Below are 57671 nucleotides of genomic sequence, written 5' to 3' on the forward strand. Positions count from 1 at the left end.
ACTAACAGATCATTATATCAAGTATAGTAAGGTTTTAACCTTACTATACTCCATTTACATCACAGGAGGGATTCGAACCCCCGACCGTCCGCTTAGAAGGCGGATGCTCTATCCAGCTGAGCTACTGTGACAGTAGTTTTGCAACAAGAACTATTATAGAAAAACTACCCTTGCTTGTCAACCTAATTCGTTATTTTACTGATTCAAAAAGATATTCTCTGATCAACTTCAGCGTTTTAGGATTTTCGATCAGCGAACCATGGTCAGCTTGTTCCTCCACGACGATCTCTTTATATTTTTCACTATCGCCATAAATCATGCGTCCAGCAAGTACACTGGTCAGAGGAACAGTAGTGTCAGTATTCTGATTATCGACATTTCCAGCAATATTATAGACGGTAATATTTTTCGGAATGTTCTTTTTGTTCTTCAAATAATAGGTCAGCAGATCACTCTTCGCTTTAGGCTTTGTGAAGGTCGAACTGTTTTCATTATAATCCCACGAAGTATCGTTGTATGGGGAACCTAGCGTGATTAAATGATAAAGTGCTGGGTCATCAGCTTTTTGTTCATTTTCCAAGTAGCCGGTGATGATCAAGCCGCCGTTTGAATAACCTAAGTAATCATAGGTATTAAAGGTGTAATGCTTTTCAGCATACTCTAAAGCCTTTTGGAACCAGCGAGATTGTTTCGGCAGCGAAGGATCGGAACCGTCTTCGAAGGCGACAGCGATGACCGGGCGCTTAGTGTCTTTAGTAAATTGGCCGGATGAGGTGATGGAATCATCCTTATTCACCGTGATCTTTACTTCATCGACGCCCTTTTCGGTTTGCTTTAAAGAATCGACCAAACTATCGAAGCGGTCGACATCACCGTTCGTTCCAGGAACCATGATGACCGGCGCAGGTATCGCTAAAGGATTGTTTGAATTTTTGGATGCATGGACGTGGTCTTTGGTTTTGAGAAAAAGAAAACCCAATAAGCACACGGCTAGGATTGATATAACGATTCCTATTTTTTTGCTGCTCACAGAAAATTCCTCCATTTCAGTTCACTAGTGTACGCCGATTTTTCTCAGGTACAAGTAAAATGGCGAAAATTCAAAAAAGTTTCAAATTTTCGCCAATCTTCTATTTATTTTTTGAAATCAATGCGACACCATCACCTAAAGGCAATAAAGTCGAGGCTAATTCTGGTGATTTGGTGACTTCCTCTAAAAATTCATTCAAATGCCGATGAATCGAACGGTTTTTCCGAGGGATTTCTTCGATCGGCTGCAAGACTGTTCCTGCTTGGAAAATATCATCCACCATTAATACACCGTCATCTGATAAGAGGCGCAAACATTCAGGTAAAAAGGTAATGTATTTTGATTTTGCACTATCCATAAAGATGAAATCGTAGGGACCTTCTAATGTGCTGAGTAAGTCAGCTGCATCGCCTTCCAATAAAGTAACTTGTTCTGTTAATCCTAGCTTTGCAAAATTCTTCTTTGCCTTTTCGATCATAACGGGGAACCGATCGATTGTGGTAATTTTTGCCTCTTTCCCTAGTGATTCAGCCATCAAGCTAGCTGAAAAACCAATCGCGGTACCAATTTCTAAAACGTTTTTCGGCTGTTTCTGCTTCAGTAAAAATTGTAGGAAAACAACTGTTTCGTGGGGGATTACAGGTACACCATTTTCATGAGCAAACTCTTCTAATTCTCCTAGTGATCCAGTTAATTGTTTTTGCTCTGTGCGTAAGTAGTGCAAGATGTCTTCATTAATAATTGGACGGTACATCATTTCGTTGCGCATTATTCTTCCTCTTTCTCTAGTAAGTTTCCTAAATTTAACCAGTCTTCCTTGATTTTTTCACTCAATGAACGATTATAAAAAATCGCTGCCGGGTGAAAAAGAGGGACGACTGTATATTCTTTTTTTGATCGCTGATAGCTGTTTTGTTCTTGATTAAGCTCTAATACAGGTCCATGATATATTTCGCCATGTCGTTCGCTAATCTGCCATTTTGATCCCAACAGCCGCTGTAACCCGATATTGCCTAAAGTCGCGATGATTTTTGGCTGAATAACTGACAGTTCGTAATCCAAAATCGGGGCATGAGCTAAGATTTCTTTTTTACTGGGTGTTCGGTTCGGGGAAACAGTTTCGTGTTCTTGTGTCCGCTTATTCACGCGCTCGACGATTTTAAAGGGACGACTTCTGACAGCACTGGTAATATAAGTATTTTCCCGAGTGAGTCCGATCGATGCCATCGCTTGGATCAATTCCTTACCGGCAGCCCCGGAAAAGGGAATATGATTGACGACTTCATTACGTCCAGGAGCCTCGCCAACCAACATCAGTTTCGGCTGAAGCGGACCTTGTCCAGCAATAAATCCTTCAAGCTGAAAATCTTTTGAACGTTCAGTAACGAACGTGACTAGACTTTTTGGGTACTCCATTTTCCTCGCCTCACTTTGTCATCCCTCTAATAGTAGAAAAAAGCAGGGCAGGCGTCAATAATTAATCATTGACTTGGCCTATCTTTTTTAGTAAACTATGAATGTTGTAATTGTGGAACCCACAGCTACAACCGCACAGAACAAGTTCTTAAGTACTTCGGTCACTTGGGATGGCGAGTCTAAGTATATATTATAAGGAGGTGCCACAAGCATGTACGCAATCATCAAAACTGGCGGAAAACAAATCAAAGTTGAAGAAGGTCAAGCTGTCTACATTGAAAAATTAGACGTTGAAGCTGGCGAAAAAGTTGTCTTCGACCAAGTTGTTTTAGTAGGCGGAGAATCTACCAAAGTAGGAGCTCCTATCGTTGAAGGTGCAACTGTTGAAGGAACTGTTGAAAAACACGGCAAACAAAAGAAAGTCGTTACTTTCAAATACAAACCTAAAAAACATTCACACCGTAAACAAGGTCATCGTCAACCTTACACTAAAGTTGTCATTGACTCAATCAAAGCATAAAAAAGAAGGTGCCTAAGTTGATCAAAGGTACATTCACTCGAAATCACGCAGGTCAAATCAGCGAATTTACGTTGACAGGTCATGCTGAAGCAGGTCCTTACGGTAGCGATATCGTTTGTTCCGCTGTTTCTGCATTAGCCATTAGTACCGTAAATAGCTTGGATGCACTAGCAGGTGTCACTCCGAACATCGAGACCAATGATACTGAAGGTGGTTACCTTCATGTAGTCTTGAACTTAGATGAATCGATGACCCAAGAGCAGATGAATATCTCGCAAATTTTGCTGGAGCATTTATTGTTAGGCTTGCAATCAATCGAAACAGAGTATTTGGATTTCATTGAGATCCATACAGAATCTAAATCATAGGAGGTGCAGCTCATGTTATTGAATATGAACTTACAATTATTCGCCCACAAAAAAGGTGGCGGTTCAACTTCTAACGGACGTGACTCAGAATCAAAACGTTTAGGCGCTAAACGTGCTGATGGTCAAACTGTTACTGGTGGATCAATTCTTTATCGCCAACGTGGTACTAAAATTTTCCCTGGTGCAAACGTAGGTATCGGTGGCGATGACACATTGTTTGCTAAAGTTGACGGCGTAGTACGTTTCGAACGTAAAGGTCGCGACAAAAAACAAGTGTCTGTATACCCAGTCGCTCAAGAAGCATAAGACATTCGAAGTCCTAATCCTGATTTCAGGATTAGGGCTTTTTTTTCGCTTCTTTCATCAACTTGGGGTAGTATTTTACTAATGAAAGAAGTTTGAGGTGTTTTTATTGGCTAACAAAGAAAAAACGATATTGATTTTCGGAAGAATTGCTTCAACCTTATCGGTACTGATGTATGTATCCTATATCCCGCAAATTATGAATAACTTGGCAGGGAATAAAGGGAATCCGATTCAGCCGATGGTAGCGATGGTCAACTGTATTTTTTGGGTGATCTATGCGTCCATGCAAAAGAAAAAGGACTATCCCATCATTATTGCGAATGTGCCAGGTGTCTTTTTAGGCGCACTTACATTCATCACAGCGTTAATGTAAAACGGAGATTAGGTTTTAAAGAAGTAGTTAGAGTAATTTTTTTACTTTAACTGCTTTTTATTTTGTCACAACGGCAGATTAATTTTTTCGTGAAACAATAGTATTTATCTAACTATTTTTATTACATATTTGGTTCTAATTGGGGAACCATGTTAACTGCTTCATTTTTATTTATAATCGCCCAAAAACACCTTCTGTTTTGAATAAATCTGGAAAAACTGTTTCTGGAATGTCCGTTGTTTTCCCTTGTAGAAAAGGCTAGAATGGAGAATAAGAATATCAAATTCAAAGCTGGAGGATAGAATGAAAATTATTGTTTTAGGTGCTGGTAAAGTCGGTAAAGCATTGACTCAGCATTTGTCCGATGAGGATTATGATTATGATGTGGTCGTCATTGATTTGTATGCAGAAAAAGTGGAGTCGATCGTCAACCAATTCGATGTATTAGGAGTGGTAGGAGACGGTGCGACATACGATATATTGATGGAAGCAGGTGTCGACGATACAGACATCTTTATTGCGGTGACGCAGTCGGATGAGTTGAATATTTTAGCTTGCCTAATGGCGAAAAAAATGGGCGCGAAAAATACTATTGCCCGCGTTCGAAATCCGGAGTATTTGAAACAGCGTTCCTTTATGCGGGATCAGTTGGGATTATCAATGATTATCAATCCAGAATTAGAAGCAGCGAATGAGATTCGCCGGATACTATTATTTCCTTCTGCATTTAAAGTGGACACCTTTGTTGGTGGGAAAATTGAGCTGGCGGAATTTCGCTTGAGGGAAAATGCGCGATTGATCGGCGTCTCGTTGAGTCGTCTAAGCAAGGTATCTAAAACAAACGTCTTGATTTGTGCCGTACGGCGAAAGGATGAGCTGATCATTCCTGATGGCAATTTTGTGTTGGAACAGGGAGACCGGATCCATGTGATGGGACAGCATCGAGACTTGGTTCGTTTTTGTCAGGATATCAATCTGTTTGAACAAAAGACCAAGCGGATTATCATTGTTGGCGGTGGTCGCATTTCCTACTATCTAGCGCGCCAATTAAGTGAACATGGGATTCAAGTCAAGATCATTGAGAATAATGCGAAACGGTGTTTGGAGCTTTCTACTAAGTTGCCGGACGCTACAATCATTGAATCGGACGGCAGTGATGAGGAAGTTCTGATTGAAGAAGGGATCGAATCAGTCGATGCATTTCTGGCATTGACCGGGCTTGATGAAGAAAACATCGTGATTTCCCTATATGCGAAACAGATGAAGGCGAAGAAAACCGTAGCCAAAGTGACCCGGACGAACTTCATGAATGTCTTGGATCAATTAGATATCGATAGTGTGATCTCGCCGAAGAATATTATTGCAACACACATTTTGCGCTATGTTCGTGCGAAAAATAATAAGGATGACGACAGCAGTGTTAAGACGCTGCATCATTTGTTCAGTGACGAGAATGATGATGTGGATGCGATGGAATTTATCGTAACTCCACAAACATCGTTTTTAAACAAAAAAGTCTCGGAAGTGAAATTGAAAAACAACATCTTGATAGCGGCGATTTCTCGGGAACGCGGCTTTGTCATTCCGAAGGGCGACACGGAGATCCGCTTAAAAGACCATATCGTGATTATTACGACGGATCGAAAAATTTGCAGTTTGAATGATCTGGTGAGGAGATAGCGGTGAAGCACAATGAATAAAAAGATGGTTATTTTTACTATTGGCAAATTGTTGAAAGTAGAGTCCATTCTGCTGCTGCTGCCTTGTATTGTCGGATTGATTTATCGAGAAAAGGAAGGGCTATCTTATCTGATCGTAGCGGTTTTGGTATTTATAGTCGGTACCTTGCTGAGCTGGAAAAAGCCTAAGAATCGCAATATTTTTGCTAAAGAAGGTTTTTTTATCGTTGGAGTCAGCTGGGCGCTGCTTTCGTTGTTCGGCTGCTTTCCCTTTATGCTTTCAGGGGAAATCCCATCATTGGCAGATGCTTTTTTTGAGACAGTTTCTGGTTTCACAACGACCGGTTCATCTATTTTGACGACACTAGATAATATCAGTCAGGCAAGTTTGTTTTGGCGCAGTTTTACTCACTGGGTCGGCGGTATGGGGATATTGGTATTTACCGTCGCGTTTATTCCCATCGCTTCAGGCAGAACGATGCACATCTTGAAAGCTGAGATGCCGGGACCGATTATCGGAAAGCTAGTATCGAAGGTTAGTGTGACCGCGCGAATCTTATATGTAATCTATACAGTATTGACATTGATACAGATTATTCTAATGGTGCTGGGTGGAATGCCGGTCTTTGATAGCATTCTGAATTCCTTTGCGACAGCAGGGACCGGAGGCTTTTCTATGAGTAACGCTGGGATCGCTGGCTACAATAGTGCCTATATCGATGGTGTTATCACCGTCTTCATGATTTTGTTTGGGATCAACTTTAACTTGATCTATTTCTTTATTATTGGAAAAATCGCTCCTGTATTGAAAAGTCAGGAGTTGCGCGGTTATCTGGGGATTATCGCAGCATCGACGATATTGATTACGATCAATATCTCGTCGCATTACCCGTCTTATCTCAAAGCTTTTCGTTACGCGGTATTCCAAGTTGCTTCGATCATCACGACAACGGGCTTTACCACAACGAACTATGATCTATGGCCAATGTTTTCTCAGGTGATTCTGCTTCTGCTAATGTTTGTTGGGGCCTGTGCTGGCTCCACTGGCGGTGGAATCAAGGTCTCGCGGATTCAAATACTGGTCAAGCATGCATTTCAAGAAATGAAAAAAATCGTTCATTCCCGCAGTGTCACATCATTAGAGTATGAAGGAGAAACGATTGCACCTAAGACCATCGGTAATATCCATGCTTATTTAGTCCTTTACCTTCTGGTGTTTGTTGCGTCATTGTTGATCCTCTCATTAGAGAATATCAATTTCCAAACGATGTTTTCAGCGGTTGCAACATGTATCAACAATGTCGGGCCAGGATTCAAAGCGATCGGACCAACCGGGAATTTCGGATTCTTATCTGATCTTTCCAAATGGACACTTTCCTTTGCCATGTTAGCAGGCAGATTAGAGATGTTTCCGGTTTTATTGCTCTTCTCCAAATCTTTGTGGAGGAGTTAACTATAGTTACTTAGAAATCTTATCTCTTTTTTGGGGATAAGATTTTTTTGGTTTGCACAATAGCAAAAATGTTTCGGTTTCTTTTGTTGAAAATAAAAACTATACTTTGATTGGCAAAACGTCAGGCTAATAACATTCATTTTTAATTCTGAAAAAGAACCGAGGTTATCTTCGCTATATAATAGAAGAAACGCGACTCAAAACAAAATACGACCATAATCAAATACTAAGATATTATAAAAATCATTAAAAATAGTTAAGGTGTGAAGGGCGAGAATCCCAAAAACTTTCAAATTTAAAAAATATAGTGTATTATTTATTCTCTAAATATTTGACTTTTTAATAAAAAATATAGATGATGAATACATAGGAATACACTAATAAAGAAGGTGACTGAATGGAACGACGGATTGACCGCATTTATCGCTTTGTTTCAGAAAATGCAAACGTAACGACAAAAGACGTAGCAGATTCATTGGATATTCAACGGACAAATGCCAGTAAGGATTTAAATCTTCTAGTCAAGGATGGGCACCTAAGTAAGAGTGAAGGAAGACCTGTTCGCTATTTTGTTTCGAACCAATCAGCCGAAACGTCGTTTGATACCGAAGCACCTCACGCGCAAACAAGAGTTGTAGAACCGCCGGAGAAGAAAATTCTTAATCAAAACACCGGCAATGTTTTTACACAAATTATCGGTTCTACCGGAAGCATGCGCAATGCTGTCGAACAAGCCAAAGCAGCGATCTTGTATCCGCCGCGCGGTTTGAATTGTTTGATCACAGGCCCGACTGGTTCGGGTAAAACATTTTTCGCGCACGCAATGTTTCAATTTGCACAAACTGAAGGGGTAGTCGAACCAGATCGAGAACTAGTTGTTTTCAACTGTGCTGACTATGCCAATAATCCGGAATTATTAATGAGTCATCTGTTTGGATATGAAAAGGGTGCCTTTACTGGTGCGGATACAGAAAAAGATGGACTGATTCAACAGGCCGACGGCGGAATGCTCTTTCTAGATGAAATTCACCGCTTGCCGCCGGAAGGGCAGGAAATGATCTTCTATTTTATGGATCACGGAACTTATAGCCGTCTTGGCGAAACTGGAAAAAATCGTTTTGCAAATGTTCGAATTGTTGGTGCAACAACGGAGGACCCTCATTCAGCATTGCTGGATACCTTTGTCCGCCGAATACCAATCAATATTCAAATGCCCGCCTTTAGTAATCGACCAGCGGCGGAACAGTTGGATTTAGTACGGGTAATGGTGGCGATGGAGGCCAATCGGATTCAACGAAAGATTACGTTGAACGAAGATGTGGTAAAAGCCTTATTAGGCAGTGTCTCTTATGGAAATGTTGGACAGTTAAAATCAAATGTTCAGCTAATTTGTGCTCGCGGCTTTATGAATCATATGATGCAAGAAGAGATTCATATTACCTTGAATGATTTGACAGAGGGAATCAAAGCCGGATTAGTTCAGCTTTCCGCTGATCGAATCAAATCAACCGATATCTCGCCGTACCTTGAGCCGGAAATGATCGTCACACCAAATGAAATCGATGAACTGATCAAAACGGATACGTATGAACTGCCATATAATTTATATGATATTATCGGCGATAAAGCCGCTTTGTTAAAAACGGAAGGCCTAGATCAAGAAACAATCAATCATTTTATTTCTACCGATATTAATGTACATTTGAAATCATTTTATAAAGATCATGGCTTTAGTTTTGATACAGAGACCCGTTTAACTGAGTTTGTTGATAAGCATGTGATCGAGATCAGCAATCAAATCGCAGTACTAGTTAGCGAACGACTGGAAACACATTTTCAACAAAACTTTATTTATGCCATGAGTCTGCACATTTCTTCCTTCTTGAAAAAAATTCATGTGGGAGAAACACGCGAGACCAATGCCAATATTCGAGAAATGGCAAAAGACTACCCAACAGAGTTCGCAGTAGCTCGTGAAATTCGTCGGCTAGTCGAAAAAGAATTTCAAGTCGTGATTCCTGACAGCGAAGATTACTATTTAACTGTTCTACTGGTCTCCTTACGAGAAGATCAATCATCTGGCAGGATCGGTGTGGTCGTAGCTGCTCATGGAAATAGTACCGCGACCTCGATGGCGCAAGTTGTTCGTGAGTTATTGGATGTCTCTAATATCATCGCGGTAGATATGCCGTTAGATATGCATCCGCGAGTCGCCTATGAAAAAATGCGTGAAGCTGTGACCCAGATTGATGAGGGCAGCGGGGTATTGATCATGGTAGACATGGGTTCATTGGCTACTTTTAATGAAGAAATTGAAAAGGATACCGGGATTGAAGTTTGCACCTTAGACATGGTCACGACCCCGTTATTGATTGAAGCCGCTCGAAAATCAAGTGTATTGGGTTCCGGTGTAGATGAATTATATGAATCGCTGCAAGGTTTCCGTGGGTATGGTCATGTTACGACAGAAAAGGAAGAGCCGCAGGAAAAACAAGCAATCTTAGCTATTTGTGCTTCTGGCGAAGGAACAGCTCAGCGTTTGAAGGAAATCATCGAACGTCCACTGCAGCAGCGCAACTTAAAACATATCGACGTTTTGACATTAGCTGTTGCTGATATCAAAACGAAAGTTCCTGCTTTTAAAGAAGAATACAAAATTTTAGCAACAACAGGAATTATGGACCCGAAAGTCGGCGCGCCATACATTCCAATGGAGAAATTCATTAATCAAAAAGCAGATCAAATTTTAGACGAACTATTGCTGGAAAATGATTTGTCAGAGCAGGAAGAGGTTGTTCTTGATGCAAACAAGGCACGAGAATTGTGTATCAAGTTTATGGAGGAAAGCTTTACCTTCATCAATCCGAACAAACTGATTGATCCGTTATGGCGTTTAGCCAAAACGGTCATCAGTAATGATGGCGATTCATCTGATTATGCATTGATGGTGAATTTCGTCATGCATATGGCTGGAACGATCGAACGAGGAATATTGCAGCAGCCATTGAAGGTGGACGATGAATCGAAACGAATTTACCAGAGCGTGACTGATAATGTTGTAATGAACCGCGGGCTTAATGAGCTAGAGAGCCAACTGCGAATCACGATACCAACATCAGAACGATACTATATTTATCAATTGCTTAAGAATAATGAAGAAATTCTAGCATAAACGATACACAAAAAGGGATACAGTATACTGTATCCCTTTTTGTGTATCGTTATAAATGCGATAACTAAAGAATTCCTTGCTAGTGTATTTTGGCACGGTACTTGCTTTATTATAAGTGAGTACCTATGCAATACTGTACTCAAATAATGTAGTGCAAGTCTTTTAGCATCTGAGCCTTGTAGTCGCAGGAGGTGGTGGGATGGTAATGGATATCCGACTCACTCGGATCGATGATCGTTTGATTCACGGACAGGTAGCGACAGTTTGGTCCAAGGCAACAGGGATCGAGCGCATCTTAGTGGTAAGTGATGAGGTTGCTAACGATGAGTTACGCAAGTTCCTACTAAAACAAGCCGCTCCACCAGGAATCAAGTCCAATGTTGTCACAAAAAGAAAACTGGTTGAAGTGTATCAAGATCAATTGTTTGATGGAATGAAAGTCATGTTGTTGTTTGCTTCCCCGCAAGATGTAGTAGAAGTCGTTGAGGCAGGTGTTGATTTGAAATCGGTCAATATTGGTGGCATGCGATTTAGCGAAGGAAAGAAAATGATTACTAATTTTATTTCCATGGACGATAACGATGTCCAGTGCTTTGTTAAATTGGCAAACGCCGGAGTAGAGTTAGAAATTCGTCAAGTACCGACAGACCGTAAGACAGATTTGATGCAACTGATCAAAAAAGAAAAGATGCTGCAATAACTTAATTTTGGTTACAGGTTTTTTTAAAAGAACTTATTTATATTTTGAGCTGTAACAATACTAATAGGAGGTAAAAAGATGGTAGGAATTATCATTGCTAGTCATGGTGAATTCGCTAACGGTATCTTGCAATCTGGAGCGATGATCTTTGGAGAACAAGAAAATGTCAAAGCAGTAACTTTGATGCCGAGTGAAGGACCTGATGACGTTAAAGCAAAAATGAAAGAAGCAATCGCCTCTTTCGATAACCAAGACGAAGTATTGTTCTTAGTCGATCTTTGGGGTGGAACTCCTTTCAACCAAGCAAACAGCTTGTTTGAAGAACACAAAGACACATGGGCAATCGTTGCTGGTATGAACTTACCGATGTTGATTGAAGCATATGCTTCACGTTTCTCAATGGAAACTGCACACGAAATCGCTGCACATATTTTAGGTACGGCTAAAGAAGGGGTTAGAGTTCGTCCAGAAGAACTTGAACCTGCTGAAGCAGCACCTGCTGCGGCTACTCAAACAGCAAGTGCTGGAGCACCTGGTAAATTCTCTTATGTATTAGCACGTATTGACTCTCGTTTGTTACACGGACAAGTGGCGACTGCTTGGACTAAAACAACTGGTCCAACTCGTATTATTGTTGTTTCTGATGATGTTGCAAAAGATGAACTACGTAAGAAACTAATCCAACAAGCTGCTCCTCCAGGTGTTAAAGCCCATGTGGTGCCAGTGAACAAAATGATTGAGCTTGCAAAAGACGACCAACATTTTGGTGGACAAAAAGCATTACTTCTTTTTGAAAATCCACAAGATGCTCTTAGAGCAGTTGAAGGTGGCGTTGAATTAAAAGAAATCAACGTTGGATCAATGGCTCACTCACCTGGTAAAGTACAACCAAACAAAGTTTTAGCATTCAGTCAAGACGATATTGATACATTCAATAAGTTAAAAGCTAAAGGTATTACGTTTGATGTACGTAAAGTGCCAAATGATTCAAAAGGCAACATGGATGAAATCCTTAAGAAAGCTCAAGACGAGCTTAATAAGTAAGAATAGTCCAAATTATCAGAAGAAAACGGAGGATTAATAATCATGGAATTAAATATTGTTCAAATGATTTTAGTCGTTATCGTAGCATTCTTAGCTGGTATGGAAGGTATCTTGGATGAATTCCATTTCCATCAACCAGTTATTGCATGTACGTTAATCGGCTTGGTAACAGGTAACTTAGTACCATGCGTAATCTTAGGTGGTACATTGCAAATGATCGCTTTAGGTTGGGCAAATATCGGTGCAGCTGTAGCGCCAGATGCTGCATTGGCATCTATCGCATCTGCAATTATTTTAGTATTAGGTGGACAAGGTCGCGCTGGAGTATCTTCAGCTATCGCAATCGCTGTTCCTCTAGCTGTAGCTGGTTTATTACTAACAATCATCTGTCGTACTATCGCAACTGCATTCGTACATTTAATGGATGCCGCTGCAAAAGATGGAAATATTCGTATGGTTGAATTATGGCACATTATTGCTATTGCAATGCAAGGTGTTCGTATCGCAATCCCTGCTGCATTGATCTTAGCTGTTGGTGAAGGTCCAGTACGCGGCTTGCTAGAATCTATGCCAGCATGGTTAACAGATGGTTTAGCAATTGGTGGTGGCATGGTTGTTGCCGTTGGTTATGCAATGGTTATCAACATGATGGCTACTCGTGAAGTATGGCCATTCTTCGCAATCGGTTTTGTATTAGCAACAATTTCTGAAATTACTCTTATCGGTCTTGGTGCTATCGGTGTAGCTCTTGCTTTAATTTACTTGGCTCTTTCTAAACAAGGCGGTTCAAGTAACGGAGGAAGTTCAAATACTGGTGACCCATTAGGCGATATCATCGATAACTACTAAGAAGGAGGAGAACACGAAAATGGCAGAACAAGTTAAATTAACAAAAAAAGATCGTATTTCTGTTTGGATGCGTTCGACCTTCATTCAAGGGTCTTGGAACTACGAACGTATGCAAAATGGTGGTTGGGCATTCTCAATGATCCCAGCGATCAAAAGATTATACAAAACAAAAGAAGATCGTGCCGCAGCTTTAACGCGTCACTTGGAATTCTTTAATACTCACCCATATGTTGCTTCACCAATCATCGGGGTTACTTTAGCGCTTGAAGAAGAACGTGCAAATGGTGCACCAGTTGACGACGTAACGATTCAAGGGGTTAAAGTTGGTATGATGGGACCTTTGGCAGGTATTGGGGATCCAGTATTCTGGTTCACTGTTAAACCTATCTTGGGTGCGTTAGCAGCTTCTCTAGCAATCAGCGGAAACATTCTTGGACCAATCATTTACTTTGTTGGTTGGAACATTATTCGTATGGCATTCATGTGGTATACACAAGAATTTGGTTACAAAGCGGGTTCTCGTATTACTGATGACTTATCTGGTGGTCTTTTACAAGACATTACAAAAGGGGCGTCAATCCTGGGGATGTTCATCCTAGGCTCTCTTGTTAATAGATGGGTATCTATCAGCTGGGCACCAGTCGTATCTACTGTCAAATTAGATAAAGGTGCGTATATTGAATGGGATAAATTACCTGCTGGTGCACAAGGGATCAAAGAAGCCCTAACACAACAGGCAAATGGACTTTCATTGGACAGCTCAAAAGTAACTACTTTACAAGATAACTTGAATTCATTGATTCCAGGACTTTCTGGCTTATTGCTAACACTATTATGTATGTGGTTGCTTAAGAAAAAAGTTTCTCCAATCGTTGTCATCCTTGGCTTATTCGTGGTAGGTATTGTCTTCCACTTAGTTGGCTTGATGTAAACATTGGTAAAATGCTCGGGTTGATTCCCGAGCTTTTTTTACATAAAATAGGTATAACGAATGTTTCATAGCAATTGAAGGAAAGAAGTGGAGTAGATCAAATGGTTCAATCACTCAATACAAAAGTCGATTTAGTCGTAAAAGCGACTTCGTATCAAGGTTTAACAGATTACGGTAAAATTATGATTGGTGACAAGGGTTTTGAATTTTACAATGAACGCGACGCGAATAACTTTATCCAAATCCCTTGGGAAGAAGTGGACTATGTGATCGCTTCAGTAATGTTCAAAGGAAAAAAAATTCCCCGTTATGCGATTCAAACAAAGAAAAACGGGACATACTCCTTTGCTTCGAAAGAACCAAAAGAAGTTTTGCGTGCCATTCGCAAGTATGTTGACCCAAGCCATATGGTCCGCTCGCTCAGTTTTTTAGACGTAATAAAAAGAGGAATGAATAATATATTCAAACGGTAATCCATCAAATAATAATCGGAGACAGGTCTATATGATCTGTCTTTTTTTGCTCAGTTCTAATGGATGACAAACAAAAATAAATAGAAATCATTATCATGATAGAGTTACCCAATTACCCTTTCGCAATTGAACAAGCCTTAAAAAAGAAGTCTTTTCAATTTTGGCACAAACTTCTGTGCCAAAGCTCTATCTTCTATTTCTTGAAAGCGGATACCTGGGGATATATGATAAATATGTAAACGAAATCATTTTATCTTATTTCTAAGGAGGAAAAGGAAATGGAAATGCAAGCTACTGGACAAAAAGGTGGACTCAAGGCGAGAGTCCAGCGTCTCGGAAGTCATTTGTCAGGAATGGTTATGCCAAACATCGGCGGCTTTATTGCTTGGGGTGTTATCACCGCATTATTCATCCCAGATGGCTATATCCCAAATGAATCACTTGCTACATTAGTTGGCCCGATGCTTTCTTATTTATTGCCATTATTAATCGCTTATACAGGCGGCAGCATGGTTCATGGTCAACGTGGTGCGGTAGTCGGAGCAATCGCAGCGATGGGGGTTATCGTTGGATCGGAAGTTCCAATGTTTATCGGAGCGATGATGATGGGGCCTTTAGGCGGCTGGTGTATCAAGAAATTTGATGACGCTTTCCAAGATAAAATCAAAGCTGGATTTGAAATGCTAGTCAACAACTTCTCTTCTGGATTAATCGGTTTTGCTCTAGCGATCGTCGGGTTTTATGCAATCGGACCAGTCGTAGGTTCGCTAACAAACATGATGGCGGCTGGTGTTGAATCAATCATCAACATGCATTTATTGCCATTAGCAAATATCTTTATTGAACCAGCGAAGATTTTATTCTTAAACAACGCAATCAATCATGGGATTTTAACTCCGTTGGGAATTGAACAAGCAGCAGAAGCAGGAAAATCTGTTCTATTCTTATTAGAAGCAAACCCTGGACCGGGTCTGGGAATCTTATTAGCCTTCACATTATTTGGTAAAGGCGCGGCGAAATCTTCTGCACCAGGTGCGATCATTATCCAATTCTTAGGTGGGATTCATGAAATTTACTTCCCATATGTAATGATGAAACCTCTTTTATTCCTAGCCGTTATGGCTGGTGGGGTTGCAGGAACATTTACTTTCCAATTGTTAGGCGCAGGTTTACGAGCAGCAGCATCTCCCGGTTCGATCATCGCTGTAATGGCTATGACACCACCAAATGCTATCTTTGCTAACTTGGCTGGGATCGTTGTAGGATGTGTTGTTTCATTCCTGGTTGCTATGATCATTATCAAATCTGACAACAGTGAAGAAGATGATTTGGCTGCTAACCAAGCGGCAATGGCTGATGCAAAAGCACAAGCAAAAGGTCAAAATGCAGTAAAAGCAGACAACCAAGAAATGTTCGGCAACATTAACAAGATTATCTTTGCTTGTGATGCTGGTATGGGATCAAGTGCGATGGGCGCATCCGTATTACGCGATAAAGTGAAAAAAGCAGGTTTGACTTTACCAGTTTCTAACTCAGCAATCAACAACTTAAGTGATGATCCAAATGCTCTGATTGTAACGCAAGAGGAATTACATGACCGGGCTTCTCAAAAAGCGCCAAGTGCAACCTTCGTCCAAGTGGAAAACTTTATGAATTCACCGCGCTATGATGAAATCGTGGATCGTTTATCTTCTGAACCAGCAGGTGACAGCGAAAAAAAGCCGCTGACAGATGATGTGGTGCAAGGCTTAGCCGACTATTCGAAAGTCGATCACATTATCTTTGGTTATGAACAAACAAAAGGTTCTGCTAATATGGGCGCGACGATCCTGAAAAAATTATTGAAGGATAATGGTTTGAATTATCCAGTAACAGTTGCACCTATCAATACGTTGCAGGATGAAACAAGTGCCTTAATCATTACCAATAGTGATGAAACAGTCAAAGCTGAACAACAAGCACCAAGCGCGACACATGTACCATTGACCGATTTAGTTGCTTCAGAAAAATATGACAAGGTCATTCAAAACTTAAGGAAATAAGTAGTCTTTTATACAGAATCGTATTACTCTTAAAGCAGTGAGGATTCTCACTGCTTTTACCCTTTTTAAATTATTGGAGGAGATATTGTGTATTTTTCGATTCGCGAAAAGAAGATACTTTCCCTTTTATTAGATTATCCCAACGGTATCACACCAGAGGAATTGCAAGATATTCTACAGGTCAGCAAACGGACTGTCTATCGCGAGATCTCAAGTATTGAGAAGACGATCAAATCGCAGGATATCCAAATCATCAAGCCCCGTGGCGAAGGTTATCGAATCGTTGGGGAATCATTGAATCTCGAACGGCTGCAGCAGCAACTAGGTGAAAAACAAGCAGAGCTGTTTACGGATAATGTTCAGCGACAAAGTGCGATTGTTTGCTCCTTGCTATTGATGGATGAGGAAGAGACGATCGAAGGCTTAGCCATTGATTTTAAAGTTAGCCCTGCGACGATTACCTCTGATTTGGCAACCATTGAAAAAAGTCTGATCGATTATCGGTTAGAGCTGCAGCGGTTAAAAGGTCGCGGCATTCGAATCGTCGGTCGTGAGAAGCAGCGTCGCCAATTGCTAAGCAACCTGATTTATAACGGTGTCAGTGAATTTGATTTTTTCCAATTTATTGATTCGTTAGACGAAGAGAAAACTACTACCGATAACTTCTTTTTGAACTTATTGAGCCAATCGAGTTTACTATTGGCCCGAACGATTTTTGAGCAAATTTCTCAACAAGCTTTTGAACAAGTGACAGACAATCAATTACAGCGAGTCTTGATTTTATTAGCTTTATCTATTGATCGAATGTCGCAAGATCGGTTTGTGGAAGTAGAGCAAGAAACGAAAGCAAAACCTGAGAGCATGCAGATCGCTAGTCAGATCATGATCAAGGTGGCTACGACAATCAAAAAATCAATTCCGCCGCAGGAGGTCCGTTTCTTTGCCTTTCAATTAGAAGGTGTGAATTACAAGAAGCCGCAAAACATTTTTATTGATAGTTTTGATGTGGAGCTTTCTTATAAAATCAAGGAACTGATTCGTCTAGTTTCAGAAACAACTGGTGTTGATTTTCGCAAAGATGAACAGCTCTTCAATGATTTATCCGCCCATATGTCCGCGGCTTTGAAACGAAATCTGACGGTTCTCCAAGGCGCAAACAATCCATTACTACAAAAAATTCGTGATAAGTATCAGGACTTAACGACAGCCATCATCAAAGAATTGGCGGTTGTTTTTCCGGATCATCAATTCACTGCGGATGAATTAGGCTATGTTGTGATTCATTTCGCCACATCGCTAGAGCGGCATCCAAGCGGTCGCGCATTATCCGCTTTAGTTTTGTGTTCCAGCGGTATAGGAACGGCACGAATATTAGAAAGCCGTGTCCATAAATATTTAACTGAGATCGAAAAGGTTCAAGTGGCCAAAATCTCAGAAATGAATCAACTGGACTATAAAAGCTATGACCTGATTCTAGCGACTGTCTTTTTACCAGGATTCAATTTGCCGTATAAAGTAATCTCGCCGCTGCTTTTGGATGATGAGATCAAGGAAATCAAAGAATACATCCAGACACTGCATCCTGAAAAGGTGAACGAAGTCATTGATGAACCGGAACAAGAGCCTAGCGAAGCCTTTGATGAAATTTATGAAACGATGCGGATTGCCAATAATCTGTTGCAAAACTTTGACGTGAAGTCGATTCACGCAAAGGAAACGATTGAGCTGACTTTAGCAGAAATCATCGATCAGTTGCAGGGTACGATCGTCTCTGATGCCACAATAGTGACAGACAAAGTGATCAAACGGTATTTAGTCGCTCCGATCGGCGTTCCGAATACCAATTTTGCGCTGTTTCATTGCGCAGATAGCCATGTTAAGGAGCCGCTGTTTACCATTTATGATTTAGATCAGAAATTTTTGATCCAAGGAATGGATAAAAAAAGTATCGAATTGACGCGAGTGTTGTTGCTTCTGGCTCCAGATCCAATGCCGGAGAGTCAGCAAAGTCTATTAGGAAAAATTAGCAGTTCAGTTATCGAAAGTGATTTAAACACTGAAATATACAAATTTGGCAACAAAGAAATTATCTATCAATTGTTGAGTTCTTTGTTTGTGAAAGAGATTCGAGAAAATTAACGATAGTTTAAAAAATCGGAGGGATTAGGAATGGAATTACAGCCAGAAATGATTTTATTAGACCAGAAATATGCCAATAAGGAAGACGCGATCCGTGCGAGTGGACAGCTGCTGGTGGATGCTGGGTGTGTGGAAGAAGGCTATGTCGATGCCATGATCGAGCGAAACAAGTTAGTTTCTGTTTATATGGGAAACTTTATCGCGATCCCTCATGGAACCGATGAAGCAAAACGTTATGTGAAGAAAAGCGGTATTTCAGTGATCCAAGTCCCAACGGGCGTTCATTTTGGCAAGGATGACACAGAAGATGTGGCGATGGTATTATTTGGAATCGCTGGGATTGAGAATGAGCATTTAGATATTCTGCAGAAGATCGCGATCTTTTGTTCGGATGTTGAGAATGTGGTCAAATTAGCAGATGCAAAAACAAAAGAAGAAGTCATTGGCTATCTTCAGGAGGTAGAATAGGATGCAAGCAACACACTTTGGCGCAGGAAATATTGGACGTGGATTTATCGGAGAAATTTTAGCAAAAAATGGCTTTTCCATCGATTTTGTCGATATTAATGAAACGATTATCAACGCTTTGAATGAACGAAATGAATATACGATCCAACTGGCAGATGAAAGTCAAAAAGAGATCCATGTATCCAATGTGGATGGTTTGAACAATCAAACCAATCCCGAAGCGGTGATTGAATCCGTCAGCAAAGCAGATATTGTAACGACAGCGATCGGACCGAATATCCTACCGTTTATCGCGGAGTTGATTGCGAAAGGAATTCAAAAACGCTGCAACGAGGGTAATACAACAGCTTTAGATGTAGTAGCCTGCGAAAATATGATCGGCGGCAGCCAGTTCTTATTCGAAAAAGTTCAAGCGTTCTTATCGGCTGAAGACATGGCTTTTGTAGAACAATACATTGGATTCCCCAATGCAGCAGTTGATCGTATTGTTCCGATTCAACACCACGAAGATCCGTTATTTGTATCAGTGGAGCGTTTTAGTGAATGGGTGATCGATGCAACGCAAAGTAAGAATAAAGAGTTGCGCCTCGAAGACGTAGAGTATGTAGAAAATTTAGAACCCTATATCGAACGGAAACTATTTTCGGTTAACACTGGACATGCAACAGTTGCTTATACCGGAGCCTATGAAGGGTACAAGACGATTGATGAAGCAATCGCAGATGATCGTGTGTTAGCAAAACTACGCTCAGTTCTTGGCGAAACAGGCAGTCTGGTGATTGATAAATGGAATTTTGACAAGGATAAGCACCTTGCTTATATTGATAAGATCGTCAGCCGTTTTGAAAACAAATACATTTCAGACAGTATCAGTCGGGTTGCGCGGACACCAATTCGTAAATTAGGCTTTGATGAACGCTTTATTCGCCCGATTCGTGAGCTAAAGGAACGTGGATTAGAGTATTCAAACCTAGTTGATGTGGTAGCGATGGTTTTGAAATACAGTGATCCGAATGATGAACAAAGTGTTGAACTGCAGGGATTACTAAAAGAAAAATCCGTTGCAGAAGTGCTTCAGCAAGTAACCGATTTGCACGATGATGAATTGATCGCGGAAATTGTAGCAAGATATCAAGATTAGCTCCTCCCCCCCTAATGCGGAATAATTATCCGTGTTGGGGGATTTTTTTTGTTTGAGCGCGAAATTTTGTTTCAAAATGAATCATGTACAAACTATCTTAATTTTTAATACGAAAGGTAGTTTTCTAGAAAAAATGTCGCAATAGCGTCATTTAATAGGCGGGAATCAAATAAATTAAATAAACAAATAAGGAAACATTAATCAGATTTTCTGGTGAAATAGTTCGTGTTTTTGTCGAAACACTCTTGATTCTTTCCTTTTAAAACGATATTATAAACAAAGTTGAGAAATTTCATTTCATGGAATTCTCTAAAAGGTTGAGAAAGACCAATGGATATAATCACACTTTTTGCAGACCAACAGGACAGAAGGGCTTTACTAAAAGAATGATTTTAACCACTTATTTTTTGATTTAAAACAAGGGGGAGTTAAATGACGACGTTTGCCGAGTATTATCATCACTTAAAAGCATTTACGGAGGATTTATTTTTACATCCAGAATTAGGCTACAAGGAACACCGTACATCAGAAAAGGTGATCAGAGAATTAACCCGAATCAATCCAGCGATTGAATTGTCAAAATTTTCAGAAACTGGGATTAAGACCTTCTTATCGACCGGTAAGAAAAGAACCATGGCATTTATCGCAGAGCTAGATGCGGTTTATGCTCCAACACATTTTCAAGCAGATACTGTGACGGGAGCGGCTCATAATTGCGGTCACTTTACCCAAGTCGCTATCGCGCTAGCGCTGTACGATCATTATGTTAAAACGGAAGCTTACAAGGACTTAGATTTTAATCTGTGCTTTATCTTTGTACCAGCAGAAGAATACTTGGATTTGGATTTCCGTAAGGAGCTTCGAGCTGCCGGTAAGATTCAGTTCTTAGGTGGCAAACCAGAAGCGATGTCATTAGGTATTTTTGATGACATTGATTTTGGCGTTTGTGTGCATGCGATCGGTGAAGTCTTCGAACGACCGACAATTGAAGTGAATTGTGATTTAGCGGGCTTTTTATATAAACGTTATCATTTTTCTGGCAAGGCAGTTCATGCAGGATTTGATCCTTTTTCTGGAATCAATGCGTACAGTATGTCGACGTTGTTCAATACAGCGATTGGTTTGAGTCGTCAACAGTTTAAAGATACGGAATCGATTCGAGTAAATCCGATCGTAATGGATTCTGATATGTCGACGAATGTGATTCCGAATCATATTACAGTTGGAACTGATTTGCGCTGCAAGACGTTGGAATATATGCCGGAGGTCGCACGTAAATTGGATCATGCAGCTCAAGGAAGTGCGTATGCTTTGGAGGGTGAAGTGGCGATTGAAACGGAGATGGGCTACTTGCCGTTTGTTCAGGATCGCTATTTAAATAGCTTCGTAGAACGGACCTTTGCGAAATTTGACAAGATCCCAGATATTATTGACGATCGCGGTGGGATCGCTGCGGCTGGTGATATTGGTGATTTGGCTTTTATGATGCCTTGTATTCAAATCAGTTATGGCGGATTTGAAGGAACGATTCATGGCGATGATTTTAAAATGATTGATCCTGAATTTGTCTTGGAAACTTTTCCAGAGTTTTTAACGGAAGTATTCAAAGAAATGGCCGGTAATTTGGATGAAGCCAAATTTTACCGTCGTTCATTTGAAGAATATAAAGAATTGATTGATTCAATCGGAGGGAATGTATGAAAAAGCAGTTAGTGTGGTTAGTTGGTTTTGTTGTGGCAGTGGTAACCGTCGCGGAGTTGATCGGGATGCAATTTATTTCGTTAGGAAATACAACGATTACGGTTTTGCCATTAGTATTTTCTGTATTGTTTGCGATGCTGTTCGGATTGCCGGTAATTCGCAAGGGTCTTATTGCCAAGATTTATTCAAAAAGCAATATTCAGTTTTCAGCAAAGTATTTACTGTATATCATGTTGCCGTTGATGGCACGATACGGTGCTGATGTCGCACCTAGATTGAAAGAAATTTTGACTGTTGGGTGGGTTTTCCTTTTCCAAGAATTGGGCAACGTTGGAACGGTAATTATTGGATTGCCTGTAGCCCTCATGTTAGGTTTGCGTCGAGAAGCTATTGGGGCAACATTAGGCTTGGGACGTGAAGGGGAATTGGCGTACATTTCTGAAAAGTATACGTTGGACTCAGCTGAAGGTCGCGGAGTATTATCACTCTATCTAATTGGTACATTGTTTGGTTCAATTTTCTTTAGCATTTTTGCGCCGATCATGGCGGGATTGGGTTTTGATTACCGCGCACTGGCAATGAGTTCAGGTGTCGGTTCTGCTAGTATGATGACAGCAGCGTCCTCGTCATTGATTGCACTGATGCCAGAAAATGAAACGACCATTGCGGCATATGCAGCCGCAAGTCAATTATTAACAAGCTTTTTAGGAACCTACACAATGGTCTTTATTGCCGTGCCGTTACAGCGTTTCATGTACAACTTATTAACAGGAGGGTCACGTCGTGGAAAAGAAACAGTCTAATGAATACATCAAAATATCACTGGTTTTGTTGCTAAGTATTTCCTTGATCTTGTTTACTCAAGGAATCAAATTGCTTAAGAATCCAGCATCTACGCCGATTACTTTTAATACGATTCAAGGTTTGGTTGTTTTGTGGGCTTTTTCAATGATTGGCGTATTTATCTCAACCTTGGTAAAGAAAACCAATATCAAAATTTTGGCTGATTTTCCGATTTTAGGTTGGGTCTCTCTGACATCTTTATTTTTCTGTCTGCTCTCTGATTTTTTTGTACAAGCGATTGCGGGCGTTGACTTTTTATCAATCACCACTCCGATTTTGGCTTTTGCTGGGCTTTCGGTAGCGGATAGTCTGATGGATTTACGGAAAACCTCTTGGAAGGTAGCGATCGTTGCAGTCTTTGTTTTTATCGGTACCTATCTAGGAAGTGCCGTCATTGCTCAAATCGGCTTAATTTTATCTGGAAAATAAAAAGAGGAACAATTGTCTCCAATACGGAAGAAATTCTGTGTTGGAGCTTTTTTTGCTTTTGAAAAGGCTTTACCTTTCAAGGAAAATTACGGATAATATCCTTAAACAGAAACAGTAGAAAAATTTAACATTTTGGTCTAGACTTTCTTATTGAAAAATTCGTATGTCGGTGTTAGAATTGGTGTATACCAAATTAATAAAGGAGCGTTTACCCATGAAAGTAATTCGTGTGAAAGATGCCAATGAAGGCGGAAAAAAAGCATTTGAAATCATCAAAGATGGAATGGAAAACGGCGTTAAAGTATTAGGACTAGCAACAGGCAGCACTCCTGAAACCTTATATAAAGAAATGACTTCAAGCGATTTAGATTTTTCAGACATGACATCTGTAAACTTGGATGAGTATGTTGGATTAGCTGGCGACGATGTTCAAAGCTATCGTTATTTCATGAACGATCAATTGTTCAACAAAAAACCATTTAAAGAAACATTCGTACCCAACGGCAAAGCAGAAGATTTAGAAGCAGAATGCAAACGTTACGATGGCGTAATCGCTGATCATCCAATTGATTTACAAGTATTAGGAATTGGCCGTAACGCCCACATCGGATTTAACGAACCAGGAACTCCGTTTGATGTAACAACTCATGTAGTTGAATTAACAGAGTCAACAATCGAAGCGAACAAACGTAATTTCGATAAAGTGGAAGATGTTCCAACACATGCATTATCAATGGGTATTGGTTCAATTATGAAGAGCAAAAAAATCTTGCTAATGGCTTTTGGTGAAGATAAAGCACAAGCAATCAAAGATATGATCGAAGGACCAGTAACAACAGATGTGCCAGCAAGTGTTCTACAAAACCATGCTGACGTAACAGTGATCATCGACGAAGACGCAGCAAGCAAATTATAATCAATCGTATAAATGAAGTACTGAGGATAGTCTCCTTGGTACTTTTTTTTGCCAGTTCCACTTTTCATAGTTTGCTTAGTGAGAGCGAAAATGATGGATTCTCAATGAGTCATTGATTAAGAACCTAGTGGAATGGTATGCGTACGAAAATAAAATCATTTTTCTGATTTTTGAAAAATGATTTCCTCTACAATGAGCTAGCTGTATGATAAAGATTGTATAGTGATATACTTGTTTTAGGAGAGTGATCTTATGAAAAGGTGCATTGTTAATACTGGAATGGTTATCTAACGAAAAAAGAGGAGGAGAGAACTATTCCAGTAAAAAAGCTTTATCCCAGAAGTAATGATCAAGAAACGATTTATTTGCAGGCGGCAATCACGCGTCCGAATATTTCGGTGGGGGATTATACGATCTACAATGATTTTCGTTCTGATCCCCGTGAGTTTGAAAAAAATAATGTATTGTATCAATATCCGGTCAATCATGATCGGTTAATAATCGGTAAATTTTGTTCCATTGCTTGCGGTGCGACTTTTATTTTTAATAGTGCCAATCATCGACAGTCCTCACTTTCGACCTACACCTTTCCTTTGTTTTACGAAGAGTGGCAGGTGGATAAGAGCCAAGTAGCTTCTGCTTGGGACAATAAGGGTGACATTGTCATTGGAAACGATGTATGGATTGGATACGAAGCGACTATCCTGTCTGGGGTCGAGATTGGCGATGGGGCAATTATTGGGGCGAAGGCCGTGGTAACAAAAGACGTTCCCCCCTACAGTGTAGTTGGAGGTGTTCCAGCTAAACAAATTAAGCAGCGATTTGATTCAGAAACGATTCAGAGACTGCGGCAGTTGAAATGGTGGGATTGGCCGCACGAAAAAATAAGACAAGCGATCCCGTATTTGAAAAATGGCAATATAGATCGATTGCTTGGGTAAGAAATTATAGCTCAGCCGTCCACGGCTGGGCTTGCTTCTTTTTGCTCCTTTGGCTATAGTGAACACTAGAAAAGTTAGGCGGAGGGCGTTATGCGTTTAGATAAATTTTTAGCTGAAGTCGGTTTAGGAAGCCGCAAAGAAGTCAAACAGCTGATCAAAAAGGGTCAAATTACTGTGAATCAGCAAGTCGAAAAATCAGATAAAAAGCAAGTGGACCCAGAAAAAGATAGTATCGTGTTTCAAGGGGAACCCTTGCATTACCAAGAATTCTACTATTATTTATTACACAAACCGGCTGGGGTAGTAAGTGCAACGGAAGACAATCGCGATCAGACAGTGATGGACTTATTTTCAGCAAGTGATTATCGTAGTGATCTTTTTCCAGTAGGGCGTTTGGACAAGGATACCGAGGGCTTATTATTAATTACGAATGATGGCCAGCTGGCCCATGAATTATTGTCACCGAAGAAACATGTGGAGAAGGAATATTTCGCCGAGGTTGATGGAGTGATGACAGCTGAGGATCAGAAATGTTTTGTCGCTGGGATTACTTTAGATGGAGAATTGACACTACCCGCAGAGTTGTTGATTGATGAAACAACGGAGGAAAAATCAAAGGTTCGAATTATTTTGCATGAAGGAAAGTTCCATCAAGTGAAGCGAATGGTTAAGGCCTGCGGGAAAGAAGTCGCTTATTTAAAAAGAATCCGTATGGGGAATCTGGCTCTGCCGAAAGATTTGGATAAAGGAAACTATCGACCACTGACTGAGGATGAATTGCGAGGACTAAAAGGTTAGTGACTCTCTTTTTTCGCCACCGTGCTATACTAGAAGAGTAAAATTTCCAGTCATAAACGAGGAGGTGGTGCACATATGGATTTGAAATTATCTGTTTATGAAATTATGTTGCGCTTATTTTTAGCCATGATCATGGGTGGCGCCATCGGGATTGAACGAGAATATAAAAATCGACCAGCGGGTATTCGGACTCATATCTTGGTCTGTATGGGCGCGACGATCATTGCTTTGATCCAAGTTGAGATTGCGGATCAAGCATTGCGCTATGCCGCGGCAAAACCAGAATTTGTCGGTGTTGTCCGAGCAGATGAAGCAAGGTTGATTGCGCAGGTCGTCAGTGGGATTGGTTTTCTTGGCGCTGGAACGATCATGGTCAGTAACCGATCAGTAAAGGGCTTGACCACAGCGGCATCGATCTGGGCTGGTGCAGGTTTAGGGATCGCCATCGGCATGGGCTATTATACGATCGCCATTTGTAGTTTTGTCGGGATTATTTTAGCATTGACAGTGGTGAAGCGGATCATCAAGATCAATGCTATTAAGAAGCTGGAGATTCGCTATATTCATCGTGAGGCGACCAAAGAATTCATCATGAACTATTTTGAGAGTAAAAAAATTGAAGTAGAAGATGTCGATTTCGATGTGGATTTCATGGATGACTATCGTATTTATACGAATGTCTACACGATCGATTTGCCGCGGGGCATGAATTATACTGACGTGATTGAGGACCTCTCGATGTATAAGAACATCACCAAACTTCGCATGATCAATGTATAAATAGGAAGATAAAATCATTTTGCGATGATTTTATCTTCTTTTTTTGTTTAAACTCGTATTGTCAGAGCATCTGTTCATTGATAGAGTTAGAGGTAGTGTTAGTGAAATGGAATACGTGATCATTTAGGAGGAAAAAATGGGGAAAATTCTGTTGTTAGAAGATGATTCAAATTTGAATAATGGAATTCAATTATGCCTGACTCGAGAAGGATATGAAGTCGCGGCATGTTTAGATATTGCTTCAGCAGAACGGGCTTTTCAGCAAAATGAGATCGACTTAATCATCAGCGATCTTTCTTTGCCAGATGGCAGCGGCTTGGATTTTTGTCAGAAAATTCGGGAGCAGTCGAATGTCTTGATTTTGATGCTGACATCCTACAATCAGGAACACGATATCGTGACGGGCTATGTGCATGGAGCGGATGATTATATGACGAAGCCATTTAGTTTAATGGTTCTTGTATCGAAAGTACAAGCGATGATGAAGCGGGTGGTTCGGAATCAAGGTCAAGAGTTGGTTTCCGGTGAATTGTCGGTGTCATTGACTGAAATGAAAGTCAAGCTGCAAGGAGAGCTTCTACCTCTAAGCAAGACAGAGATTCAATTATTGATCCTGTTTATGGAAAATCCGAAACAGATCTTGTCTTCAGATCAATTACTGGATCAGATCTGGGATACAAAAGGGGATTTCGTCGATACGAATACCGTATCGGTCAATATCAGTCGTTTGCGACAAAAAGTTGGCAAGGAACGAATCAAAACTGTCCGAGGAGTGGGGTATTTATGGATCAACGACGTTCAAAAAAAATAATTCTGCTTTATGTGTTGATCTCCATAAGCAGCTTTTTGCTGTTTATTTCGCAGAACATCAAAATGTATTCAGAGCTAGAACAAGATCGCCAAGCAACACTGGCGCTGCTGAATACGGAAGCATCATTTTCCGAAGCAACATTGATTGAAGTCTTTGAAAAGCAGAAAACCTCTGAGTTAGTGACCGAGGGGAAAACGTTGGAGGAAAAATACGATTTGGTGGATAACATGAATCATCCGATTCTTCTACGTGCTTTCTTCATTAGAAATCTGCGACTCTTCTCGATTTGTTGGCTCCTGCTTTCGTTGCTTTTCTTTTGGCAGTTTCGAGCGAAATGGAAGATTGAGAAAAATCTAGATGAGCTGACGAAGGAATATCAAGAAACGACTGAACATAATGAGTTAATGCTGCAACGAAGTTTAAAGGAAGAAGGAAATTTAAAATCCAGTATTACGGATATCACCCATCAATTAAAGACGCCGGTCGCTTCATTGAAGTTAAGTTTGGATATTGCGCTTTCGGATCAATATGAAGAACATCAGCGGAAAAACTTTGCTGAACAAGCAGAGGTTCAGATTAATAAGCTCGACTTGATGCTGGACGGTTTAGCTAAGATATCGCAATTAGAAACAGATCTGATCCAATTGCAGCCGCAAAAGCTTTCCCTGCAGCAATTGGTCAATAAAGCTGTCAATAGCGTGATTATGAAAGCAGTTGAAAAGGAAATCGAGCTGGAGGTTGATTTGACAGAGGATACCTTTGTATTGGTTGATGAGAAATGGACCTTGGAAGCGTTAGGGAATGTGTTAGAAAATGCCATCAAATACTCGCCGAAGCAAACGGTGGTAACACTTCAGGCTTCGTCGCTAGTAACGTATGTGCTAGTGGAAATCAAAGATGAAGGTCCGGGAATTGCCAAAGATGAGCAAAATAAAATCTACCAGCGTTTTTATCGCGGCATGAACAGCGAATCAGTAGAAGGCTCAGGGGTAGGACTTTATTTGACACGGAAAATCATTGAAGGACAGGGCGGAACAGTTATGATGAAGCGACACCATCCACGAGGAGCAAACTTTCAATTGACTCTGCCGTTACCATAAATCCTTGTCTGGATTTACGGACGTATCTTATTGCTCAAAAGCGAAACAAGTTCATAGAACCTATCGCCTTTTCTTACAAATTTGTTATGTTCGCTGAAAGAATCCTGCAAGGGTTCTTTTTTATACTAAGAGTATAGAAATGAGACAAGGAAAGAGGGAGACAAAAATGATTTTAACAATTAGGGATTTAGTAAAACATTATGATGACGGGAATTCAATCGTAAAGGCAGTAGACCATATCGATTTGGAAGTAGAGAAAGGCGACTTTGTTGCAGTAGTTGGTAAATCGGGTTCAGGGAAAAGTACATTATTAAATTTAATCGGCGGTCTGGATCGTCCAGATTCAGGACAAGTCATTATTGACGGTAAAAATGTTTTCCGCATGAAGGACGAGCAATTAGCTGTTTTCCGTCGGCAAAAAATTGGGTTCATTTTCCAGAATTACAATTTGATCCCATCGTTGAATGTTTGGGAAAATGTTGTCTTACCGATTGGTTTAGACAATCGTAAGGTCAATACCGCATTTGTCGAAGATCTATTAACAACAATCGGTTTGAGCGATCGGAAAAAATCACTGCCAAGCATGCTTTCAGGAGGTCAACAGCAACGTGTAGCAATCGCTCGCGCAATCGCCTCAGAACCTGCAATTATTCTAGCAGATGAGCCAACAGGAAATTTGGATACGAAAACTGAATTAGAAGTCATGTCATTACTTAAACGATCCGTTGAAAAATTTGGACAAACACTAATCATGATTACTCACGATGAAGGGATTGCGCAAACAGCTGATCATATTGTTCACATTGAAGATGGGCGGGTGATTTAAATGAAGATGACTAATACGGTGGCTATAGCCAACACGAAGTATCATAAAGGAAAAAACCTGCTTTCTGGAATCGCGATTATTTTAACCAGTGTGTTAGTTTTCTTGATCACTTCGATAGGTCTCGGGGTAGTAAATGTACAGAATGCAGCTGTCAATAAGATGTATCCAACATGGCATGCGATGTATCGAGATGTTTCTGAAGAGAATATGGAAAAAATTGCTCAGCATAAAAGTATAGGAGAGTATGGGTTACGTCAAGATGTTGGAGAATCGGTTCTGAATAAAGATGACTTTATTTTGATGAGCTACTTAGACAGTGGTGCTCAGAAGCTAGCCAAACAAACATTTACAGAAGGCCATGCTCCAAAAGAAGACAATGACGCGGTTCTTTCCCGAAATGCCCTAAAAGCACTTGGTTATCCGAATGCAAAAATTGGAGATACAATCAAAATCCCAGTGCAGCTTTATGAAGCAGATGGAATGGGACTGCAACAGGAAAAGACCTTCCGTTTAACCGGATTCTCTCCTGATGGTAAAGGACAAAGTGATAAAAAAGTTTACTCAATGCTGGTTTCAGAAGATTTCATGAAGGCCGTGATTCCAAAAGACCAGCGTGGTTATCGTATGATGGTGCGCTTAACAGATGAAGTATCAACTACTACTGATGCAATTAAAGATCAAGTGAAGAAAATCGGAAAGAATTTTGATGTAATCGAAGACAATATTGTTGAGAATAACGATTATATAATGGCCAATTATATTGACCCCGCCTTTTATTCTGGAATGGCAATCATTGTTGGAATCATTTTGGTAGCAGGAGCTTTGACGATTTACAGCATCTACTATGTCTCGTTGATCAATAAGGTGCAAGAATTTGGGAAATTGGCGGCACTAGGAGCAACTAAACGGCAAACGCGGCAAATTATTTTGCGGGAAAACTTAATCGTAGCAGGAATTTCGATTCCAATTGGGCTTTTGATTGGAATTGCTACTGTAAAATTGGTATTCTTCCAGATTATGTCCACGATCGAGAATGAAAATACGCCAATAGAAGTGATGAGGCAGGTCGTTGATAGTGGGGAAGTTTCATTGGTTCTTCCTTGGATTGTCGGAATGACGATTGGAATTACTTTATTGACCGTTATTCTGGCATCTCTAAAACCAATGCGTCAGGCGAGCAAAATCATGCCAGTCGAGGCCATGCGATACACTGGACAAACTGAAGGCAAGAAAAAACAGCGCAAAGGATTCATTGATCTAAATCTACGACGTTTAGCAAAAGCTAATCTTTCAAGAAATAAAAAGAGAACATTGATTACCATCTTTTCATTAGGCATGATCGGAATTCTATTCGTAGTTATCTCAACCGTCTTTAGCTGCATGAATCCGCAACAGATTGCACGTGATTCAATCGCAGAAGATTATCGCATGAGTATCGAATCGTTTAGTGGTGATAAAATGCGCCCAGAACGTGCCTGGACAGCGATTCAACAAAATAATCCATTAGACAGCAAGATGGTTAATCAAATCAAATCTATTCCAGGTGTTGAAAAAGTTGAAGCATTTCATTCGATTGGTGGAGAAGTAAAGGGATTTAAGGAACAAGGGTCCAATAAGCCGCTGAGAATGTCACTAGGTGGAATTTCGAAAGATCAAATGGACTTAGTTCAAAGAGGGATTGAAAAAGGCAGCGCTACTTATGATGAACTAAACTCTGGCAATAAAGTGATCATGACCGGCTACTTATTGAGAAATTACCCGGAAATCAAAATGGGTGATAAGCTGACATTTATCATTTTTGATGGGGATCGCACTTATGAAAAAGAGATGACGGTCATCGCCGGTGGAGATTTCGTGGATTCTATCAGCAACTATGATAATTTCTTGATGAGTAATGAGGCAGTTAAGAAACTATCGAAAAACAATTTATCCTATTACGTGAATATTAAGGCTGTCAAAGGGAAAGCAGCAGCAATTAAGCCCGAAATCGAAAAGATAGCCGAAACAAGCGAGTTCTTCAAATTAGAAAGTTATGCGGAAGTTTTGGCACAGTGGAAAGGTGCAATGCAAATGATGACTGGCGCAGGCTATGCGATTATGTTGGTTCTAGCAATCGTCGGCATCATGAACTTAATCAATACCACCATTGATAGTATCTTGAGTCGAAAAAAAGAATTAGGTGTTATGCAAGCCATCGGGATGTCTGATCGTCAAATGAAGAAAATGTTGAGGACAGAAGGCTTAGTTTATGCAGGTGGAATTATTTTACTAGCAGGCGGCTTGGGCAGTATCATAGGTTACTTGGTCTACTTGTATGCTGAGAGTAATTCACTAATGCAGATCAAAGTATATCAATACCCAATAATCCAAGTCTTACTGATGATAGTGCTGGTAGTCGTCGTCCAGCTGATTCTAACTTATGCGACTACTACGATCGTCAATAAAGAGACAGTTATCAAACGAATTCAAGCGTCAGAATAAAAAATAGAGTTGCCGGCAAAAAATTGCTGGCAACTCTATTTTATTCCAAGCCTATCAAATAATCATCATCATTCATGGCCTCTACTTGACCAAGCAAGTAGCCATTACCGACTTGTGAGAAGAAATCATGGTTGCTTGTTCCAGTTGAGATCCCGTTCATCACGATCGGATTCACATCATCTGCCGTATCTGGGAAAAGCGGATCCATGCCAAGATTCATCAGTGCTTTATTGGCATTATAGCGTAAGAAGGTTTTAACTTCTTCTGTCCAACCGATCTCATCATACAGTTCTTCAGTATAACGTTCTTCGTTTTCGTACAATTCATACAATAAATCATACATCCATTCCTTCAAACGTTCTTGTTCTTCTTCCGTCTGTTCATTGAAGCCACGTTGGAATTTATAGCCGATATAGGTTCCGTGAACCGATTCGTCACGAATGATCAATTTAATGATTTCAGCGACGTTCGCTAGTTTGTTATTACCTAAATAATAAAGCGGCGTATAGAAACCAGAATAGAATAGGAAGGTCTCAAGAAAGACACTGGCGATTTTCTTTTCCAATGGTGTGCCGTTTTTATAGATTTCGTTGATTCGTTCGGCTTTCTTTTGTAGGTATTGGTTCGTGTTGGTCCATTCAAAGATTTCATTGATCTCCGTTTTCGTATTCAAGGTACTGAAAATCGATGAATAGCTTTTCGCGTGAACAGATTCCATGAATTGGATATTGTTCAATACGGCTTCTTCATGAGGCGTACGGACATCTTTCCGCAGCTGGTCCATTCCACTTTCTGACTGAACGGTATCAAGTAAGGTTAGGCCCCCGAAAACGTAACCCACTGTTTTTTTCTCTAAATCAGACAGTTTACGCCAGTCGTCTAAGTCATTAGACAACGGAATCCGTGTATCCAACCAAAATTGTTCTGTTAATTTTTCCCACGTCGATTTATCGATGACGTCTTCGATCTCATTCCAGTTAATGGCTTCATAGTAAGTTTCTGCCATGGATATTCCCCCTAAAATAGTTATTTTATGCATAACAGTACCTCTCGTACCGAAGTGCGAGAGGTAGCGATCATTAGATTACACAGCTTTCACATTGATTTGAACCGATCTCTTCGGCATCATCAGTGAAGGTACGTACGTAATAGATTGATTTACAGCCTTTGTAGAAAGCGTAGTTACGTAAAATGTTCAAATCACGCGTCGTTTGTTTGCTCTCTGTTTTCCATTCATACAAGCCCTCAGGGATTTCTGAACGCATAAACAAGGTCAAACTCATTCCTTGATCGATGTGTTGTTGCGCAGTCGCGTAAACATCGATCACTTTACGCATATCCATGTCATAGGCAGAAGTATAGTAAGGCAAGGTTTCGTTATTTAAGTAAGGTGCTGGGTAATAGATCTTACCGATTTTCTTTTCTTGACGTTCTTCAATCAAACGAGTGATCGGGTGTAAGCTTGCGCTAGTATCATTGATATATGAGATCGAGCCATTTGGCGCAACAGCCAAACGGTTTTGGTGATACAGACCATCTTTTTTGACTGCCTCTTTTAATGCTTGCCAGTCTTCAGCAGTTGGTACAAAGATATCCTTGAAGATTTCTTTGACCTTATCTGTTTTAGGTACAAAGTCACCAGTAGTATATTTATCGAAATATGAACCGTCAGCATATGCTGATTTTTCAAAATTATGGAAGACCGTCTTACGTTCTTTTGCCAATTCATTACTTTCCATCAATGTCCAATAGTTGAGCAACGTGAAATAGATATTAGTAAAGTCGATTGATTCTTCTGAACCATATTCCATTAAATGTTTCGCAAAGAAGCTGTGCAAGCCCATCGCGCCTAACCCAATCGTATGATTCAGCTTGTTTCCATTTTGGATTGAAGGAACGACCTCAATATCTGATTCATCGGTAACAAAAGTTAATGCACGCACCATTGTCCGAACAGATTGACCAAAGTCGGGACTTTCCATCAAGTTAACGATATTGGTTGAACCAAGGTTACATGAAATATCAGTACCTAGAACATCATACTCTTGACGTCCATTGATAGTAGAAGGTGTTTGCACCTGTAAAATTTCTGAACACAAATTACTCATGACAATTTTTCCATCAATTGGATTGGCACGATTTGCTGTATCGATGTTGATGATGTATGGGTAACCAGATTCCTGTTGCAATTTAGAAATTTCATTTTCTAAATCACGTGCGCGAATTTTTTTCTTGCGAATGTTTGGATTTGCGACTAAGTTGTCGTATTCTTTTGTAATATCCACATAAGAATAAGGCACACCATACTCACGTTCAACACCGTAAGGACTGAACAAATACATATCTTCATTTTTACGAGCCAATTCGTAAAATTTATCCGGTACAGTCACACCAAGTGAAAGAGTCTTCACGCGAATTTTTTCATCAGCATTTTCTTTTTTCGCAGATAAGAACATTTCAATATCTGGATGGAAAACGTCTAAATAAACAACTCCAGCCCCTTGACGTTGACCTAATTGGTTAGAATAAGAGAAACTGTCTTCGAATAATTTCATGACAGGGACGACACCACTTGCGGCACCATCATAGCCTTTAATTGGTGCGCCAGCTTCACGCAGGTTGGATAGATTGATCCCAACACCGCCGCCGATACGTGATAATTGCAAAGCGGAATTAATAGAACGACCAATACTGTTCATATCATCGGTTACTTGGATCAAGAAACAAGAAACCAATTCACCACGACGTTTGCGTCCAGCATTTAAAAAGGATGGGGTAGCCGGTTGGTAACGTTGATGGATCATTTCGTCAGCTAACGACAAGGCTAATTTTTCATCGCCATTTGCAAAATACAAGGCGTTAAAAGCCACGCGATCTTCATAGCTTTCCAAGTATTCTGTTCCGTCATTACTCTTCAACGCGTATTGAGAGTAAAACTTATACGCCGCCATAAATGATTTGAAGGTAAAGTTCTGGTCAGCTAAATAATTGAAGAGTTTTTCAATAAAAGCAGGAGAATATTTCGCTAGAAACTCTGCTTCTAAAAATTCTTCTTCTATTAAATAGTTGATTTTTTCTTTTACCGAAGAAAATGTATGGGTATTTGGTTCAACATTTTCTTTGAAAAAAGCGGCTAGGGCTTCTTTATCTTTATTTAGTGGTATCTGTCCGTTTACTGGACGGTTGATTTCATTGTTTAACTTGAAGTAGGATACTTCACCTAGGTCTTTCAAACTCATCTCGTCACATCTTTCTATATATAGTAGTAAGAAAAAAGAAAACTTTGCAATCGTGGATCGCAAAGTTTCGAATTACGCTAATGCTTTCAATTGATCTGGACGGAAACCGATGATGGCTTGTTGTCCGCCGAAAATAACTGGGACACTTTGGAAACCTTGATCTTTTAGAAAACCTAGAGCTTCGGGCTCATTGTCGATGTTGACCTCTTCGAATGAAATTTGATTCTCAGTTAAATAACGTTTTGTCATCTTGCACTGCATACAATTGTTTTTAGAATATACTTTAACCATAAGACTGCCTCCCTTGATTTCTACAATTACTAGTATAAAAGATGTAGGGAAAAAGTCAATCGTTAAACACCATATATTGTGGTGAAGAAATAGTGGTATACTACTCTTTGTGTTTTTTGCAAAAACCTTGAAAACAGGCGGTTGCAAAGAATAATCCCTTTACAGAATAAAAAAAACCTTTATGAGATGTTTTTTTACGGGAAATAAGTTTTTTTAATAACGAAAAACTAGGATTCGAAACAAATAAATCAATTATTGTCAAACAAATTGCTCAGAAAAAGCATAAAATCTTCGACCATTTATTGACTTTGCTATCAAATGAAGCTATTCTTAGTGAGAAAGATTCTCATTATTAATTAGATATAGAAATTGAATCGTAAGGTGGAGGAAAAAATGACAACTTTGGCAGATGTCTCATTGAACCATGTCGTTCAGGTTGAAGAAATGACTTTAGAAAATGATTTGAAGCACCGCTTACAGGATTTGGGAATGATTGTCGGTTCAAAAGTTGCCGTCGTGAACCATTCTGGCGATAACGGAATCATTTTGCTGCACAATACACGACTGGCTTTATCCCAGTCTTTATTAAATAAAATACTTGTGAAGGAACTAACAGAAGATCAGGAAACTTGGGTCTCTTTAGATCAATTAAGCGCAGGCGAAGAGGGTGTCGTTGTTAATGTTCATGGCAGTGGTTCGATCAAACGCCGCTTGATGGATATGGGATTGACAAAGGGAACCGCGGTAAAAGTAGTGAAGCTGGCTCCATTAGGAGATCCGATCGAGCTGCGGGTTCGTGGGTATGAGCTGAGTTTACGAAAAAACGAATCAGAGATGGTGGTCGTATCGAAGGAGGCAGAATAGATGGTGAAGACGCATATTGCTCTAGCAGGAAATCCCAACAGCGGGAAAACGAGTACTTTCAATGTTTTGACGGGGACCAATCAGTTTGTGGGAAACTGGCCGGGTGTAACGGTTGAACGGAAAGAAGGTATCTATAAGAAGGATTCAGAAGTAATCATCGATGATCTGCCAGGTATCTATTCATTATCACCTTATTCTCCAGAAGAAGTGGTGGCACGAGATTATTTACTATCGGGTACACCTGACGCCATCGTTAATATTATTGATGGAACCAACCTAGAACGGAATCTATATTTGACGACACAGTTGATCGAGACAGGTATTCCTGTGGTGGTTGCTGTAAATATGATGGATATCATCAAGAAAAGTGGCAAGCAAATCAACTTAGACAAGCTTTCCTATGCTTTGGGTGTGCCGGTCGTGGGAATCAGCGCGTTAAAAAATTGGGGCTTGGATAAAGCAATCAGCGAAGCCCTGCATCTAGTAAAAAAAGGCGTGGAGGAGGTCAATTTTCCTCATTATGATAATCGTCTGGAAGCCGCACTTAACGAAATCGAAGGAGTTTTAGGAAGTACGGTAGTCGCTAAATATAGCCGCTGGTACAGTCTGAAGTTGTTCGAACGGGATGAGCGGGCACAAAATGATTTAGATCTGAGTCCAATTCAACAAAAAGATCTGCAGGAAATCATTAAGATCACAGAGAAAATTTTCGGCGAAGATGCGGAAAGTTTAGTAATCAATGAGCGTTACAATTTTATTACTGATTTGAAAGCATTATGCGTCGTTGATGAAGATCAATTCAAATTATCGATCTCAGATAAGATTGACCGGATTGTTACAAATCGCTTCTTGGCGTTGCCGATTTTCGCATTGGTGATGTGGCTGATCTATTATATTGCGATTCAAACAGTTGGCGCGATGGGAACGGATTGGGTGAATGAGAATTTATTCGGTGATATCGTACCAAATTTTGTCAGCTCAATCCTGCAATCATGGAATGTTGCTGATTGGATGCAAAGCTTGATTTTGGATGGAATCATTGCCGGAGTCGGGGCTGTTTTAGGCTTTCTACCACAATTGATGGTGCTTTTCTTATGTTTAGCTCTGTTGGAGGACTGCGGTTATATGTCTCGGATCGCCTTTGTCATGGATCGAATCTTCCGTAAGTTTGGCTTGTCTGGAAAATCCTTCATTCCGATGTTGATTGCGACAGGCTGTGGCGTGCCGGGAGTAATGGCTAGTCGAACGATCGAGAATGAGAAGGATCGCCGCATGACTGCCATGTTGACGACCTTTATGCCCTGTTCTGCGAAACTACCGATCATAGCTTTGATTGCCGGTGCTTTCTTTCCTAATAGCAGCTGGGTAGCACCGTCAGCCTACTTTGTTGGAATGGGGGCAATCGTTTTATCAGGAATCGCTTTGAAGAAAACTAAGCTATTTTCTGGCGATCCAGCACCGTTTATCATGGAGCTTCCGTTGTATCATATGCCGAGAATCGGCAATACCCTTCGATATACGTATGATCACAGTAAGGCATTTGTTAAACGTGCTGGAACGATCATCTTTGTTTCTAGTATCATTATCTGGTTTATTTCCAGCTACAACTTTTCACTGCAAGCTGTTAATGAAAATGATAGTATCTTAGCTGCATTGGGCGGTTTGATTGCTCCACTATTTGCACCATTAGGCTGGGGTGATTGGCGCGGAGCAGTCGCAGCTATTACTGGCTTAGTTGCTAAAGAAAACGTCATCGGGACTTTCGGGATTTTATATCGCCATGCTGAAGTTGCGGAAAATGGTGTAGAAATCTGGAAATCTCTGCAAGCAGCATATACACCAATTGCCGGCTATTCATTCTTAGTCTTTAATCTGCTTTGTGCCCCATGCTTTGCAGCGATTGGAGCGATTCATCGTGAAATGGGTGATATCAAGTGGACGTGGCGGGCGATCGGTTATCAATGCGGACTCGCTTATGCCGTGAGCTTTATCGTCTATCAATTTGGTCATGTGATGTTTGAAGGTGGAGCAATTGGGATTGGGTTGATTTTAGCTGCATTAGTACTTGCAGCGATGGTTTACTTCATCGTGAGAAGACCAGCTAAACAAACACCGTCCATTACGATCGAAGAGATCAAAGAGGTGAAAGAATGGCAACTATAGTATTAAGTATCTTGATCTTCGGCGGTGCTGGAGTGATCATTTATCGACGCGTTAAAAACGGCAGCTCATGTGAGGATTGCGACAGTGGCTGTCCGGTAAAAGAGGAACAGCATAAGCATTAATTAGTAACAGGAACCTAGTGAATATCACTAGGTTCTTTTTTTATTTGATTGAGAGAATAAAAAAATTAGCAAAGTTATTGACAACAGTTCGGTACCGAACTATAATAACAAACGAAATAAAGTTCGGTACCGAACTTTTATGATGAAAGAAGGGGATTTTAATATGAGTGAGTTTACAAAAGACTTGATGCGACAATTACGTTTTATCAGTTCTGCCAGCAATGCGTTCATGAGCAAGAGACAAAAGCTGAACGGTCAGCAACGTGTAATAGCGATTTTAGCAAAAGAAGATGGGCTGATTCAAAGTCAATTAGCTGAGATTTTAGATATCCGTCCAAGTTCATTAGCTGAATTAATGAAAAAGATGGAAAAAAGCGGAGATGTACTACGAAAAGAAGAAGAAAACGATAAACGAATCAAGCGAGTTTTTTTAACCGAAAAAGGAAAACAAAAAGCGCAAAAATTCAGCTACGTCAGTGAGGATATGAGTGAGGCATTCTTTGCAGGGTTAACCAAAGAAGAACAAGAAAACTTCAGTGAGTATATGCAAAAAATTTCTGCCGGGTGGCAAGAAGAATTTCAAAATCAAGCAGGACGTTTTGTTGACCCAATGGATCGTTTGCGACAGATGCAAGCGATGCGTGAGAAGTTCGCAGAAAATTGGCAAGAGGATTGGCAAAATCTCTCACGAGAAGAACAGCATCGTCTACGCAATCAAATGAGACGAGAGATGCGAAATGCCTCACGAGATTTTTCGCGTAATTTTAATCATGATTTTCGCCAAAATTTCTGGGGCAATCCCAATTTTTGTGATGGACCGGATAAGTCAAAAGATTCAGACGATACAGAGTGGGAAGATTTTTAACAGTTAGAAGTGGTGAGTTTTTCATTGGAGTAACTCTCATTACCACGAATTAGGAGGTAACAAGTATGGATCGGGATATGAGTATGGCGCCTGAACAAACAACAAAAGGCGATAAAAAGAAAAGCAACTATAAATTGAAGGATTTTTTACGATTGATCATGAGTGTCAATCCAAAGAAAACACTCTTTGCGATTGGTTTGTTTTTAAGCCTATTAACAAGTGGGGCTAGTTTGATCGTACCTCAATTAACCAAGGGCTTGATCGATACAAGCAAATTGGCACAGATCGATAAGACGATGCTGATTGTTTTAGTTTTGGCCTTTGTGGCCCAATTGGCATTCGGGGCGATCGGCAGTTTCTTATTACGTTATGTCGGTGAAAGTGCCGTCAAAACATTGCGAGAAAAATTGTGGGGCCATTTATTACAAATGCCTGTTGGTTATTACGACGATCATAAATCTGGTGAAAGCAGTTCACGATTAGTCAATGACACGACGGTCATCAAAGATTTAGTAGCCACCCAATTTCCAAACTTTATTACTGGAGCGATCCAACTTGTAGGATCAATGATCATCCTATTTGTCATGGATTGGAAAATGGCAGCAATGATGTTCTTAGCAGTACCCATCATGGCCTTGATCATGATGCCGATCGGTCGGGTCATGTCTCGTTTAGGTCGTCAATTACAGGCCGCAACGGCTGACTTCAATGCTGAGGCTAGCGAAAAATTATCGGAGATTCGTTTGATTAAGTCTAGTAATGGAGAAGAATTTGAAAAAAATAGCGGCGGTTCATTCATCAATAAGATCTTCAATTTAGGAATTAAAGATGCGAAGGTTGAAGCAATGCTGCAGCCCATCATCACAACAGTCATGTTAGGTTTATTCGTGGGAATCTTAGGCTACGGCGCCGTTCGTGTCCAAGCGGGTACATTAACTAGTGGACAATTAGTTGCTTTTCTATTGTATCTGTTTAACATCATGATGCCGGCAGCCAGCTTCGCGATGTTCTTCTCGCAAGTGCAAAAAGCGATGGGGGCGACAGAACGAATCGAACAAATCTTGAAAACCGAGTTGGAACCTATCGAAACAGGCAAAGCAGTTGATGTGGCAGGTAAGACAATCAAAGCGGAGAATCTTTCTTTCCATTATGTAGCGGATCGCCCAATTTTGAAAAATGTTTCCTTTGAAGCCAAACCAAATACGGTGATTGCCTTTGCTGGGCCAAGCGGTGGTGGAAAATCTACGATCTTTGCCTTGTTGGAACGTTTTTATCAACCAACAGATGGTGCGGTCAAAATAGGAGATGAAAAAATTGATGATCTCAGCTTAACAAATTGGCGTTCACAAATCGGTTATGTTTCGCAAGATAGTGCCGTTTTTGCTGGAAGTATTCGTGAGAACCTACAATATGGTCTCGATCGGACATTGACGGAAGAAGAATTGTGGCATGGTTTGGAATTGGCTTACGCGGATCAATTTGTTCGTGATTTTCCAGAACAATTGGAAACAGAACTAGGAGAACGCGGTGTGAAATTATCCGGCGGACAAAAACAACGGATCGCCATTGCTCGTGCTTTCTTACGTGATCCAAAAATCTTAATGTTGGATGAAGCAACAGCCAGTTTGGATTCACAATCAGAAGAAAAAGTTCAACGTGCGTTGGACCAACTGATGGAAGGGCGAACCACACTAGTTATCGCTCACCGTCTATCTACGATTGTAGATGCCGATCATATTTACTTTATTGAAAAAGGTGAAGTGACCGGTCATGGCACTCATAGTGAATTAATCGCCAGCCATCCACTATATGCGCAATATGTACAAGAGCAAGTGGTGAATTAATAAGTGAAAAGAAAATCGCGTCGAAGCTTTCTAAACAGAAAGTTTTAACGCGATTTTCTTTACTATTAATAAGTCGGCATTTTTTCTTCGTAAGCTGTGATCTTATCTTCATATTGCATGGTGATGCTGATATCATCTAGACCGTTGACTAATTTCTCTTTCCAAGTTGGGTCGATTTGAAAGGCATAGCAAGACTCGGATGTTTGCACCTCTTGTTTTGGCAGATCAATCGTAATTGTTTGATCGGCAGGAATCTGGCTGAGAATCTCGCGGACGTCCTTATCCAGCTTGATCGGCAACAGACCATTTTTCAATGCGTTCATATAAAAGATGTCACTATAGCTGCCGGCAATCACCGCTTTGAAGCCGTAATCTTGAATAGCCCAGGCTGCATGTTCACGCGATGAACCAGAACCAAAGTTTTCGCCAGAGATTAAGATTGTTGCCTCTTTTCGTTTTGGTGCATTTAAAATGAACTCAGGATTTGGTGAACCGTCTTCCAAAAAACGCCATTCATCAAAAAGATGTTTGCCGAAACCGGCCTTATCGACTTGTTTTAAAAAGCCTTTTGGAATAATTTGATCCGTATCAATATTATCGTTCATTAGAGGAACTGTTTTTCCTGTATAAATCGTAAATTTTTCCATTAGATGACCTCCTTGCGGCTATCGACGAAGTTTCCATGAATGGCCGCTAGTGCTGCCATTACCGGACTACAAAGGTGGGTACGAGCGTCTTTGCCCTGGCGTCCTTGGAAATTTCGATTGGATGTAGATGCACAATGAACTCCTGCTGGTACACGGTCAGGGTTCATACCCAAACACATTGAGCACCCAGGTTCACGCCATTCAAACCCTGCTTCGACGAAAATTTTATCCAAGCCGATCTTTTCAGCGGCTTTGCGAACGGGTCTTGAACCGGGGACGACGATGGCAGTAACATTGTCATGAACCTTTTTACCTTCGACGATTTTCGCGGCTTCCTGCAAATCGGATAGACGTCCGTTGGTACAGGAACCGATGAAGACATATCCGATTGGAATATCTGATGGTGTTTGGCCTGGTTTAAGGTCCATATAATCGTAAGCTTTTTGCAAATCAGCTGAGGTGGCTGCCGGGAAAGTCCCATCGAATGGTACGCCCATCTCGGGATTCGTTCCCCAAGTTACAAAAGGAACAAGTTCGCTGGCATCAAGCGTCAGCACCTTGTCGTATTGAGCATCTTTGTCAGTGTAGAGCTCTTTCCAGTCATTGATTGCGGCTTCCATGTTTTTCGGAGCATACTCGCGTCCTGCCACATATTCAAACGTTTTGTCATCTGGGGCGATGATACCAATCTTTGCGCCGCCCTCAATTGCCATGTTGCAGATCGTCATGCGTTCTTCCATAGAAAGGTTTTCAATCGTTTCTCCGCAAAATTCTGCACCGTAACCGACACCGAAATCCGTTCCATATTTCGCGATCAACGCCAAGATAATGTCTTTTGCATAAACGCCCTTTGGTAGTTTACCAGTGACTTTGATCCCCATATTTTTCGGTTTGTTTTGCCAAAGCGTCTGGGTAGCAAAAACATGTTCCACTTCGCTGGTTCCGATACCAAAAGCTAGGGCACCGAAAGCACCATGAGTTGCTGTATGTGAATCCCCGCAGACAATTGTTTTACCTGGCTGAGTCAGCCCAGTTTCGGGACCAACCATATGAACGATCCCTTGACGTTCACTACCATTATCACAAAGCTCAACGCCAAATTCTTGACAATTTTCTCTCAATGTATCGATTTGTTTTTTCGCAACTAGATCGGTGAAGTTGTAAATATCTACTGTCGGTGTATTGTGATCCATCGTAGCGAATGTTCGCTCAGGATGACGCAAAGTTCGACCAGCTTCACGAATCCCCGCAAAGGCTTGAGGGGAGGTGACTTCATGGATCAAATGCAGGTCAATGTAAAGCAATTGTGGAGAACCTTCTTCGCCATGAACGACATGTCGATCCCAAAGTTTATCAAATAATGTTTTTCCCATAGTTATTTTTCCTCCAATTCTCGAATCACGGCGTCTGTAAACTCGTCTGTTGTTGCTTGTCCGCCTAAATCATGTGTAAAGATTCCATTAGAAAGAACGGTATCGCAGGCTTTTTCAATTGCTGCAGCAGTTTGTTCTTCCTGGAATGATTGGCGCAGCATCATGGCTACGGATAAGATCATTGAGATCGGGTTAGCAATCCCTTTTCCTGCGATGTCGGGCGCCGAACCGTGAATCGGCTCATATAGCGAAGGGCCGTCATTGCTGTGACTGGCACTTGGCAATACACCTAATGACCCTGGTAATACTGAAGCTTCATCGCTCAAGATGTCACCGAAAAGATTATCCGTTACGATCACATCAAATGCTTTGGGATTTTGAATCAATTTCATTGCTGCCGAATCAACATATTGATGTTCTAGCTGGCAATCAGGATATTCTTTCGCGACTTCCTCCGCTGTTGCTCGCCATAATTTACTGGAGGCAAGAACATTCGCTTTATCTACCGAAGTCACTTTCTTACTACGACCTTGAGCAATTTTGAAAGCTGAATGGACGATCCGCTCGACCTCGTCTTTCTGGTAGCGGGCAGTATCGTAAGCCATAGTATCAGTCAATTCTCGTGGTTCACCGAAATAAATGCCGCTGCTAAGTTCTCTTACAATGATCAAATCAGTTCCTTCAAGAATTTCAGGTCTCAATGGTGAAAGATGCAGCAGGGCGGAAGAGACTGAGACTGGGCGAATGTTTGCGAACAAATTGAGTGATTTTCTTAAAGCCAGCAAGCCTTTTTCCGGTGTGTCTGTCATTTTCTCCCATTTGGGCCCACCAATTGCCCCAAGTAGGATCGCATCTGCTGTTTGACAAGCAGATAGCGTTTTTTCTGGAAGGGAAGCACCTGTTTCGTCGATCCCAGCACCTCCAAAAGGAAGTTTTTCAAGCTCAAAAGTAGTTTGGCACTTTTTCTCAACGGCGGCTAACACCTTCAATCCGCTATCCATAATTTCTGGTCCGATACCATCTCCGGCTAAAACAACAATTTTACTATTCATGTATCTGCTCCTATCTCAAATTAAAGTATTCATTTTCTATTCTTCGATCAATCATTCGCTAACCATTTTGTTGTAGATGGTTGCTGGCTTGGACATAGGCCTTTGCTGATGCATGTAGAACATCAAAATCTACACCGATTCCGCGGTACTCGTTGTTCGTTTCTTCATCGAATAAAGTTAAGCGAACTTCCGCTTGGGCATCTTCGCCGCCAGTCAGTGCTTGAATTTCATATTCGGTCAGCTCAGGATCTTGATTAAATAATTCATCAATCGAATTGTAGATCGCTTGGATACTGCCAGAACCAATTTGTGAAGCAACTTTCGTTTCGCCGTTTTCATCTGTGATTGAGACGATTGCTCCCTGATAGCCGTTAGAACTGTATTGAACCTGAACATCCGCTAGTTTATATTTCTCGGTTTCTTCCCGGTATTGATCAGCAAGCAGTGCCACAAGATCCTTATCCGTAATTTGCTTTTTCTTGTCGGCTAATGATTTGAAACGTTTGAAGGCTTCTTTACTGTCGGCATCATTTAGTTGGTAACCTAATTCCTCTAATTTTGCATTAAATGCATGACGCCCCGATAATTTTCCGAGTGGAAGAGAATTTTGATTGACACCCACCATGGTAGGCGTGATGATCTCGTAAGTCTCTGGATTTTTCAAAACGCCGTCTTGATGAATACCAGATTCATGGGCATAAGCATTATCACCAACGATTGCTTTATTTTTTGGAACAGGAATGCCTGACAGGCGAGAGACTAGTTCACTGGTTCGTTTAGTTTCGTTTAATACGATATTTGATTCACATTGATAGAAGTCTTTGCGAATCGCCAGTGCCAACGCCACTTCTTCTAGTGCTGTGTTACCGGCGCGTTCGCCGATTCCATTGACCGCCCCTTCAACACGATTTGCCCCATTTTCAATCGCTGCCAGTGCATTCGCTGTTGCCATTCCTAAGTCATCATGGCAATGAGAGGAGAATGTGATTTCTTGGTTACTACGAATATTTTCGATCAATGATTTAAAAATACCGCCATATTCAGTAGGATTCGAGTAGCCGACGGTGTCTGGAACATTAATGATCGTTGCGCCAGCATCGATCGCTGTTTGTACTGCTTCTAATAGGAAGTCTTTTTCCGTTCTTGAAGCATCTTCCGGTGAAAACTGCACCTTCTTGAACAAACTGCGTGCGTAGCCAACGTGTTCTTTAATGGAAGTCAGAACCTCCTCCCGAGTCATTTTCAGTTTGTATTGCATATGCACGTCGCTTGTTGCTAAGAATACGTGAATTTGCGGATCGACTGCATCTTTTAGTGCTTCATAGGCCCGGTCGATATCCTTTTTCTGACAACGAGCCAGTCCTGTTACAGTCATGCTCTTGGCTTGACGAGCAATACTTTGGACAGCTTCGAAATCACCAGGTGAAGCGATCGGAAAGCCTGCCTCGATGACATCTACCCCCCATTTTTCTAATTGAAGAGCGATCTGAACTTTTTCTTTTGTATTAAAATTTACTCCTGGGGTTTGTTCACCATCCCTTAATGTGGTGTCAAAAAATTGAATCTTTCTCATTTTTACTCCTCCTTTGGTCAAAAACGGGTATAAAAAAAGCACTCCATCGGAAAAGAACCACTTTCTTCTCCGATGCAATGCGAATAGGGACTTTATGAAATAATTTTCAGAAAGTCCCAGCTATAATAATAAAGTTGCGTTGAAAGACATATTTGATTTCATCATAGCAACCACCCGTTCAATGTCAGAATTTTTAAAAAATTGTTGTAATCATCGTATAAAAAAAGAAAAGAATTGTCAACACAATTATGAAAAAAAGATGAGAATTATTTTTAATTTATTTGTCGATTATGAAATAAGGCTGAATGAAAAGAAATTTCTCCTCAGACAGCTTAAAAGTTTTCTACTATATAAAGAGCTCAGCAATCTGTCATGGTGATGTTACAACAGATAATAAAAATTTGGATATTCAACATTATTTCTAATTCAGAAAAAATTTTTTAGCTTAATTGCTGATTCTACAAGTTTTCTTAGGAATGTTTTACAAAAAGCCAAAAATTATTAGAGCATATGGTTTGATTTATTAAAAATAAATGATTAAACTACTCGACATATTCAGAACTTCATAATTATTCTGAAAATTGAATCAAAAGGGGAAAAAGATATGAGGAACAAATTTGCTTATGGTATTATCGCGATTTGCGGGCTCGCTTTGGCGGGTTGTTATGGAGGCAACAGCGCAACAACTGATGAGAGCAGTTCGAGCGCAAAAGCCAAGAACAATGGAACATTTAACTTGGTGGTCCAACAGGAGATGCCGACTGCCGATCTATCAGTCGCGACCGATACGATTAGTTTTACTGCATTAAATAATGTTTATGAAGGAATCTACCGTCTAGACAAAGACAACAAACCTCAACCAGCTGGTGCAAGCGAAAAAGTCAAAGTCAGTGATGACGGCAAGACCTATACTGTCAAATTAAGAGACGATGCGAAATGGTCAAACGGTGATCCAGTAACAGCAAAAGACTATGTCTTTGGTTGGCAACGTACTGTGAAGCCAGAAACAGCCTCAGAATATGCTTATCTATTTGAACCCGTTGAAAATGCAGCAGATATTTCAGCTGGAAAAAAAGCCCCAGATACATTAGGGATTAAAGCAGTCAATGATCATGAGTTGGAAATCAAATTAGCGAAGCCAACACCGTATTTTGATTACTTACTAGCTTTCCCATCATTCTTTCCACAAAATCAAAAAGTGGTAGAAGCAAATGGGAAAGAATATGCTACTAAGAGTGACAAATCGGTCTACAATGGTCCATTTACATTAGAAGGATTCGACGGACCGGGTACGGATACCGAGTGGGAATATAAGAAAAACGATACTTACTGGGATAAGGACGAAGTGAAATTATCATCAGTTAAAGTTAATGTGGTAAAAGAATCTTCAACTTCATTGAATCTGTTTAAAGATGGTGAAGCAGATGATGTTATCTTGTCTGGTGAATTAGCTCAGCAAAATGCCAACGACCCAGCATACAAATCATTTAAAGAAGCTCGTACAAGCTATCTTGAATACAACCAACGCAAAGCAGATTCACCATGGAAAAACGAAAACTTGCGTAAAGCAGTTTCATATGCCATTAATCGTAAATCATTGGTTAACCAAGTGTTAGGTGATGGATCGGTTGTTTCCACAAGTTTGATTCCATCAGGCATGTCAAAAAATCCTAAGACGGATGAAGACTTCGCCAAAGAAGCAGGCAAGCTTGTTCCTTACGATAAAGAAAAAGCAAAAGAATACTGGGATAAAGCGAAGAAAGAATTAGGCATCGACAAACTATCGTTCGAGTTAATGGCCTCTGATACAGATTCATCGAAAAAAGTGATTGAATACATTCAAGGCGTTTTGGAAGATACTTTGCCAGGGATGACCGTGAAGCCAACACCAGTTCCATTTTCTGTTCGTTTAGACCGTTCAAATGCTGGCGACTTTGATGTACTGCTTGGTGGTTGGGGCGCTGACTATGCCGATCCATCTAGCTTCACTGATTTGTTTGTAACAGGAAACTCTTATAACCGTGGACGTTGGAGTAATGAAGAGTATGACAAATTAGTTGAGGCATCAGGCAACAAAGACGCTAGTGATGAGGAAGCTCGTTGGGATGACTTGCAAAAAGCCAATGAAATCATTTCAAAAGAATCTGGTGTCGCACCGCTTTACCAATTATCTGAAGCTCATTTAGTAAACGAGAAAGTCAAAGGGGTTGTTCACCATCCTGCCGGCGCTTCTTGGGACTACAAATGGACTTACGTGGAAGAATAATATTTAGGTGAAAGACGCATTTCATTAAGGCTTTTTATATGGCTGAAATGCTGATGATAATAAAAAAGAAGTTGGAACGGTGATCCCGTTCCAGCTTCCTTTTAAATCATTGCTATCAATGCACAAATGATTGAAGCAGCAAGTAAAATAGCTGCGATGATTAACCAAAAAGAATAGCGTCCTTGTCCAACCTGTGAGAGGGACTGAAATTCTGATTTTTTCTTTTGTTTTCTGCTGAAGGCCTGATGCATCGAATGTTGAAAGTGATCGAAGAAGCCTGAAGAAAAAATCCAAAGTAAGATGCCAATGATTAGAAATGGTAATCCGGTTAAGAACAATCGGTTGGATAAGTTCAATGCAGAAAGTGATCCTTGAATAAATGTATAGATCACAATAATCACTAGCAAACCGCCGCCGATTCCAATGGGAAATAATTTATTTTTCATACATACACTCCAATAATTAATGGCTAACACTATCCAGATAAAAAACTTATCCGCAATGTATTTCTACTCTAAACCATATCAAAAGTAGAAGTCAAAATATAAGAGCGGAACACCAGACTTATTTTATCAATCAGAAAATAAGTACTTTTAGGAGGCACCTCATGGGCAGTTATTTGAAATATTTTTTAAAGCGTGTCTTTTTCATGTTAATTACATTATGGCTGATTGCGACCATCACTTTCTTCTTGATGCAATTATTGCCGGGGACACCGTACACCAACCAAGAACGTTTGAGTCCTGAAACGATCGCGATGCTGAATAAACAAGTCGGCTTAGATAAACCAGTGATCGTTCAATACGGGATTTACTTATCAAACCTCGTACAAGGAAACTTCGGAATTTCTTTCCAATTCAAAAATCAAGCCGTTGCAGCCTTGCTAGCCGGACGAATCGGACCATCATTGCAGCTAGGTTTACAGGCGATTATCTTCGGAACCTTTGTTGGAATCATTTTAGGAACAATCTCTGCTATGAAACAAAACTCGTGGGCTGATACAGCCTCTACTTTGGTAGCGATTCTAGGACGTTCAATTCCCAATTTCGTCTTCGCTGTGCTATTACAATATATTTTCGCCATGAAACTGCGTATTTTGCCGATTGCTAAATGGGAAGGCTTTGCTTATACGATCTTGCCTACACTAGCACTGGCTATGTCGACGTTAGCGGACTCAGCCCGTTTTATACGAACCGAAATGGTCGAAGTACTTCACAGTGATTATGTGGAGCTGGCTCGCGCCAAAGGCTTGAGTCGATGGGAAATCGCTTTTAGACATGGTTTAAGGAATAGCTTGATTCCTTTAATGACCTTGCTTGGACCACTGGCTGTAGCTTTGATGACTGGTTCGCTAGTAGTAGAAAATATTTTTGCGATTCCTGGTATCGGAGAACAGTTTGTAAAATCAATCATGACTAATGATTATCCAACGATTATGGCTGTAACGATCCTTTATTCATTCATGCTGGTCTTTGTCATTTTAGTTGTGGACCTGCTGTATGGATTAGTTGATCCACGGATTCGTCTTTCAGAAGGGAGTAAGAGCTAATGGAAATGAAATATCCTTCAATCGTTGATATTCCCGCAGATGAATTTCAACCCCTACAAAAAAACACCGAAGAGGAACGCGAGGAAATTGCGGCGCCTTCACTGAATTTCTTACAGGATTCTTGGCGCCGTTTGAAAAAAAATAAAGCGGCAGTCATTTCGATGATTCTTTTAGCTGTAATCATCGTTGTCTCAATCGTGACAATTTTTGTTTCACCACATAATCCAAGCAAACAAAATGTTGATTATATAAATCTACCTCCACGGGTTCCAGGTTTAAACATTAACGGCTTAAATGGAAAAACAATGGTCGCTGGTGAATTAGTCGATAAATATGCGCAAGCAGATGTTCCCGATAATGTGAACTATTTTTTAGGAACAGATGGATTGGGACGCGATGTGCTAAGTCGTCTATTCATGGGAACACGGATTTCACTGCTGATCGCCTTTATCGCAGCACTATTTGATATTACGATCGGTGTGGCCTATGGATTGATTTCCGGTATGCTAGGAGGCAAAGTCGATAATGCGATGCAACGTTTCTTGGAAATCCTTTCGGGGATTCCTAACTTAGTTGTGATGATTTTGATGCTGGTCGTTTTTGAACCGGGGATTTTCTCGATCGTAGCCGCTATGGCCATTACTAACTGGATACCGATGGCGCGGATCGTCCGAGCCCAGACCCTCAAGCTGAAAGATCAGGAATATGTTTTAGCAGGGATGACTCTGGGTGAATCGAAATGGAAAATTGCTTTCAAGCACATCATTCCGAATATCTCCAGTGTCATTATTATTCAAATGATGTTCAGTATTCCGACTGCGATCTTCTTTGAAGCGTTCTTGAGTTTTATCGGCTTAGGTTTGACGCCGCCGGCTGCTTCTTTAGGTACATTGCTGAATGATGGGTATAAAACCTTCTTGTATTTGCCATACTTATTGTGGATTCCAGCGGTGACTATTTCGCTGATCATGATTTGTTTCAACCTGTTAGCCGATGGTCTTCGTGACGCATTCGATCCGAAAATGAAAGAGTGACGATTTATGGAAAAAATTTTAGAAGTGAATAATTTGAATATTTCATTCGACACCTATGCCGGAAAAGTTCGGGCGATTCGTGGAGTTGATTTTGATTTAAATAAGGGAGAAACGCTAGCGATCGTAGGGGAGTCTGGTAGTGGAAAATCCGTTACCACTCGTACGATCATGCGTCTGCTTTCCAGTAATGCCAATATTGATAAGGGACAGATTTTGTTTAAAGGCCAAAACATTGTTGATAAATCAGAAAAAGAAATGCAGAAGATCCGTGGAAGAGAAATCGCCATGATCTTCCAAGATCCGATGACCTCGCTTGATCCGACGATGACGATTGGAAAACAAGTCGCAGAGTCATTGCGCAAACACAAAAAAGTATCGAAAAAAGAAAGCCTGAAAGCCGCCCTAGATTTGTTGAATCTCGTGGGTATTCCAGATGCTGAAAAACGGTTGAAAAATTATCCTCACCAGTTTTCTGGAGGGCAGCGGCAACGGATCGTAATCGCGATCGCCTTGATCTGTAACCCTGAAATTTTAATCGCTGATGAACCGACAACTGCCCTGGATGTAACGATCCAAGCGCAAATTTTGGAACTGTTAAAAGAAATTCAGGAAAAAATCGAAACGTCCATCATTTTTATTACCCATGATCTTGGTGTGGTAGCAAATGTCGCCGATCGTGTAGCAGTGATGTATGCTGGTAAGATTGTCGAAGTCGGTACAGCAGAAGAAATCTTCTATAATCCACAGCACCCTTATACATGGGGATTACTTGGATCAATGCCAACATTGGAAAGCGAAAACGATCGTCTATATGCGATTCCTGGTTCTCCGCCGGATTTGTTGGATCCGCCAAAAGGTGACGCATTCTATCCGAGGAATGAGTTTGCGTTAAAAATTGACGCCGAGATGGAGCCGCCATTCTTTGAGCTTTCTGAAACACACAAAGCAGCAACTTGGTTACTTGCGCCACAAGCACCAGCAGTTACACCTCCAGCTGAGATTCAACGACGTTGGGATATTTTTCGCAAGAAACAAAACCAATATTCCGCTTAATTTTTAGCGAGGAAAATGGAGGACTACGATGGAAAAACGCTTATTAGAAGTAAAACACTTAAAACAGTATTTTAATACTGGTACGAAAAATGAAGTACGTGCTGTGAATGATGTCAGCTTTCACATCAACGAGGGAGAAACTTTTGGTTTGGTCGGAGAATCGGGGAGTGGAAAATCTACGACTGGTCGAACAATCATTCGTTTGAATCAAAAAACGGATGGAGAAATTCTTTTTGATGGAAAGGACGTCGCAAAAATCCATGGCAAAGCGGCATTGACAGAATTTCGCCGCGATGTCCAAATGATTTTTCAAGACCCCTATGCATCACTTAACCCGCGGATGAAAGTCAAAGATATCATCGCAGAAGGAATCGATGTCAATGGTTTAGCTAAAACACCAAAAGAACGAGACAAGATCGTAAATGATTTATTAGAAACGGTAGGGTTGAACCCAAGTCACGGGACACGTTACCCCCATGAATTCTCAGGTGGTCAACGACAACGGATTGGGATCGCCCGTGCATTGGCTGTCCGACCTCGTTTCATTATCTGTGATGAGCCAATCTCAGCACTGGATGTTTCAATCCAAGCTCAGGTCGTGAATTTACTGCAAGATTTACAGAAAGAGCATAACTTAACCTATCTATTTATCGCTCATGACCTTTCGATGGTAAAACATATCAGTGATCGTATCGGTGTAATGAACAATGGTCATCTGTTAGAAGTTGGAACCAGTGATGAAATCTATCACTATGGCGTTCATCCATATACAGAAAGTTTGTTGTCAGCCATCCCTATGCCGGACCCCGATCATGAACGGCAACGTCGCCGTATCAAATACCAGACAGAGCCGCACGATGGCAAAGCGCGCTCATTACAGGAAATCGCACCTGGTCATTTTATTTATTCTTCTGAAGATGAAGTCGCTTATTATAAGAAGAAATTGCAGCATTTGAAAAGTCAAAAAGCTGTAGCAGTTTAAAAGGAAAAGCCAAAGCAGAGTAGAAAATCTGCTTTGGCTTTTTAGGTTAGGGATGAAAGACTTTCCATTCGTTAAATAAAAGTCGACATCACTTTACAAAAATATAGCACAAAACTAATCTGCTTTATTTTACATGAATGCGACGTTTTAGAATAACTAATCCTGCAAGTAAGAATACAGCGATTCCGATTATGGTAAGAGAAGTAGTGCTGCGTTCACCAGTCCTAGGATATTCCTTTTGACCAACAGCTTGAGCCGATACATCACTTTTTACTGCAGCATTGGTATTAGGAATAGTTGTAACGCTTTGAATAATTGGTTTAGTAGTTGGGGCTAGATTTTGAATAGGTGCAACAGGTTTTGGTCCATTATCGATTGGTCCATTTCCTTGCTGAGAGGAGTATAACCAATGCACGAGGCCAGAGAACAAACCGTTTGCAGCACTTAGTTCATCTTCTGCACCACTAAGATGATCCAAGATGTGTAACATTTCTTCGTTCGTAAAGTGTCGAAGCGGCAAGAATCCTTCCTTATTCGCATAAAGCACTCGTAAATAAGCTTGTAATTGATCAACGTTTTGAGCTAACTCAGCAGTCGTTGTGTAATTATTAGGATTGAAAGCTAAGGCCCTTTCGACATCATTCCATGAAACTACTTTATCTTTATAAACCATTCGTAACACACGAACATAGCTGCCGAAATCCATGCCGGTAATATCGAAGTTATAACGATTGAACAGTTTGAAGGCATTTGTCAGTTCTTCATCAGTATAACCTTTGAGCTCGTTCTGATTGATTCCATAATCTGTACCAGTCAAATTTTCACGAATTTTTTCAGCTGTCCATTCTTTATTAAGATTTTCTTCGATAACCGCTGGTGATTCTAGTGCTTTTACAGCAGCTAGCTGAGGGGCAACAGCTTCGGTTTTCTTTTCTGTCTTCTTTTCGACTGATTCTGAAGCTTTTATTTTTTCTGCTTGTTTTGTTTCAACAGTAGGGGATTCAACAGTTGGCACTTCCTTTGCTGCTTCCTTTTTTGTTGTCTCTTTAGTAGCAGTATCTTCAGTGGCGGTTTCTTGACTTTCGACTGTTTCTTCCGAGGAAGCTTGAGTTTCATTAGGGACGGTTGAGAGTTGATCGTTTGCTTCTGTTTCCTCAGGAACAGAAGTGCTCTCAATTACTTGTTCTTGACTAGAGCCTACTGTTTCAGCAGGGATACTTTCAGAAGTATCAGCAAATGCAGCAAGGGGGAAGCTCAATACCAACAAACTTAAAACAACCATTTTTTTCACAAGAATCACTCCTTAAATTATTCTGTAACACAATTGTAACATAAGAAATGTATTTGTAAACTAGGGGATCGAAAATAGTTGAAAAAGTTTTTTATGCCCTTTGTAAAATCGATTTAAATAATAATTACTATTATAAAGTTCTTTTTATGTAAAAATATCATTGAAAATATTTTATCAGCTCATAGTTTTTTTTGAGAAAAGCAGCCGCTCAAAACCTAGTTAATTGATTTGAGCGGCTGCTTTAGATTCGGTTAGTAGGACATAATGTTATACGCGAAAACGTCTCTCTAAAAGAATAAAGCCTGAAATAAAGAAACAGGCAACTCCGATGATTGATAATGGGAGAGTGTTCTTTTCGCCAGTTTTCGGGTATTCTTTTTGCGTAGTTGCATTCATCATAGCGTCATTGTTTTGCACACTTACAGGAATTGAGCTCGATTTTGGAATAGATAAAATATTTTCGCCAGCAGGATTAGTCGATGTTGACAGACTTAGAATTGGCATCACAGGCTCAAGTCGATTTTCTTCTTGAGAGTTATAAAGCCAGTGAAGGATGCCTGAGAACAAATAGTGTTCCTTGCTCAATTCTTCTTCATAGCCGCTGAGATCATTTAAAATTTGAAGCAGTTCTTCATTTGTAAAAGGTCGGATTTGTAAGAAACCTTCCTTTTTTGAATAAAGAATTCGCAAGTACGCTTGTAATTGGTCAATATCCTTAGCCAATTCTAAGGTTGAATCGTAACTTAAAGAATCAAAAGTCAATGCTTTTTCAACATCTGACCAAGAAATCACGTTATCTCTATAAAGCATTTGTAAAATGCGGGTGTAACCACTCCAATCCATGTAAGTAACATCACTACTATAATGCGCAAGCAAAGTGAAGGCGTTCTCCAGTTCTTGATCAGTGTAGCCGCTCAACTCTGCTGGATCAATCTTAAACTTTGAATAGGTTAAGACTTCGCGAATTTCCCATGGATATTTCAATTCAGTAATGATGTAGTCCTCTTCGAAGGTTAGAACGGGTTTCGTTTTTTCAGCTATTTCTTTAGGATCTATTGTTTTAGGAGTAGCTGATAGTGTCCTAGTTGCTACGGCTGTTTGCGAAAATGCGGTTTGCTCTTCAAGGACCTCAGAACTACTCATGGTTGATTCAGCTATTACTTCATCAGCTGCAGCCATTTCTTCACTAGTGGAAGAAATATCAACACTGGGGGTTTCTTCAGAAATTGCAGTTTCACTTTCGACTGTTGGTTCATCCAAAGTCGCAGTTTCACTAGAAGCAGGTGCTTGACTTTCATTCGTGATATTTTCAGATATAGATGTACTTTCGGTAACTAGTTCTTGGTCGGAAGTCGTCATTTCATCAGAGATACTTTCAGAAGCATCGGCCAGAGCAGCAGTGGGAAAAATCAGTACCAACAAACTAAACAAAACAATTTTTTTCACGGGATCACTCCTTAATTTTCTGAATCTAATTCAAAAAAATTTATACATAAAACAGCTTGAACGATTCTCAATGTAAATCAAGTATAAATATATCACATAAATGTTATAAAATGTCTTTTTATATTAATTTGAATAAAGGCAATAAAAAAAAAGTCACTATGTACACATCAGTTAAAACGAGTGAGAATGTTAACGGTGTACTAGTGACTTAATTATTAATTTATTTCATAAGTTAGAAAGCTTCGATGTAGCGATTTGATGGAGATCATTCATTCAAAAAATCTATCCTAAAAACAAAAAAAGTCACCACGCACATTCTTTTGGTTCTATAATATTTTGTTTTCTTGTATAAAATTCCCAACTAGGTCATTAACAATTTAATCTCACTGTTTCCAAAAGATATCAAATAAGATATGATTACTCTGTTGTAACAGACTAATAATGATTAACCAAAGGTGGATTTTTTAATGAAGAAATTTATTTCTTTTAATGTAGGCAGGGCTTCATTACTTATTGCTCTAATGGCTTTTATTATGGTATCGCCACAACTATTTTTTCACTCAATAATGGTTGGGGATGATATGCCTTTTCATTTTAATCGAATATATGACCTGTATCAACAAATGAAAACTGGTAATTTAAATTATTTTCAATCAATTTATGGTTTTAATCAGAGCGGCAGGATTATTAATGCTTTATATGGATACGATCTATCTTTCTTTTTAGCTGGACTACTAATGATTGTTAAAACATGGACAAGATTTCAAATTGTATCCTCTTTTATTTGTTTTTTCCTTAGTGGATTAAATATGTACATTTTATTGAAGTATGCAAAAGTTAGCGAACGGTTATCGGTGATTTTGTCATTTCTTTACATGTCTTGTTCGTTAATCAGTTTTTATGCGGTAATACAATCATTTATTAGCTGGGGAGGAGCGTTCTTACCGTTAATTTTTATTCCAGCTATCAAAGCTGTTAGAGATAAGAAAAATCCAATTAATCCGGTTTATTTGGCAATCCCTGTTTCATTATTAATTTCTTCGCATATTCTTACTGCAGTAATTGGAATCATGGCGATTATCCCCTTTTTCTTAGTAAGTTTCTATAACTGTAGAAAGAAGATAAAGTGGATAGTGAATGGTCTTTTATCGGTTTTGTTAACTTTGATAATTTCTGCGAATTCACTGTATGGCTACTTTGAAGTTTTCACTACAAACAACTTACTAAAGCCATACATAAATACAAATATGTCTAATAGTACAGTGATGCTGTCACTAGGAAACAATGAGACTCGTAATCTAGGACTAATATTTTCAACTTTATTTGTGGTTCATTTGATATATACTTTTTCAATATGGCAGAAACTTCCTCTGTTAGAAAAAATAATCAATTTTACTGGCGGATTATTTCTTGTCATATCTTCGAATTTAGTTCCCTGGAATGATATGGCAAATAAACTTACTTTTCTAACCACATTTCAGTTTCCTTTACGATTTTCGATTGTTTCTTATATCCTTTTATTAGCCGGAATCGGACTGGGCCTAAATAGATTTAATGAAAATGCAAATAAAGAAAAGAAAAAAATAGTTCAAATGATACTAATAACCTGTTCGGTTTTTTCAATTGCTAATGTCAATAACTTGATGAAAGAACACTCCAATTATTGGATGAGCAGCAATCCGGCACAAGGCGGGAACAATACTCCTAATGTCTTTGTAACCGATCCAAATCAATTTAGAAGTATGATCAAAGATAAGGATTTATCCAAAGCACTAAATGTCATAAAAAAGGGTACACCAGACTACCTTGCTCTTTCAAAAAATGAAAGCACCGAAAGCATTTACAAAAAGGAACCATACAAAATTTATGAGCATGATGTTATAGAAAATCCAAATAATGTTAAGAAAAGTGTTACTTATGATTCTAAATTAAAGTTGGAGTGGAATAGTGAGAACTCAGAAGAGGTTATACTTCCAGTAGCAATTTATGGCAATTCTACAATAAAAATGAATGGACAAAACAAATCACCTAATGAAGTTGGAAAAAGCGACTTGGGGTTGCTTGAAGTGAACAGTTTAGTAGGAAATAATACCGTCATCGTTGGCTATACTCCTATGATCAACATGAAACTGATAATTACTATTAAAGTGTTTGGTCTAATCTTTTGTTGTATCAACTTGGTTAATTATTTTAGTTTCAAAAGATATCGGAAGAAAACTTAAAACAATAATTAAAAACAGTCCCTGTGTTTTAACAGGGACTGTTTTTTGTTATTTTATATAATAGG

Annotated in this window: 51 protein-coding genes, 1 tRNA gene and 1 other annotated feature; of the genes, 38 read left to right on the plus strand and 14 right to left on the minus strand. The window is 40.1% G+C overall.

Annotation, left to right across the window (positions count from 1 at the left end):
* Nucleotides 1–57: 57 nt before the first annotated feature.
* The 4 genes from E6139_RS17475 to E6139_RS17490 form a co-directional block, all read right to left on the minus strand.
* A tRNA-Arg gene (locus E6139_RS17475) sits at nt 58–131 on the minus strand.
* A gap of 59 nt (nt 132–190) precedes the next feature.
* Nucleotides 191–1030 (minus strand): alpha/beta hydrolase, encoded by an 840-nt coding sequence (locus E6139_RS17480; RefSeq protein ID WP_316404704.1) that lies wholly within the window; start codon nt 1028–1030, stop codon nt 191–193.
* A gap of 100 nt (nt 1031–1130) precedes the next feature.
* Nucleotides 1131–1799 (minus strand): O-methyltransferase, encoded by a 669-nt coding sequence (locus E6139_RS17485; RefSeq protein WP_316404705.1) that lies wholly within the window; start codon nt 1797–1799, stop codon nt 1131–1133.
* Nucleotides 1799–2446: a uracil-DNA glycosylase gene (locus E6139_RS17490; protein WP_316404706.1), complete on the minus strand. Its 648-nt coding sequence runs from the start codon at nt 2444–2446 to the stop codon at nt 1799–1801. The genes E6139_RS17485 and E6139_RS17490 overlap by 1 nt, the downstream gene beginning before the upstream one ends.
* A 119-nt stretch (nt 2447–2565) precedes the next feature.
* Nucleotides 2566–2637, plus strand: a sequence feature (ribosomal protein L21 leader region).
* A 20-nt stretch (nt 2638–2657) separates the two neighbouring features.
* Here E6139_RS17490 and rplU point away from each other — a divergent pair.
* From rplU to E6139_RS17625, 27 genes are all read left to right on the plus strand, one after another.
* On the plus strand, nt 2658–2966 hold the full coding sequence (gene rplU, locus E6139_RS17495; RefSeq protein WP_010740661.1) for a 50S ribosomal protein L21: 309 nt from the start codon (nt 2658–2660) through the stop codon (nt 2964–2966).
* Nucleotides 2967–2983: 17 nt separating this feature from the next.
* Nucleotides 2984–3334, plus strand: a complete 351-nt coding sequence (locus tag E6139_RS17500) for a ribosomal-processing cysteine protease Prp (protein ID WP_316404711.1) — start codon at nt 2984–2986, stop codon at nt 3332–3334.
* A gap of 12 nt (nt 3335–3346) precedes the next feature.
* Complete coding sequence (gene rpmA / locus E6139_RS17505; RefSeq protein ID WP_216410451.1) at nt 3347–3640, plus strand: 50S ribosomal protein L27; 294 nt, start codon at nt 3347–3349, stop codon at nt 3638–3640.
* 106 nt (nt 3641–3746) lie between these two features.
* A complete protein-coding gene (locus E6139_RS17510) occupies nt 3747–4013 on the plus strand; it encodes a SemiSWEET family transporter (protein WP_316404713.1) in 267 nt (88 codons plus the stop codon).
* Nucleotides 4014–4316: 303 nt separating this feature from the next.
* The gene (gene trkA, locus E6139_RS17515; protein WP_316404714.1) at nt 4317–5693 is read left to right on the plus strand and encodes a Trk system potassium transporter TrkA; all 1377 of its coding nucleotides are present in this window, start codon (nt 4317–4319) and stop codon (nt 5691–5693) included.
* Nucleotides 5694–5705: 12 nt separating this feature from the next.
* Nucleotides 5706–7145: a TrkH family potassium uptake protein gene (locus E6139_RS17520; protein WP_316404715.1), complete on the plus strand. Its 1440-nt coding sequence runs from the start codon at nt 5706–5708 to the stop codon at nt 7143–7145.
* A gap of 397 nt (nt 7146–7542) precedes the next feature.
* Complete coding sequence (locus tag E6139_RS17525; RefSeq protein WP_316404717.1) at nt 7543–10317, plus strand: sigma-54-dependent transcriptional regulator; 2775 nt, start codon at nt 7543–7545, stop codon at nt 10315–10317.
* A gap of 199 nt (nt 10318–10516) precedes the next feature.
* On the plus strand, nt 10517–11017 hold the full coding sequence (locus E6139_RS17530; RefSeq protein ID WP_316404719.1) for a mannose/fructose/sorbose PTS transporter subunit IIB: 501 nt from the start codon (nt 10517–10519) through the stop codon (nt 11015–11017).
* Between the two features lie 78 nt (nt 11018–11095).
* Nucleotides 11096–12061 carry a mannose/fructose/sorbose PTS transporter subunit IIA gene (locus tag E6139_RS17535; protein ID WP_316404721.1) on the plus strand — a complete coding sequence of 322 codons (966 nt, stop codon included), beginning with the start codon at nt 11096–11098 and terminating at the stop codon, nt 12059–12061.
* A 42-nt stretch (nt 12062–12103) separates the two neighbouring features.
* On the plus strand, nt 12104–12910 hold the full coding sequence (locus tag E6139_RS17540; protein WP_316404722.1) for a PTS mannose/fructose/sorbose transporter subunit IIC: 807 nt from the start codon (nt 12104–12106) through the stop codon (nt 12908–12910).
* A 19-nt stretch (nt 12911–12929) separates the two neighbouring features.
* Nucleotides 12930–13841, plus strand: a complete 912-nt coding sequence (locus E6139_RS17545) for a PTS system mannose/fructose/sorbose family transporter subunit IID (protein WP_316404724.1) — start codon at nt 12930–12932, stop codon at nt 13839–13841.
* A gap of 101 nt (nt 13842–13942) precedes the next feature.
* Nucleotides 13943–14314, plus strand: a complete 372-nt coding sequence (locus E6139_RS17550; RefSeq protein ID WP_316404725.1) for a DUF956 family protein — start codon at nt 13943–13945, stop codon at nt 14312–14314.
* 278 nt (nt 14315–14592) lie between these two features.
* Nucleotides 14593–16356, plus strand: a complete 1764-nt coding sequence (locus E6139_RS17555) for a PTS mannitol transporter subunit IICBA (RefSeq protein ID WP_316404726.1) — start codon at nt 14593–14595, stop codon at nt 16354–16356.
* Between the two features lie 87 nt (nt 16357–16443).
* Nucleotides 16444–18495 carry a transcription antiterminator gene (locus E6139_RS17560; protein WP_316404728.1) on the plus strand — a complete coding sequence of 684 codons (2052 nt, stop codon included), beginning with the start codon at nt 16444–16446 and terminating at the stop codon, nt 18493–18495.
* A gap of 30 nt (nt 18496–18525) precedes the next feature.
* Nucleotides 18526–18963, plus strand: a complete 438-nt coding sequence (locus E6139_RS17565) for a PTS sugar transporter subunit IIA (protein ID WP_316404729.1) — start codon at nt 18526–18528, stop codon at nt 18961–18963.
* Nucleotide 18964: 1 nt separating this feature from the next.
* On the plus strand, nt 18965–20104 hold the full coding sequence (locus tag E6139_RS17570; protein WP_316404730.1) for a mannitol-1-phosphate 5-dehydrogenase: 1140 nt from the start codon (nt 18965–18967) through the stop codon (nt 20102–20104).
* 432 nt (nt 20105–20536) lie between these two features.
* Nucleotides 20537–21805, plus strand: coding sequence for a M20/M25/M40 family metallo-hydrolase (locus E6139_RS17575; protein WP_316404732.1), 1269 nt, complete (start codon nt 20537–20539; stop codon nt 21803–21805).
* A complete protein-coding gene (locus E6139_RS17580) occupies nt 21802–22608 on the plus strand; it encodes a DUF3100 domain-containing protein (protein WP_316404734.1) in 807 nt (268 codons plus the stop codon). The genes E6139_RS17575 and E6139_RS17580 overlap by 4 nt, the downstream gene beginning before the upstream one ends.
* Nucleotides 22589–23077 (plus strand): hypothetical protein, encoded by a 489-nt coding sequence (locus E6139_RS17585; RefSeq protein WP_316404736.1) that lies wholly within the window; start codon nt 22589–22591, stop codon nt 23075–23077. Before E6139_RS17580 ends, E6139_RS17585 begins: the two co-directional genes overlap by 20 nt.
* 214 nt (nt 23078–23291) lie before the next feature.
* The gene (gene nagB, locus E6139_RS17590) at nt 23292–23993 is read left to right on the plus strand and encodes a glucosamine-6-phosphate deaminase (RefSeq protein WP_316404738.1); all 702 of its coding nucleotides are present in this window, start codon (nt 23292–23294) and stop codon (nt 23991–23993) included.
* Nucleotides 23994–24358: 365 nt separating this feature from the next.
* On the plus strand, nt 24359–24934 hold the full coding sequence (locus tag E6139_RS17595) for a CatB-related O-acetyltransferase (RefSeq protein WP_316404739.1): 576 nt from the start codon (nt 24359–24361) through the stop codon (nt 24932–24934).
* A gap of 90 nt (nt 24935–25024) precedes the next feature.
* Entirely contained in the window at nt 25025–25732 is a 708-nt protein-coding gene (locus E6139_RS17600; RefSeq protein WP_316404740.1) for a pseudouridine synthase, read from the plus strand.
* Nucleotides 25733–25807: 75 nt separating this feature from the next.
* Nucleotides 25808–26512 carry an MgtC/SapB family protein gene (locus E6139_RS17605; protein WP_216409909.1) on the plus strand — a complete coding sequence of 235 codons (705 nt, stop codon included), beginning with the start codon at nt 25808–25810 and terminating at the stop codon, nt 26510–26512.
* A 136-nt stretch (nt 26513–26648) separates the two neighbouring features.
* Entirely contained in the window at nt 26649–27323 is a 675-nt protein-coding gene (locus E6139_RS17610; RefSeq protein WP_316404742.1) for a response regulator transcription factor, read from the plus strand.
* Nucleotides 27296–28423: a HAMP domain-containing sensor histidine kinase gene (locus tag E6139_RS17615; protein ID WP_316404744.1), complete on the plus strand. Its 1128-nt coding sequence runs from the start codon at nt 27296–27298 to the stop codon at nt 28421–28423. Before E6139_RS17610 ends, E6139_RS17615 begins: the two co-directional genes overlap by 28 nt.
* 166 nt (nt 28424–28589) lie before the next feature.
* Nucleotides 28590–29249, plus strand: coding sequence for an ABC transporter ATP-binding protein (locus E6139_RS17620; protein WP_316404746.1), 660 nt, complete (start codon nt 28590–28592; stop codon nt 29247–29249).
* Nucleotides 29250–31730 (plus strand): ABC transporter permease, encoded by a 2481-nt coding sequence (locus tag E6139_RS17625; RefSeq protein ID WP_316404748.1) that lies wholly within the window; start codon nt 29250–29252, stop codon nt 31728–31730.
* Nucleotides 31731–31770: 40 nt separating this feature from the next.
* Here E6139_RS17625 and nrdF read toward each other — a convergent pair whose 3' ends face one another.
* The 3 genes from nrdF to nrdH form a co-directional block, all read right to left on the minus strand.
* On the minus strand, nt 31771–32736 hold the full coding sequence (nrdF, locus tag E6139_RS17630) for a class 1b ribonucleoside-diphosphate reductase subunit beta (RefSeq protein WP_216409904.1): 966 nt from the start codon (nt 32734–32736) through the stop codon (nt 31771–31773).
* A gap of 73 nt (nt 32737–32809) precedes the next feature.
* On the minus strand, nt 32810–34969 hold the full coding sequence (gene nrdE / locus E6139_RS17635; RefSeq protein ID WP_316404750.1) for a class 1b ribonucleoside-diphosphate reductase subunit alpha: 2160 nt from the start codon (nt 34967–34969) through the stop codon (nt 32810–32812).
* Between the two features lie 72 nt (nt 34970–35041).
* Nucleotides 35042–35260, minus strand: a complete 219-nt coding sequence (gene nrdH, locus E6139_RS17640) for a glutaredoxin-like protein NrdH (protein ID WP_010745735.1) — start codon at nt 35258–35260, stop codon at nt 35042–35044.
* 393 nt (nt 35261–35653) lie between these two features.
* Between nrdH and E6139_RS17645 the strand changes: the two genes are divergently transcribed.
* From E6139_RS17645 to E6139_RS17665, 5 genes are all read left to right on the plus strand, one after another.
* Complete coding sequence (locus tag E6139_RS17645) at nt 35654–36124, plus strand: ferrous iron transport protein A (RefSeq protein WP_316404753.1); 471 nt, start codon at nt 35654–35656, stop codon at nt 36122–36124.
* The gene (feoB, locus tag E6139_RS17650) at nt 36125–38287 is read left to right on the plus strand and encodes a ferrous iron transport protein B (RefSeq protein ID WP_316404755.1); all 2163 of its coding nucleotides are present in this window, start codon (nt 36125–36127) and stop codon (nt 38285–38287) included.
* The gene (locus tag E6139_RS17655) at nt 38275–38409 is read left to right on the plus strand and encodes a FeoB-associated Cys-rich membrane protein (protein ID WP_316404756.1); all 135 of its coding nucleotides are present in this window, start codon (nt 38275–38277) and stop codon (nt 38407–38409) included. The genes feoB and E6139_RS17655 overlap by 13 nt, the downstream gene beginning before the upstream one ends.
* 163 nt (nt 38410–38572) lie before the next feature.
* Nucleotides 38573–39274, plus strand: a complete 702-nt coding sequence (locus E6139_RS17660; protein ID WP_316404757.1) for a MarR family winged helix-turn-helix transcriptional regulator — start codon at nt 38573–38575, stop codon at nt 39272–39274.
* Between the two features lie 65 nt (nt 39275–39339).
* A complete protein-coding gene (locus E6139_RS17665) occupies nt 39340–41118 on the plus strand; it encodes an ABC transporter ATP-binding protein (RefSeq protein ID WP_316404758.1) in 1779 nt (592 codons plus the stop codon).
* Nucleotides 41119–41183: 65 nt separating this feature from the next.
* Here E6139_RS17665 and leuD read toward each other — a convergent pair whose 3' ends face one another.
* From leuD to E6139_RS17685, 4 genes are read right to left on the minus strand one after another with little or no spacing between them, the layout of a single operon-like run.
* A complete protein-coding gene (gene leuD, locus E6139_RS17670) occupies nt 41184–41765 on the minus strand; it encodes a 3-isopropylmalate dehydratase small subunit (RefSeq protein WP_316404760.1) in 582 nt (193 codons plus the stop codon).
* Nucleotides 41765–43138 carry a 3-isopropylmalate dehydratase large subunit gene (leuC, locus tag E6139_RS17675; protein WP_316404761.1) on the minus strand — a complete coding sequence of 458 codons (1374 nt, stop codon included), beginning with the start codon at nt 43136–43138 and terminating at the stop codon, nt 41765–41767. The genes leuD and leuC overlap by 1 nt, the downstream gene beginning before the upstream one ends.
* Nucleotides 43139–43140: 2 nt before the next feature.
* Nucleotides 43141–44190 carry a 3-isopropylmalate dehydrogenase gene (gene leuB / locus E6139_RS17680; RefSeq protein WP_316404762.1) on the minus strand — a complete coding sequence of 350 codons (1050 nt, stop codon included), beginning with the start codon at nt 44188–44190 and terminating at the stop codon, nt 43141–43143.
* Nucleotides 44191–44248: 58 nt separating this feature from the next.
* On the minus strand, nt 44249–45763 hold the full coding sequence (locus tag E6139_RS17685; RefSeq protein ID WP_316404765.1) for a 2-isopropylmalate synthase: 1515 nt from the start codon (nt 45761–45763) through the stop codon (nt 44249–44251).
* 604 nt (nt 45764–46367) lie between these two features.
* Between E6139_RS17685 and E6139_RS17690 the strand changes: the two genes are divergently transcribed.
* Nucleotides 46368–48029 carry a peptide ABC transporter substrate-binding protein gene (locus tag E6139_RS17690; RefSeq protein WP_316404767.1) on the plus strand — a complete coding sequence of 554 codons (1662 nt, stop codon included), beginning with the start codon at nt 46368–46370 and terminating at the stop codon, nt 48027–48029.
* A 101-nt stretch (nt 48030–48130) separates the two neighbouring features.
* Here the strand turns inward: E6139_RS17690 and E6139_RS17695 are convergent, their stop codons facing one another.
* Nucleotides 48131–48475: a DUF3899 domain-containing protein gene (locus tag E6139_RS17695; RefSeq protein WP_316404769.1), complete on the minus strand. Its 345-nt coding sequence runs from the start codon at nt 48473–48475 to the stop codon at nt 48131–48133.
* A gap of 161 nt (nt 48476–48636) precedes the next feature.
* Between E6139_RS17695 and opp3b the strand changes: the two genes are divergently transcribed.
* The 4 genes from opp3b to E6139_RS17715 are packed head-to-tail and all read left to right on the plus strand — an operon-like array spanning nt 48637 to nt 52647.
* Nucleotides 48637–49578 (plus strand): oligopeptide ABC transporter permease, encoded by a 942-nt coding sequence (gene opp3b / locus E6139_RS17700; protein WP_316404771.1) that lies wholly within the window; start codon nt 48637–48639, stop codon nt 49576–49578.
* Complete coding sequence (opp3C, locus tag E6139_RS17705) at nt 49578–50612, plus strand: oligopeptide ABC transporter permease (RefSeq protein WP_316404772.1); 1035 nt, start codon at nt 49578–49580, stop codon at nt 50610–50612. Before opp3b ends, opp3C begins: the two co-directional genes overlap by 1 nt.
* Nucleotides 50613–50618: 6 nt before the next feature.
* Nucleotides 50619–51665, plus strand: a complete 1047-nt coding sequence (locus tag E6139_RS17710) for an ABC transporter ATP-binding protein (RefSeq protein WP_316404773.1) — start codon at nt 50619–50621, stop codon at nt 51663–51665.
* Nucleotides 51666–51693: 28 nt separating this feature from the next.
* Nucleotides 51694–52647, plus strand: coding sequence for an ABC transporter ATP-binding protein (locus tag E6139_RS17715; RefSeq protein WP_316404775.1), 954 nt, complete (start codon nt 51694–51696; stop codon nt 52645–52647).
* Between the two features lie 124 nt (nt 52648–52771).
* Here E6139_RS17715 and E6139_RS17720 read toward each other — a convergent pair whose 3' ends face one another.
* Together E6139_RS17720 and E6139_RS17725 are read right to left on the minus strand one after the other, a co-directional pair.
* Nucleotides 52772–53929, minus strand: coding sequence for an LPXTG cell wall anchor domain-containing protein (locus E6139_RS17720; RefSeq protein ID WP_316404796.1), 1158 nt, complete (start codon nt 53927–53929; stop codon nt 52772–52774).
* Between the two features lie 276 nt (nt 53930–54205).
* Nucleotides 54206–55384 (minus strand): LPXTG cell wall anchor domain-containing protein, encoded by a 1179-nt coding sequence (locus tag E6139_RS17725; protein ID WP_316404776.1) that lies wholly within the window; start codon nt 55382–55384, stop codon nt 54206–54208.
* A 467-nt stretch (nt 55385–55851) separates the two neighbouring features.
* Here E6139_RS17725 and E6139_RS17730 point away from each other — a divergent pair, with 467 nt between their 5' ends.
* Nucleotides 55852–57606: a hypothetical protein gene (locus E6139_RS17730; RefSeq protein WP_316404778.1), complete on the plus strand. Its 1755-nt coding sequence runs from the start codon at nt 55852–55854 to the stop codon at nt 57604–57606.
* The last annotated feature ends 65 nt before the right edge of the window (nt 57607–57671 follow it).

Origin of the sequence: Enterococcus sp. (assembly GCF_032555305.1) — a bacterium.
Classification (GTDB): domain Bacteria; phylum Bacillota; class Bacilli; order Lactobacillales; family Enterococcaceae; genus Enterococcus_A.

Coding starts and splice junctions, on each gene's coding strand:
- E6139_RS17730 (WP_316404778.1), top strand. CDS start 55,852: ATGAAGAAATTTATTTCTTTTAATGTAGGCAGGGCTTCATTACTTATT.
- leuB (WP_316404762.1), bottom strand. CDS start 44,190: ATGAATAGTAAAATTGTTGTTTTAGCCGGAGATGGTATCGGACCAGAA.
- nrdE (WP_316404750.1), bottom strand. CDS start 34,969: ATGAGTTTGAAAGACCTAGGTGAAGTATCCTACTTCAAGTTAAACAAT.
- opp3C (WP_316404772.1), top strand. CDS start 49,578: ATGGAAATGAAATATCCTTCAATCGTTGATATTCCCGCAGATGAATTT.
- feoB (WP_316404755.1), top strand. CDS start 36,125: ATGGTGAAGACGCATATTGCTCTAGCAGGAAATCCCAACAGCGGGAAA.
- E6139_RS17720 (WP_316404796.1), bottom strand. CDS start 53,929: ATGGTTGTTTTAAGTTTGTTGGTATTGAGCTTCCCCCTTGCTGCATTT.
- E6139_RS17520 (WP_316404715.1), top strand. CDS start 5,706: ATGAATAAAAAGATGGTTATTTTTACTATTGGCAAATTGTTGAAAGTA.
- E6139_RS17580 (WP_316404734.1), top strand. CDS start 21,802: ATGAAAAAGCAGTTAGTGTGGTTAGTTGGTTTTGTTGTGGCAGTGGTA.
- rpmA (WP_216410451.1), top strand. CDS start 3,347: ATGTTATTGAATATGAACTTACAATTATTCGCCCACAAAAAAGGTGGC.
- E6139_RS17620 (WP_316404746.1), top strand. CDS start 28,590: ATGATTTTAACAATTAGGGATTTAGTAAAACATTATGATGACGGGAAT.
- E6139_RS17485 (WP_316404705.1), bottom strand. CDS start 1,799: ATGCGCAACGAAATGATGTACCGTCCAATTATTAATGAAGACATCTTG.
- E6139_RS17525 (WP_316404717.1), top strand. CDS start 7,543: ATGGAACGACGGATTGACCGCATTTATCGCTTTGTTTCAGAAAATGCA.
- E6139_RS17625 (WP_316404748.1), top strand. CDS start 29,250: ATGAAGATGACTAATACGGTGGCTATAGCCAACACGAAGTATCATAAA.
- E6139_RS17540 (WP_316404722.1), top strand. CDS start 12,104: ATGGAATTAAATATTGTTCAAATGATTTTAGTCGTTATCGTAGCATTC.
- E6139_RS17695 (WP_316404769.1), bottom strand. CDS start 48,475: ATGAAAAATAAATTATTTCCCATTGGAATCGGCGGCGGTTTGCTAGTG.
- E6139_RS17685 (WP_316404765.1), bottom strand. CDS start 45,763: ATGAGAAAGATTCAATTTTTTGACACCACATTAAGGGATGGTGAACAA.
- E6139_RS17535 (WP_316404721.1), top strand. CDS start 11,096: ATGGTAGGAATTATCATTGCTAGTCATGGTGAATTCGCTAACGGTATC.
- E6139_RS17565 (WP_316404729.1), top strand. CDS start 18,526: ATGGAATTACAGCCAGAAATGATTTTATTAGACCAGAAATATGCCAAT.
- E6139_RS17530 (WP_316404719.1), top strand. CDS start 10,517: ATGGTAATGGATATCCGACTCACTCGGATCGATGATCGTTTGATTCAC.
- nrdH (WP_010745735.1), bottom strand. CDS start 35,260: ATGGTTAAAGTATATTCTAAAAACAATTGTATGCAGTGCAAGATGACA.
- E6139_RS17550 (WP_316404725.1), top strand. CDS start 13,943: ATGGTTCAATCACTCAATACAAAAGTCGATTTAGTCGTAAAAGCGACT.
- E6139_RS17645 (WP_316404753.1), top strand. CDS start 35,654: ATGACAACTTTGGCAGATGTCTCATTGAACCATGTCGTTCAGGTTGAA.
- E6139_RS17555 (WP_316404726.1), top strand. CDS start 14,593: ATGGAAATGCAAGCTACTGGACAAAAAGGTGGACTCAAGGCGAGAGTC.
- E6139_RS17710 (WP_316404773.1), top strand. CDS start 50,619: ATGGAAAAAATTTTAGAAGTGAATAATTTGAATATTTCATTCGACACC.
- nrdF (WP_216409904.1), bottom strand. CDS start 32,736: ATGGCAGAAACTTACTATGAAGCCATTAACTGGAATGAGATCGAAGAC.
- opp3b (WP_316404771.1), top strand. CDS start 48,637: ATGGGCAGTTATTTGAAATATTTTTTAAAGCGTGTCTTTTTCATGTTA.
- rplU (WP_010740661.1), top strand. CDS start 2,658: ATGTACGCAATCATCAAAACTGGCGGAAAACAAATCAAAGTTGAAGAA.
- E6139_RS17615 (WP_316404744.1), top strand. CDS start 27,296: ATGGATCAACGACGTTCAAAAAAAATAATTCTGCTTTATGTGTTGATC.
- E6139_RS17570 (WP_316404730.1), top strand. CDS start 18,965: ATGCAAGCAACACACTTTGGCGCAGGAAATATTGGACGTGGATTTATC.
- E6139_RS17610 (WP_316404742.1), top strand. CDS start 26,649: ATGGGGAAAATTCTGTTGTTAGAAGATGATTCAAATTTGAATAATGGA.
- E6139_RS17545 (WP_316404724.1), top strand. CDS start 12,930: ATGGCAGAACAAGTTAAATTAACAAAAAAAGATCGTATTTCTGTTTGG.
- E6139_RS17575 (WP_316404732.1), top strand. CDS start 20,537: ATGACGACGTTTGCCGAGTATTATCATCACTTAAAAGCATTTACGGAG.
- E6139_RS17605 (WP_216409909.1), top strand. CDS start 25,808: ATGGATTTGAAATTATCTGTTTATGAAATTATGTTGCGCTTATTTTTA.
- E6139_RS17600 (WP_316404740.1), top strand. CDS start 25,025: ATGCGTTTAGATAAATTTTTAGCTGAAGTCGGTTTAGGAAGCCGCAAA.
- leuD (WP_316404760.1), bottom strand. CDS start 41,765: ATGGAAAAATTTACGATTTATACAGGAAAAACAGTTCCTCTAATGAAC.
- E6139_RS17690 (WP_316404767.1), top strand. CDS start 46,368: ATGAGGAACAAATTTGCTTATGGTATTATCGCGATTTGCGGGCTCGCT.
- E6139_RS17655 (WP_316404756.1), top strand. CDS start 38,275: ATGGCAACTATAGTATTAAGTATCTTGATCTTCGGCGGTGCTGGAGTG.
- E6139_RS17660 (WP_316404757.1), top strand. CDS start 38,573: ATGAGTGAGTTTACAAAAGACTTGATGCGACAATTACGTTTTATCAGT.
- trkA (WP_316404714.1), top strand. CDS start 4,317: ATGAAAATTATTGTTTTAGGTGCTGGTAAAGTCGGTAAAGCATTGACT.
- nagB (WP_316404738.1), top strand. CDS start 23,292: ATGAAAGTAATTCGTGTGAAAGATGCCAATGAAGGCGGAAAAAAAGCA.
- E6139_RS17665 (WP_316404758.1), top strand. CDS start 39,340: ATGGATCGGGATATGAGTATGGCGCCTGAACAAACAACAAAAGGCGAT.
- E6139_RS17715 (WP_316404775.1), top strand. CDS start 51,694: ATGGAAAAACGCTTATTAGAAGTAAAACACTTAAAACAGTATTTTAAT.
- leuC (WP_316404761.1), bottom strand. CDS start 43,138: ATGGGAAAAACATTATTTGATAAACTTTGGGATCGACATGTCGTTCAT.
- E6139_RS17490 (WP_316404706.1), bottom strand. CDS start 2,446: ATGGAGTACCCAAAAAGTCTAGTCACGTTCGTTACTGAACGTTCAAAA.